General features: G+C 64.7%; 57 protein-coding genes (2 of these 57 running past the window's edge). 25 read left to right on the top strand and 32 right to left on the bottom strand.

The annotated features are described in order from the left end of the window. Window positions 1–1,125, bottom strand: partial view of a pilus assembly protein gene (locus NLM25_RS26570; RefSeq protein ID WP_254138951.1) — the 5' portion only. It extends 531 nt beyond the left edge of the window; the window shows 1,125 of its 1,656 coding nt (coding positions 1–1,125); its start codon is at window positions 1,123–1,125; its stop codon lies beyond the left edge, outside the window. Window positions 1,126–1,611: 486 nt separating this feature from the next. Between NLM25_RS26570 and clpS the strand changes: the two genes are divergently transcribed. Further along, the gene (gene clpS / locus NLM25_RS26565; protein ID WP_015685564.1) at window positions 1,612–1,944 is read left to right on the top strand and encodes an ATP-dependent Clp protease adapter ClpS; all 333 of its coding nucleotides are present in this window, start codon (window positions 1,612–1,614) and stop codon (window positions 1,942–1,944) included. A 271-nt stretch (window positions 1,945–2,215) separates the two neighbouring features. Beyond that, window positions 2,216–4,636 (top strand): ATP-dependent Clp protease ATP-binding subunit ClpA, encoded by a 2,421-nt coding sequence (gene clpA / locus NLM25_RS26560; RefSeq protein WP_254120307.1) that lies wholly within the window; start codon window positions 2,216–2,218, stop codon window positions 4,634–4,636. Between the two features lie 126 nt (window positions 4,637–4,762). Here the strand turns inward: clpA and NLM25_RS26555 are convergent, their stop codons facing one another. From NLM25_RS26555 to NLM25_RS26535, 5 genes are all read right to left on the bottom strand, one after another. Next, window positions 4,763–5,224 (bottom strand): hypothetical protein, encoded by a 462-nt coding sequence (locus NLM25_RS26555; protein ID WP_254138950.1) that lies wholly within the window; start codon window positions 5,222–5,224, stop codon window positions 4,763–4,765. 107 nt (window positions 5,225–5,331) lie between these two features. Further along, window positions 5,332–6,753, bottom strand: a complete 1,422-nt coding sequence (locus NLM25_RS26550; protein ID WP_254138949.1) for an MFS transporter — start codon at window positions 6,751–6,753, stop codon at window positions 5,332–5,334. A gap of 164 nt (window positions 6,754–6,917) precedes the next feature. Continuing rightward, complete coding sequence (locus NLM25_RS26545; protein ID WP_254138948.1) at window positions 6,918–7,943, bottom strand: aldo/keto reductase; 1,026 nt, start codon at window positions 7,941–7,943, stop codon at window positions 6,918–6,920. 116 nt (window positions 7,944–8,059) lie between these two features. Then, a complete protein-coding gene (locus NLM25_RS26540) occupies window positions 8,060–8,290 on the bottom strand; it encodes a hypothetical protein (protein WP_254138947.1) in 231 nt (76 codons plus the stop codon). A 95-nt stretch (window positions 8,291–8,385) separates the two neighbouring features. Beyond that, window positions 8,386–9,342: a helix-turn-helix domain-containing protein gene (locus tag NLM25_RS26535; protein ID WP_254138946.1), complete on the bottom strand. Its 957-nt coding sequence runs from the start codon at window positions 9,340–9,342 to the stop codon at window positions 8,386–8,388. Window positions 9,343–9,539: 197 nt separating this feature from the next. Between NLM25_RS26535 and NLM25_RS26530 the strand changes: the two genes are divergently transcribed. Both NLM25_RS26530 and NLM25_RS26525 read left to right on the top strand, forming a co-directional pair. Further along, window positions 9,540–10,553, top strand: a complete 1,014-nt coding sequence (locus NLM25_RS26530) for a carbon-nitrogen hydrolase family protein (RefSeq protein ID WP_254138945.1) — start codon at window positions 9,540–9,542, stop codon at window positions 10,551–10,553. A gap of 28 nt (window positions 10,554–10,581) precedes the next feature. Continuing rightward, the gene (locus NLM25_RS26525; RefSeq protein ID WP_254138944.1) at window positions 10,582–11,622 is read left to right on the top strand and encodes a phenylacetaldoxime dehydratase family protein; all 1,041 of its coding nucleotides are present in this window, start codon (window positions 10,582–10,584) and stop codon (window positions 11,620–11,622) included. Here NLM25_RS26525 and NLM25_RS26520 read toward each other — a convergent pair. Then, complete coding sequence (locus tag NLM25_RS26520; RefSeq protein WP_254138943.1) at window positions 11,619–12,254, bottom strand: HAD family hydrolase; 636 nt, start codon at window positions 12,252–12,254, stop codon at window positions 11,619–11,621. The genes NLM25_RS26525 and NLM25_RS26520 overlap by 4 nt on opposite strands. Before the next feature lie 89 nt (window positions 12,255–12,343). On the opposite strand from NLM25_RS26520, the gene NLM25_RS26515 reads away from it, so the two are divergent. The 4 genes from NLM25_RS26515 (at window position 12,344) to tsaA (ending at window position 15,064) form a co-directional block, all read left to right on the top strand. Next, complete coding sequence (locus tag NLM25_RS26515; RefSeq protein WP_254138942.1) at window positions 12,344–13,294, top strand: lytic transglycosylase domain-containing protein; 951 nt, start codon at window positions 12,344–12,346, stop codon at window positions 13,292–13,294. 159 nt (window positions 13,295–13,453) lie between these two features. After that, window positions 13,454–14,194 carry an AzlC family ABC transporter permease gene (locus NLM25_RS26510; RefSeq protein ID WP_254141271.1) on the top strand — a complete coding sequence of 247 codons (741 nt, stop codon included), beginning with the start codon at window positions 13,454–13,456 and terminating at the stop codon, window positions 14,192–14,194. Next, on the top strand, window positions 14,191–14,541 hold the full coding sequence (locus NLM25_RS26505) for an AzlD domain-containing protein (protein WP_254120297.1): 351 nt from the start codon (window positions 14,191–14,193) through the stop codon (window positions 14,539–14,541). The genes NLM25_RS26510 and NLM25_RS26505 overlap by 4 nt, the downstream gene beginning before the upstream one ends. Before the next feature lie 31 nt (window positions 14,542–14,572). Beyond that, window positions 14,573–15,064: a tRNA (N6-threonylcarbamoyladenosine(37)-N6)-methyltransferase TrmO gene (gene tsaA, locus NLM25_RS26500; RefSeq protein ID WP_254120296.1), complete on the top strand. Its 492-nt coding sequence runs from the start codon at window positions 14,573–14,575 to the stop codon at window positions 15,062–15,064. Between the two features lie 111 nt (window positions 15,065–15,175). On the opposite strand, the gene NLM25_RS26495 is transcribed toward tsaA, so the two are convergent. From NLM25_RS26495 to NLM25_RS26480, 4 genes are all read right to left on the bottom strand, one after another. Then, the gene (locus NLM25_RS26495; RefSeq protein WP_254138941.1) at window positions 15,176–15,604 is read right to left on the bottom strand and encodes an HIT domain-containing protein; all 429 of its coding nucleotides are present in this window, start codon (window positions 15,602–15,604) and stop codon (window positions 15,176–15,178) included. A gap of 50 nt (window positions 15,605–15,654) precedes the next feature. Continuing rightward, window positions 15,655–16,896 carry a GNAT family N-acetyltransferase gene (locus NLM25_RS26490; protein ID WP_254141270.1) on the bottom strand — a complete coding sequence of 414 codons (1,242 nt, stop codon included), beginning with the start codon at window positions 16,894–16,896 and terminating at the stop codon, window positions 15,655–15,657. A gap of 64 nt (window positions 16,897–16,960) precedes the next feature. Then, window positions 16,961–17,707, bottom strand: coding sequence for a glycerophosphodiester phosphodiesterase (locus NLM25_RS26485; RefSeq protein WP_254138940.1), 747 nt, complete (start codon window positions 17,705–17,707; stop codon window positions 16,961–16,963). Between the two features lie 5 nt (window positions 17,708–17,712). Next, entirely contained in the window at window positions 17,713–18,180 is a 468-nt protein-coding gene (locus tag NLM25_RS26480; RefSeq protein ID WP_129272253.1) for a RidA family protein, read from the bottom strand. A gap of 225 nt (window positions 18,181–18,405) precedes the next feature. Between NLM25_RS26480 and NLM25_RS26475 the strand changes: the two genes are divergently transcribed. After that, window positions 18,406–19,251 carry a cell envelope integrity EipB family protein gene (locus NLM25_RS26475; protein ID WP_254138939.1) on the top strand — a complete coding sequence of 282 codons (846 nt, stop codon included), beginning with the start codon at window positions 18,406–18,408 and terminating at the stop codon, window positions 19,249–19,251. Window positions 19,252–19,325: 74 nt separating this feature from the next. After that, complete coding sequence (locus NLM25_RS26470; RefSeq protein ID WP_247300752.1) at window positions 19,326–19,727, top strand: RidA family protein; 402 nt, start codon at window positions 19,326–19,328, stop codon at window positions 19,725–19,727. A 15-nt stretch (window positions 19,728–19,742) separates the two neighbouring features. On the opposite strand, the gene NLM25_RS26465 is transcribed toward NLM25_RS26470, so the two are convergent. Then, a complete protein-coding gene (locus tag NLM25_RS26465; RefSeq protein WP_254138938.1) occupies window positions 19,743–20,150 on the bottom strand; it encodes an ACT domain-containing protein in 408 nt (135 codons plus the stop codon). Window positions 20,151–20,349: 199 nt separating this feature from the next. On the opposite strand from NLM25_RS26465, the gene NLM25_RS26460 reads away from it, so the two are divergent. Continuing rightward, window positions 20,350–20,505 (top strand): hypothetical protein, encoded by a 156-nt coding sequence (locus NLM25_RS26460; RefSeq protein WP_254120291.1) that lies wholly within the window; start codon window positions 20,350–20,352, stop codon window positions 20,503–20,505. Window positions 20,506–20,521: 16 nt separating this feature from the next. Here the strand turns inward: NLM25_RS26460 and NLM25_RS26455 are convergent, their stop codons facing one another. Both NLM25_RS26455 and NLM25_RS26450 read right to left on the bottom strand, forming a co-directional pair. Beyond that, a complete protein-coding gene (locus NLM25_RS26455; protein ID WP_254138937.1) occupies window positions 20,522–21,814 on the bottom strand; it encodes a DNA polymerase IV in 1,293 nt (430 codons plus the stop codon). Beyond that, window positions 21,811–22,122: a DUF3572 domain-containing protein gene (locus NLM25_RS26450; protein WP_254120289.1), complete on the bottom strand. Its 312-nt coding sequence runs from the start codon at window positions 22,120–22,122 to the stop codon at window positions 21,811–21,813. The genes NLM25_RS26455 and NLM25_RS26450 overlap by 4 nt, the downstream gene beginning before the upstream one ends. A gap of 229 nt (window positions 22,123–22,351) precedes the next feature. Between NLM25_RS26450 and NLM25_RS26445 the strand changes: the two genes are divergently transcribed. Then, window positions 22,352–22,717, top strand: a complete 366-nt coding sequence (locus NLM25_RS26445) for a response regulator (protein WP_008566616.1) — start codon at window positions 22,352–22,354, stop codon at window positions 22,715–22,717. A 14-nt stretch (window positions 22,718–22,731) separates the two neighbouring features. Beyond that, window positions 22,732–24,105, top strand: coding sequence for a PleD family two-component system response regulator (locus NLM25_RS26440; RefSeq protein WP_254120288.1), 1,374 nt, complete (start codon window positions 22,732–22,734; stop codon window positions 24,103–24,105). Window positions 24,106–24,575: 470 nt separating this feature from the next. Here NLM25_RS26440 and NLM25_RS26435 read toward each other — a convergent pair whose 3' ends face one another. Continuing rightward, complete coding sequence (locus NLM25_RS26435) at window positions 24,576–25,184, bottom strand: TetR/AcrR family transcriptional regulator (RefSeq protein ID WP_254138936.1); 609 nt, start codon at window positions 25,182–25,184, stop codon at window positions 24,576–24,578. 130 nt (window positions 25,185–25,314) lie between these two features. Between NLM25_RS26435 and NLM25_RS26430 the strand changes: the two genes are divergently transcribed. Next, complete coding sequence (locus NLM25_RS26430) at window positions 25,315–26,553, top strand: MFS transporter (protein ID WP_254120286.1); 1,239 nt, start codon at window positions 25,315–25,317, stop codon at window positions 26,551–26,553. Between the two features lie 126 nt (window positions 26,554–26,679). Next, window positions 26,680–27,654 carry an ABC transporter substrate-binding protein gene (locus NLM25_RS26425; RefSeq protein ID WP_254138935.1) on the top strand — a complete coding sequence of 325 codons (975 nt, stop codon included), beginning with the start codon at window positions 26,680–26,682 and terminating at the stop codon, window positions 27,652–27,654. 242 nt (window positions 27,655–27,896) lie between these two features. Here the strand turns inward: NLM25_RS26425 and NLM25_RS26420 are convergent, their stop codons facing one another. Beyond that, on the bottom strand, window positions 27,897–28,223 hold the full coding sequence (locus NLM25_RS26420) for a BA14K family protein (protein ID WP_254138934.1): 327 nt from the start codon (window positions 28,221–28,223) through the stop codon (window positions 27,897–27,899). Between the two features lie 337 nt (window positions 28,224–28,560). Then, entirely contained in the window at window positions 28,561–28,803 is a 243-nt protein-coding gene (locus tag NLM25_RS26415) for a DUF1127 domain-containing protein (RefSeq protein WP_254120283.1), read from the bottom strand. 162 nt (window positions 28,804–28,965) lie between these two features. Between NLM25_RS26415 and NLM25_RS26410 the strand changes: the two genes are divergently transcribed. After that, complete coding sequence (locus tag NLM25_RS26410; RefSeq protein WP_254138933.1) at window positions 28,966–29,601, top strand: winged helix-turn-helix domain-containing protein; 636 nt, start codon at window positions 28,966–28,968, stop codon at window positions 29,599–29,601. Further along, a complete protein-coding gene (locus tag NLM25_RS44155; RefSeq protein ID WP_254138932.1) occupies window positions 29,559–30,521 on the top strand; it encodes a tetratricopeptide repeat protein in 963 nt (320 codons plus the stop codon). Before NLM25_RS26410 ends, NLM25_RS44155 begins: the two co-directional genes overlap by 43 nt. 2,389 nt (window positions 30,522–32,910) lie before the next feature. On the opposite strand, the gene NLM25_RS26400 is transcribed toward NLM25_RS44155, so the two are convergent. The 3 genes from NLM25_RS26400 to NLM25_RS26390 form a co-directional block, all read right to left on the bottom strand. Next, the gene (locus tag NLM25_RS26400) at window positions 32,911–33,372 is read right to left on the bottom strand and encodes a DoxX family protein (RefSeq protein WP_254138931.1); all 462 of its coding nucleotides are present in this window, start codon (window positions 33,370–33,372) and stop codon (window positions 32,911–32,913) included. Window positions 33,373–33,615: 243 nt separating this feature from the next. Next, entirely contained in the window at window positions 33,616–33,783 is a 168-nt protein-coding gene (gene rpmG / locus NLM25_RS26395; RefSeq protein ID WP_057756569.1) for a 50S ribosomal protein L33, read from the bottom strand. A 207-nt stretch (window positions 33,784–33,990) separates the two neighbouring features. Beyond that, a complete protein-coding gene (locus NLM25_RS26390) occupies window positions 33,991–35,316 on the bottom strand; it encodes an LLM class flavin-dependent oxidoreductase (RefSeq protein ID WP_254138930.1) in 1,326 nt (441 codons plus the stop codon). 226 nt (window positions 35,317–35,542) lie between these two features. On the opposite strand from NLM25_RS26390, the gene NLM25_RS26385 reads away from it, so the two are divergent. Next, on the top strand, window positions 35,543–36,088 hold the full coding sequence (locus NLM25_RS26385; protein WP_254138929.1) for a hypothetical protein: 546 nt from the start codon (window positions 35,543–35,545) through the stop codon (window positions 36,086–36,088). On the opposite strand, the gene NLM25_RS26380 is transcribed toward NLM25_RS26385, so the two are convergent. Genes NLM25_RS26380 through topA form a run of 4 tightly spaced genes read right to left on the bottom strand, consistent with a single transcriptional unit; the run spans window position 36,089 to window position 42,428 of the window. After that, window positions 36,089–36,838: an NUDIX domain-containing protein gene (locus tag NLM25_RS26380; protein WP_254138928.1), complete on the bottom strand. Its 750-nt coding sequence runs from the start codon at window positions 36,836–36,838 to the stop codon at window positions 36,089–36,091. Between the two features lie 31 nt (window positions 36,839–36,869). Beyond that, on the bottom strand, window positions 36,870–37,310 hold the full coding sequence (locus NLM25_RS26375) for a DUF983 domain-containing protein (protein ID WP_254120276.1): 441 nt from the start codon (window positions 37,308–37,310) through the stop codon (window positions 36,870–36,872). Next, window positions 37,304–39,661, bottom strand: a complete 2,358-nt coding sequence (gene rnr / locus NLM25_RS26370) for a ribonuclease R (RefSeq protein WP_254138927.1) — start codon at window positions 39,659–39,661, stop codon at window positions 37,304–37,306. The genes NLM25_RS26375 and rnr overlap by 7 nt, the downstream gene beginning before the upstream one ends. A gap of 19 nt (window positions 39,662–39,680) precedes the next feature. Beyond that, window positions 39,681–42,428 (bottom strand): type I DNA topoisomerase, encoded by a 2,748-nt coding sequence (gene topA / locus NLM25_RS26365; RefSeq protein WP_254138926.1) that lies wholly within the window; start codon window positions 42,426–42,428, stop codon window positions 39,681–39,683. Window positions 42,429–42,654: 226 nt separating this feature from the next. Here topA and NLM25_RS26360 point away from each other — a divergent pair, with 226 nt between their 5' ends. Continuing rightward, on the top strand, window positions 42,655–42,894 hold the full coding sequence (locus NLM25_RS26360) for a hypothetical protein (protein WP_254120273.1): 240 nt from the start codon (window positions 42,655–42,657) through the stop codon (window positions 42,892–42,894). Between the two features lie 154 nt (window positions 42,895–43,048). On the opposite strand, the gene NLM25_RS26355 is transcribed toward NLM25_RS26360, so the two are convergent. Continuing rightward, window positions 43,049–43,603, bottom strand: coding sequence for a flavodoxin family protein (locus NLM25_RS26355; protein ID WP_254138925.1), 555 nt, complete (start codon window positions 43,601–43,603; stop codon window positions 43,049–43,051). 178 nt (window positions 43,604–43,781) lie between these two features. Further along, window positions 43,782–44,249 carry a helix-turn-helix domain-containing protein gene (locus NLM25_RS26350; RefSeq protein ID WP_254138924.1) on the bottom strand — a complete coding sequence of 156 codons (468 nt, stop codon included), beginning with the start codon at window positions 44,247–44,249 and terminating at the stop codon, window positions 43,782–43,784. 119 nt (window positions 44,250–44,368) lie between these two features. On the opposite strand from NLM25_RS26350, the gene NLM25_RS26345 reads away from it, so the two are divergent. Then, window positions 44,369–45,142 (top strand): SDR family oxidoreductase, encoded by a 774-nt coding sequence (locus NLM25_RS26345; protein WP_254120270.1) that lies wholly within the window; start codon window positions 44,369–44,371, stop codon window positions 45,140–45,142. 176 nt (window positions 45,143–45,318) lie between these two features. After that, entirely contained in the window at window positions 45,319–45,501 is a 183-nt protein-coding gene (locus NLM25_RS26340; RefSeq protein ID WP_254120269.1) for a hypothetical protein, read from the top strand. 58 nt (window positions 45,502–45,559) lie between these two features. Here the strand turns inward: NLM25_RS26340 and NLM25_RS26335 are convergent, their stop codons facing one another. Then, a complete protein-coding gene (locus tag NLM25_RS26335) occupies window positions 45,560–46,168 on the bottom strand; it encodes an FMN-dependent NADH-azoreductase (protein WP_254138923.1) in 609 nt (202 codons plus the stop codon). Between the two features lie 83 nt (window positions 46,169–46,251). On the opposite strand from NLM25_RS26335, the gene NLM25_RS26330 reads away from it, so the two are divergent. Beyond that, a complete protein-coding gene (locus NLM25_RS26330) occupies window positions 46,252–46,662 on the top strand; it encodes a helix-turn-helix domain-containing protein (RefSeq protein ID WP_254138922.1) in 411 nt (136 codons plus the stop codon). On the opposite strand, the gene dprA is transcribed toward NLM25_RS26330, so the two are convergent. After that, a complete protein-coding gene (gene dprA, locus NLM25_RS26325) occupies window positions 46,659–47,801 on the bottom strand; it encodes a DNA-processing protein DprA (RefSeq protein ID WP_254138921.1) in 1,143 nt (380 codons plus the stop codon). The two genes, NLM25_RS26330 and dprA, sit on opposite strands and share 4 nt — an antisense overlap. Before the next feature lie 90 nt (window positions 47,802–47,891). Between dprA and NLM25_RS26320 the strand changes: the two genes are divergently transcribed. Next, entirely contained in the window at window positions 47,892–49,136 is a 1,245-nt protein-coding gene (locus NLM25_RS26320) for an amidase (RefSeq protein ID WP_254138920.1), read from the top strand. On the opposite strand, the gene NLM25_RS26315 is transcribed toward NLM25_RS26320, so the two are convergent. The 4 genes from NLM25_RS26315 to NLM25_RS26300 form a co-directional block, all read right to left on the bottom strand. Then, window positions 49,128–50,324, bottom strand: a complete 1,197-nt coding sequence (locus tag NLM25_RS26315) for a patatin-like phospholipase family protein (protein WP_254138919.1) — start codon at window positions 50,322–50,324, stop codon at window positions 49,128–49,130. The genes NLM25_RS26320 and NLM25_RS26315 overlap by 9 nt on opposite strands. A 212-nt stretch (window positions 50,325–50,536) precedes the next feature. Next, window positions 50,537–51,133, bottom strand: coding sequence for a glycerol-3-phosphate 1-O-acyltransferase PlsY (gene plsY, locus NLM25_RS26310; RefSeq protein WP_254120263.1), 597 nt, complete (start codon window positions 51,131–51,133; stop codon window positions 50,537–50,539). Window positions 51,134–51,180: 47 nt separating this feature from the next. Further along, entirely contained in the window at window positions 51,181–52,482 is a 1,302-nt protein-coding gene (locus NLM25_RS26305; RefSeq protein WP_254124416.1) for a dihydroorotase, read from the bottom strand. Between the two features lie 5 nt (window positions 52,483–52,487). Beyond that, window positions 52,488–53,435: an aspartate carbamoyltransferase catalytic subunit gene (locus NLM25_RS26300; RefSeq protein ID WP_254120262.1), complete on the bottom strand. Its 948-nt coding sequence runs from the start codon at window positions 53,433–53,435 to the stop codon at window positions 52,488–52,490. Between the two features lie 194 nt (window positions 53,436–53,629). Between NLM25_RS26300 and NLM25_RS26295 the strand changes: the two genes are divergently transcribed. Next, window positions 53,630–54,388 carry a M15 family metallopeptidase gene (locus tag NLM25_RS26295; protein ID WP_254138918.1) on the top strand — a complete coding sequence of 253 codons (759 nt, stop codon included), beginning with the start codon at window positions 53,630–53,632 and terminating at the stop codon, window positions 54,386–54,388. Window positions 54,389–54,442: 54 nt separating this feature from the next. Then, window positions 54,443–55,051, top strand: the 5' portion of a protein-coding gene (locus tag NLM25_RS26290) for a CPBP family intramembrane glutamic endopeptidase (protein WP_254138917.1). 159 nt of this gene lie beyond the right edge of the window; the window shows 609 of its 768 coding nt (coding positions 1–609); the start codon lies at window positions 54,443–54,445; its stop codon lies beyond the right edge, outside the window.

Genomic DNA, 55,051 nt, shown 5'->3' with positions numbered 1-55,051 from the left:
CGGGTCAGTGTTCTTGGTGTCGTAGTCCTGATCGCGATCGTTGACGCAGCCGGTCCAGGTGTTGTGCCCGGGGGCTGCTGCCGCCGTTGCCGCAGTGCCGTCGCCGCGCCAGAGGTGACAAATCTTGCTCGAGCCGCTGCCCGTGCAGGTGCAGCTCGTGTTCGATCCGCAGCTTGCGCTCGAGCCGGTGACGGTCGTGTAGCAGCCGTTGTAGTAGATACCGGACTTGCCCGCGAGCTTATGGCCGCTGTCCACGCTGGGACAGATATACCCGGCATAGGTGCCGGTCGACGGTATCGTGCTGACGCTGCTGGCGCCGCTCAACGTTGCGGGCCGGTCCATGCAGGTGAAGCCCTGGCTGCTGTTCGTGAAGGGGCAGTTCGATCCGCCGACGGCCGAATTGAAGCTGTTGGACTTGTTGTTGACGAGGATCGGAGGCTCGGCCTCCCACTCCGTCCAGTTGATCCACGACGCGCCAACATTGGTGGTGTCGACGTTGACGTCCTTCGAAAACGGGATGATCGAGATGTAGACGTCGCCGGTCTGCTTGTTGTAGCCCGACAGCGTGTCGATCATGTCCTTGGCCGCGGTCTGCATGGCGGCCATCTTGCCATTCTGGGCCATCGATCCCGTGTTATCCAGGATCATCGCCACCCGCATGCGGGTGTTTCCCCATGCCGATGTCGAGCTTGCGCTGAAATCTAGTGTCGGATAGCCGGCGACCCTCATGAAATCGGTCGGCATGGAGCCGGAGCCGGTGACGACGACGTTCGAGATTCCGTTGGCGTCTTTGGCCGTGTAGGTGGCGTGAATGTCGGCTGTCGACACCGTGCCGGTGTTACCGGTGTAAAGACCGCTGAAATAGGCTTTGGCCTTGGCCTCGATGTCGGCTTCCGTGATGATGCCGTTGGTCAGGTCTTTGGAAACCATCAAGGCTGCGGAGTCCAGCGCGACCTGCAGCGAGCTGCGCGCTTTGACGCCGCGGCCATAATCGATCGCGGCGCCGACGAAGCCCAGCACTGGGACCAGCGCAATGGCGAAGATCACGGCGATATTGCCTTGCTCGGCGCCGGCAAAGCGGGCGAGCTGTCGACCGATACGGCTGACAACGGGCGGGCGAAACATGGCGATCCCCGAGATCTGTGATTTTGCCCGGTTTGACGCCACGCGATTGAACGGCAGGTAACTGGGACCGTAGAAAACCGGAGGTATCGCGCGCGAAGCCGCCGCAGCCGCCTTGACGGCCGGGTTCCTGGTCAAGAGGTTCTAAACGGTGAAGGCGGAAATTTTTGTCAAATCGGTCTGGATTGATTAACCTTGGCCGGGATCGCCCGGACCGGGAATCGGGACTGCTCCGGCCATATCGGCCAGACCGTTGCACGCTTGCGGCGAGCCGGGGGCAGGCCCATATTCCCCACAATCGATCCGGACCTGACCGGAGCGGTTGGAAGCGGCGATCCAACAAGACGGCGCGCCCGTGCAAAGCTCCGAAGGGCGGGGCCGTGCGGCTGACCGTCACTCGCTTCCGTGGGGAATTTGAACGCCTGAGCCATGCCGCACCTGACTTCCAGACTAGACCTGTCCGCGCCAGCCGCTGCCCACGCTCCTCGCATGAGCAATGACGAGAACCGTTCGGGTGGACCGACGGGTCCGAATACCTCTGTCATCACCAAGGTCAAACCGAAGACCAAACGGCCGAACCTGTATCGTGTGCTGATCCTGAACGACGACTACACGCCGATGGAATTCGTTGTTCATGTGCTGGAGAAGTTCTTCCAGAAGGACGTCGAGGCAGCGACCAAGATCATGCTGCACGTCCATCATCACGGCATCGGCGAGTGCGGCGTGTTCACCTACGAGATCGCCGAGACCAAGGTGACGCAGGTGATGGATTTCGCCCGCAAGCACCAGCATCCGCTGCAATGCGTGATGGAGAAGAAATAATCCTCCGCGCGGCGCGTGACGCAGACGCTCGCTGCGCATGTCGCAGTGTGATCGCCGCGTGATGGCCGGCCGACCACCGTGCGAAATCCTGTCTCCGCGCCGATCCTGCCCAACTCGGAACGGGTTTTGCATCGAAAATACGGCAGGCATGTCGCCGCCGAGTCGCGGAACCGGTCTTTCGCCGCGATCTTGTATAACTATATGTGACAAAGGTTGTTGTTGCCTGACCGGGCGATGGCGATCATGATGGTGGGGGCCATAGAGGACGCGAATGCCGACTTTTTCCCAAAGCCTTGAACAATCCCTGCATCGTGCACTGGCGATCGCAAACGAGCGTCATCACCAATACGCGACGCTCGAGCATCTCTTGCTCTCCCTGATCGACGATTCCGATGCAGCCGCCGTCATGCGCGCCTGTAGCGTCGATCTCGACAAGCTCCGCACGAGCCTCGTCAATTATCTTGAGACCGAATTCGAAAATCTGGTGACGGATGGCGCCGACGACGCCAAGCCGACCGCCGGTTTCCAGCGCGTGATCCAGCGCGCGGTGATTCACGTGCAGTCGTCCGGTCGCGAAGAGGTGACCGGCGCCAACGTGCTGATCGCGATCTTCGCCGAGCGCGAGAGCCACGCCGCGTACTTCCTGCAAGAGCAGGACATGACGCGTTACGACGCCGTCAACTACATCAGCCATGGCATCGCCAAGCGGCCCGGCGTCTCCGAGGCGCGCCCTGTTCGCGGCGTCGACGAGGAGACCGAGGCCAAGGGCAACGAGGACGCCAAGAAGAAGGGCGAAGCGCTCGAGACCTATTGCGTCAACCTCAACAAGAAGGCGCGCGACGGCAAGATCGATCCGGTGATCGGACGCAATTCCGAGATCAACCGCGCGATCCAGGTGCTGTGCCGCCGGCAGAAGAACAACCCGCTGTTCGTGGGCGAGGCCGGCGTCGGCAAGACCGCGATCGCGGAGGGGCTTGCCAAGCGCATCGTTGACAGCGAGGTGCCGGAGGTTCTGGCGGCCGCGACCGTGTTCTCGCTGGACATGGGCACGCTGCTCGCGGGCACGCGCTATCGCGGCGACTTCGAGGAACGCCTGAAGCAGGTGCTGAAGGAGCTCGAAGCACATCCCAACGCCATCCTGTTCATCGACGAGATCCACACCGTGATCGGTGCGGGCGCGACGTCGGGCGGGGCGATGGATGCGTCGAACCTGCTCAAGCCGGCGCTTGCCTCGGGCACGATCCGCTGCATGGGTTCGACCACCTACAAGGAATACCGCCAGCACTTCGAGAAGGACCGCGCGCTGGTGCGGCGCTTCCAGAAGATCGACATCAACGAGCCGACGGTCGAGGACGCGATCGCGATCCTCAAGGGCCTCAAGCCCTACTTCGAGGACTACCATCGGCTGAAGTACACCAACGAGGCGATCGAGGCCGCTGTGCAGCTCTCCTCGCGCTACATCCACGACCGCAAGCTGCCCGACAAGGCGATCGACGTGATCGACGAGTCCGGCGCGGCGCAGATGCTGGTGGCCGAGAACAAGCGCAAGAAGACCATCGGCATCAAGGAGATCGAGACCACGATCGCGTCGATGGCGCGGATTCCGCCGAAGAGCGTGTCGAAGGACGACGCCGAGGTGCTCAAGCATCTCGAGCAGACCCTGAAGCGCACCGTGTTCGGCCAGGACAAGGCGATCGAGTCGCTCGCCGCCTCGATCAAGCTGGCGCGTGCCGGCCTGCGCGAGCCGGAGAAGCCGATTGGCTGCTACCTGTTCTCGGGTCCGACCGGCGTCGGCAAGACCGAGGTCGCCAAGCAGCTCGCGGCGACGCTCGGCGTCGAGCTGTTGCGCTTCGACATGTCCGAATACATGGAGCGGCATACCGTGTCGCGCCTGATCGGCGCGCCTCCCGGCTATGTCGGCTTCGACCAGGGCGGCCTGCTCACCGACGGCGTCGACCAGCATCCGCATTGCGTGGTGCTGCTCGACGAAATCGAGAAGGCGCATCCCGACCTCTACAACGTGCTGCTCCAGATCATGGATCACGGCCGGCTCACCGACCATAACGGCAAGCAGGTCAACTTCCGCAACGTGATCCTGATCATGACCACGAATGCGGGCGCGGCGGATCTCGCCAAGCAGGCATTCGGCTTCACGCGCTCGAAGCGGGAAGGCGACGACCACGAGGCGATCAACCGGCAGTTCGCGCCGGAATTCCGCAACCGTCTCGACGCTATCGTCTCGTTCGGCCATCTCAGCGTCGAGGTGATCGGCACGGTGGTCGAGAAGTTCGTGCTTCAGCTCGAGGCGCAGCTCGGCGATCGCGACGTGACCATCGAACTGTCCGAGCCCGCCAAGACCTGGCTGGTCCAGCATGGTTACGACGAGCAGATGGGCGCACGTCCCATGGCCCGCGTGATCCAGGAGCACATCAAGAAGCCGCTGGCCGACGAGGTGTTGTTCGGCAAGCTGAAGGGCGGCGGCCACGTCCGCGTCGTCCTCGTCAAGGACGAGGCCGACGAGAGCAAGGACAAGATCGGCTTCGAGTTCCTCGACGGCCCGGTCACGCCGAAGCAGGAGAAGCTGCCCGGCACCCGCAAGCGTCCGCCGGGCAAGTCCAAGCCGGGCGGTGGTTCTGGCGGCTCCGGCGGCTCGAAGGGACCGACCTCGAAGGGCCCGCTGGTCAAGGCTTGATCGGCCGCGCAATGAATCGAAAAGGCCGGCTGGAAAAGCCGGCCTTTTTGTTTGCGCATTCGCTATGCCGCGAGCATGCGACTGGGGCGGATGCAATTCGAGAAAGACGGAGAGGAGCTTCGTTTACTACTGTTCTGCTGGCGGGGGTGGCGCCGCCGAAGCAGTAGGAGTGGGCGGGGCTTTCGGCTTCGCCTTGGGCTTCTTTGCGGACTCGGTAACGACCTTTTGCGCGTCCCCGGTGTCTTCTCCACAGCGGCGTTGCTCCGCGAGCGCGGCCAAATACTGCTGACGAGCCTGAAGTGCCTGAATTTCGGTATCAGCCGTTCCCTGGAAGTCCATGCCGAACCAAAGGACGGGAATGACCAGCCCGGCGACGCCGGCGGCGACGTTTTGGGCAACCTTCAAGCCCTTGTCGGACGCGAGTTGCTGAACCTTTGCGTTGTTGGTTTGGACCTCGATGGCAATTGCCGCACAGTCCATGTAGCGGTCCTGAGGCTGCACCACCGAAACCGGCGCTGGAGCGCGACCCGCACATCCGCTCACCGCTGCAGCCACGACGCAAAGCGCCGCGACCTTGAAATGACTCATAAAATATCCCCCAGCCTTGGTTGCAATAAGCGCAACCAAAGCGCGAGCGCAATACTCCTTGCGTGGCATCGTATTACTACGGATCGGCCTCGGCCGGAGCGAGGTTGCTATTCGCCGCGCAGGCGCTGGTCGTCCTGCACCCGGACGTGCTCGGCGCCGCGTGCGCCCGCTGGAGACAGCCGCAGCATGCTCAGCACCGCGCCGCAGAGCGCAAATCCCACCCCGACGAGGAGCGCTATCCGTGTTCCCTCGACCGGATAGCGGCCGAGCAGCAGCGCCACCAGCGCCGCCCCAGTGGTCTGGCCGAGCAGGCGCGCCGTTCCCAGCATGCCGCTGGCGCCGCCGGCGCGCTCGCGCGGGGCGGCCGCGATCATGGTCCGGTTGTTGGGGGTCTGGAACAGGCCGAAGCCGGCACCGGCAAGCGCCATGCGCCAGATTACGTCGAGCGGGGTCGGGCTTGCGGGCAGGAAGGCGAGCGCGCCGAGGCCGCAGGCAAACAGCGTGAGCCCGATGCCGCCGAGCAGGCCGGCCGGATAATGCTCGACCAGGCGGCCGGCGAGCGGGGCCGCGAACGCGACCGCGATAGGCCAGGGCGTGATCAGGAGTCCCATATGCACCGCCGAATAGCCGAAGCGGCTCTGGAGGTAGAACGGGATCGCGACGAAGGCCAGCATCTGTCCGCAGAACGAGGCGATCGAGGTCGCAATCGAGAGCGCGAACACCGGGATGCGCAACAGGTCGACCGGCAAGAGCGGCGAGGTCATGTGGGTTTCGCGGTAGATCAGCAGCGCGCCCGCGACGATGGCGATGGCGAATTGAATGAGACAGGTGATGGCGGCCTCGCCATGACCGACGCTATCGACCGCGGCGATTCCGACGCCGAAGGTGATCGCGGACAGCCCCGCGCTCTGCCAGTCGAAGGAACGGGCCGCGGGGGTGGTGTGCGGCAGGCTGCGCAGGCCGAGCACCAGCGTCACTGCACCGAGCGGGACGTTGATGGCGAACAGCCAGGGCCAGGTTCCGACCGCGAGGATGCCCGCGGCGAGCGTCGGCCCGACCGCGGCCGAGAAAGCGACGACGAGTGCGTTGATCCCGATGCCGCGGCCGAGCTGGCTGCGCGGATAGGTGAAGCGCACCAGGGCCGCGTTGACGCTCATGATGCCGGCCGCGCCAAAGCCCTGGAGAATGCGCGCGATCGTCAGCAGCGGCAGCGTATGCGCCAGCGCGCAGAAGGCGGATGCGAGCGTGAACAGGACGAGCCCTGCCAGATAGACGCGCCGATAGCCGACGATCTCGCCGAGCGACGCCAGCGGCAACAGCGAGATCGTGATCGCGAGCTGGTAGCCATTGACGATCCAGATCGAGAAGGCCGGGCTCGCATCGAGGTCGGCCGCGATGGTCGGCAGCGCCACGTTGGCGATGGCGCTGTCAACGACCGCCATGATGATGCCGAGTGCAATCGTCAGCACCGCCTGGTTGCGCTGCGGCTGCGGCAGGCCGTCGGCATGCTCGATCGGGGCAGACGACATGATGGAGGCAAGCTTGATTCGAGCCGTAATTTACCTCCGGATTAGGAAATTGCAGGAGTGATCGCAACCCGGCGGGACACGGACAGTTCCTGTTCCGGAGTCCTGCCGGCGCGGCAAACATGGCTCAGCAAGCGCTTTCGCAAGCCGCGCCGAGCGGTCGGTCCCTAGACCGCCGGCGGATTGCGGTCGGTGAAGGTGGTGCGCTGGTGCCAATAGGGATAGGGCAGCGTCACCTTGCTCGCGGCATCGAGCTTTGCGATCTGGTCCCTGGTCAATGTCCAACCGACCGCGCCGAGATTTTCGCGCAGCTGCGTCTCGTTGCGCGCACCGATGATCAGCGTCGAGACCGTCGGACGCTGGAGCAGCCAGTTCAGCGCTATCTGCGAGACGCTCTTGCCCGTCTCCCTGGCGACCTCGTCGATTGCATCGACGACGCGATAGACGTGCTCGTCCGGCACGGGCGGGCCGAACTCGGCCGTCTTGGGCAGGCGGCTCACGTCAGGCTTCGGCTGGCCGCGGCGGATCTTGCCGGTGAGGCGGCCCCAGCCGAGCGGCGACCAGACCACCGCGCCGAGCCCCTGGTCGACGCCGAGCGGCATCAGCTCCCATTCGTAATCGCGCCCAATCAATGAATAGTAGGTCTGGTTGGCGACATAGCGCGGGAAGCCATGCTTGTCGGCGACGGAGAGCGACTTCATCAGGTGCCAGCCCGAAAAGTTCGAAACGCCGACATAGCGGATCTTGCCGGCGCGCACGAGCACGTCGAGGGTCGCAAGCACCTCTTCAGGCGGGGTGAAGGCGTCGAAGCCGTGAAGCTGGAACAGATCGATGTAATCGGTGCCGAGCCGGCTCAGCGAACCGTCGATGGCCGCGAGCAGATGCTGCCGCGACGAGCCGATGTCGTTGGGCCCGTCGCCGAAGCGGAAGGTTGCCTTGGTCGAGATCAAGACCTTGTCGCGGCGGCCCTTGATGGCCTCGCCGAGGACGCGCTCGGATTCCCCGAGCGAATAGACGTTGGCAGTGTCGAACATCGACACCCCGGCATCGAGGCAGATATCGAGAAGGCGCCGCGCTTCGGTCGCGTCCGTCGTACCCCATGCGGCAAGGCGGCCGACGCCGCCGAAGGTGCCGGTCCCAAGGCTCAAAGCGGGCACCATGAGGCCTGATCGGCCCAAGCGTCGGTATTCCATCGATATGCTCCTCGGCTGGCCGCTGGTTGATCGGGGCGGCCTTGGGCGGCGATGGTAATGCAAGCACGCGCGGCGTCCTATTCCGCGCTCACATACCGGCCTTGCTTGGGAATGGCCTAGTCGTGCAGACGCATGTCGTCGAATGCCGTATCGGCGACGCGCGGGCCGACCGTCTTCGCCGAAGATTGAGCTGCGCTCTTGATTGCGGGCACGCAGACCGGTTCGCCGTCACGCGCCTGCCGCGGCAGGAGCGTCAGGCCCCAGCCCACCAGCACCAGGACCGCGAGCCGGATCGCGATCACACCCAGCAGCAGCTCCGATCCGCTTATCGTGGCGTGAGTCCTCATGCACGCCAGCCTGATGCAGGCCGAGAGGCAAGACAATCTGGAATTGGCGAGCATTGCCTTCGCGCAGGGCGAAGGCTCGGCGTGATAGCTGACGATCAGTGCCGCAACTGGCTTTGCCTGAAATCGCGCGGCGACATCCCGAAATGCTCGCGGAAGACGCGGCCGAAATGCGAGAGATCGTTGAACCCCCAGGCGAAGGCGATCTCGCTGACGTGGCGATGGGCCAGCACGGGCGAGGCGAGATCACGCCGGCATTGGGCGAGACGCTCGGCAAGCACATGGCGCTGGAACGAGGTGTCCTCGTCGGCGAGGAGATCGTTCACATAGCGCGGCGAGATGCCAAGTGCCGCCGCGGTCTCTGACAGCGAGAGGTCGGGATCGGCAAGGTGCGTCCGGATGTGCGCTTTCAACCGGTAGAGCAGGGCGGAGCGATGGGTCGAGGACGGCAGCGACGTCTTGCCGAGCCGCTCGCTCAGCGCCATCGCGAGCAGATCGACGGCCTGTTCCGACAACGCGGCGGCATGGTCCGGAGCAAGCCGGTCCGCGCTCTGGCAAAGCCTGACGATGAAATCGTAAGCCAGCCGTTCGAGCGGCACGTCAGTGCCGAATGACATCGCCGTGAGCTTCTCGGTACCGCCGAGCCGGCGCTGCAACATCTCCCGCGGCACCTTGAAGATGGTCTGCGTGAAGGCGTCGTTGAACTTCAGCTCATAGGGACGCGTCGTGTCGTAAAGCGCGAACTCGCCGGGATGGATCACGGTCTCGCGGCCGTCCTGCACCACGCCGCCGTCGCCGCGATTGCCGAGCGCGACCAGGACGAAATCCTGATCCGAGCGTGCGATGCGGGACGGCGTCCGGAACACGTGCTGGCGGTCGGAGCAGACCTCGGAGCACACGGCCCTGCCGAGCGGCGCCTGCGTGACCGAGCCGCGAAAGGCGCTGCCGAGGTCGGACTTGCAGTCGAGCCCGACGAAGACGTCGCAGACGATGTCCTGCCACAGCGCCAGCCGCCGGTAGCCGGGGCTGCCGTCTGTCGTGAACTGGATTGGCATCAGGACAGCCTCCCTTTCACATCCAGAAAAACCGCATGTTGGCGCGGATCCTGCCCGACCGGAGGCAAATCCCGTACCGGGCGGCGATCCCTTCCAGTCGAGTTTTTGTTCCGCCGCGGTCGAGCGCGCGGCCGCCCAGCTTGGCCAAATAGACTGCATCGGACGTGGCTTCCGATCAACCGGCAATGGAGGCGGGAATGGGCATCGAACATCCGAAATACAAGGTCGCGGTGGTGCAGGCGGCGCCCGCCTGGCTCGATCTCGAGGCCTCGATCGACAAGTCGATCGCGCTGATCAGGGAGGCCGCCGAGAAGGGCGCCAGGCTGATCGCCTTTCCGGAAGCCTTCATTCCCGGCTACCCTTGGCACATCTGGATGGACTCGCCGGCCTGGGCGATCGGCCGCGGCTTCGTGCAGCGCTACTTCGACAATTCGCTGTCCTACGACAGCCCGCAGGCCGAGCGCCTGCGCGACGCCGTGCGCAAGGCAAAACTCACGGCCGTGCTCGGCCTCTCCGAACGCGATGGCGGCAGCCTCTATCTGGCGCAATGGCTGATCGGGCCTGATGGCGAGACGATTGCGAAACGCCGCAAGCTGCGGCCGACCCATGCCGAGCGCACGGTCTATGGCGAGGGCGACGGCAGCGATCTCGCCGTGCATGCAAGATCCGACATCGGTCGCATCGGCGCGCTGTGCTGCTGGGAGCATCTCCAGCCGCTGTCGAAATATGCGATGTACGCCCAGAACGAGCAGGTACACGTCGCTGCCTGGCCGAGCTTCTCGCTCTACGATCCCTTCGCGCCGGCGCTCGGCGCCGAGGTCAACAATGCCGCCTCGCGCGTCTATGCGGTGGAGGGCTCCTGCTTCGTGCTGGCACCTTGCGCGACGGTCTCGCAGGCCATGATCGACGAGCTCTGCGACCGGCCGGACAAGAATGCGCTCCTCCATGTCGGCGGTGGCTTTGCCGCGATCTACGGCCCCGACGGCAGCCAGATCGGCGACAAGCTGGCACCGGACCAGGAGGGCCTCCTGATCGCCGAGATCGATCTCGGCGCCATTGGGGTTGCCAAGAACGCGGCCGATCCCGCCGGGCATTATTCGCGGCCCGACGTCACCCGGCTCCTGCTCAAGAAGCGATACCAGCGGGTCGAGCAGTTCGCGTTGCCGGTCGATACTGTCGAGCCCACAGACATCAACGCCGCAGCAAGCTGATCGCCGGGATCGAGGGGAGGGCCTGATCATGGAATCCGCAATTCCTCTGCATCTCGAAACTCCGCGTACGCGCCACAAGCGCGTGCCTGATGACTACCAGCCGCCATATCCGTCCTTCGTGGCGCGCTACAAGCCGGCCGTGAGCCGCGTCGTGATGGCCTATTTCGGTGTGCAGTATCGCGGCGCGGCGCCAGCGGCTGCGACGGCGGCGCTCGCTGAGATCGCGGCGCGGTTTGCCGCCGAGGGCGGGCCCTCGCATTGGGACCGCGCCCGTTACGCCGACCAGGCCGGCTACGAGAACGTCGTCTCGGTGGCCTATTGGGACGACGTCGCGCGCTTCGACACCTGGTTCGCACAGGCGCGCGCTGCATGGACTGACAAACCGCGCGAGGGTATCGGCACCTTCATCGAGGTGCTGCGTCCTGCGGTCGCGCGGCACGAGACGCTGTTCTCTTCGCTCGACCGACCCGAGGGCGTCGCCGCAATTGCCGATGGAATGAGCGGTGAGGTGCAGGAGCACGCTTATTGGGGCGGCATGCGTGACCGCATTCCGCTGTCGCAGACCGATCCGATGACGCCGGGCGGCCAACCCGAGCTGATCCGCGACGGCGCGCGGCTGCGCGTGAAGGCGCACGACAATCTCTGCCTGATCCGCTCCGGGCAGGACTGGAGCGATACCGAGGCGTCGGAGCGAAAGCTCTATCTCGACGACGTCGAACCGGTGCTGCGCGAGGGCATGGACTTTCTGCGCGACGATGGCCTTGCCATTGGCTGCTACGCCAACCGTTACATGCAGGTGCTCTCCGCCGACGGCAGCGTGAACGAAAAATCTTACGGCCAGAGCTGGTGGAAGAGCCTTGCCGCGCTGGAGCGCTGGGCGGAGTCCCATCCGACCCACGTCAAAATCTTCGGCGCGGCGATGAGATATCTCTCGACGCTCGGCCCGTCAGCCAAGCTGCGGCTTTATCATGAGGTCACGGTGGCCGCTGCGGACGAGCAGTTCTTCGAATATCTGAACTGCCATCCGAAAACGGGCATGCTGACGGCGGTCGAGACCGTCAGCGCTTAGGCGCAATGTCCGAGCAGCTCGGGATGCGCGGCGCAGATGTGATGCGCGCCGGCGTCCCGCAGTTCGGCCTCGCTGCCATAGCCATAGAGCACGCCGATCGCGGTCATGCCGTTGGTGCGGGCGCCGATCACGTCGTGGCTGCGGTCGCCGATCATGATCGCGCTGCCGGGATCGACCTTCGCCTCGTCGAGCGCGTAACGCAACAGGTCGCGCTTGTCGACGCGCGTGCCGTCGAGCTCGGAGCCGAACACGCGCTCGAAATAGGGCCGCAGGCCGAAATGATCGATGATCCGGTTGGCATAGACCGCGGGCTTGCTGGTCGCGACGAACATGCGCTGATGCGTCGCTGCGATCGCGGTCAACGTATCCTTGATCCCGTGATAGGCTTCGTTCTCGAACAGGCCGACATCGCTGAAGCGCTCGCGATAGAGCAGCAGCGCGCGGTCGGCGAGTTCCGGGCTGCCGGTGAGCTTTTCGAGGCTCGCATGCAGCGGCGGGCCGATGCACCAGACGAGATCGTCCTCGCTCGGCACCGCGACGTTCAGCCGCTCCAGCGCGTACTGGATCGAGCGGGTGATCCCGGGCTTCGGGTTGGTCAGCGTGCCGTCGAGATTAAAATAGATTGTAACCATCAGGGCGGGACCGGCGTTGATATCGTCGCCCGTTGCTAGTTGGCTGGGCCCTCAAGTCAAGGTCCGATTTGACCGGTATTGTGGACGCCATGCGGATAGCCCGGGTCATTGCTGTGCTGTGCCTCGCCCTCGCGGTGTGGCCGGCGCGTGCCCAGGAGGCGCCGAACCGGTTCGTGCACCCGAGCGTCGAGGAGCTCGCGCATCCAGCGGAGAAGCCCGAAGCGCGCGAGAGCGACACGCGGGAGTCGATCTGCCTGATCATCGAGGCCGCCGCGCGTGACAATAACTTGCCGCTGGAGTTCTTCGCGCGCGTGATCTGGCAGGAGAGCCGTTTCCAGGCCGACGCGGTAGGCCCGATGACGCGCAGCGGCGAACATGCGCAGGGGATCGCGCAGTTCATGCCGGGCACCGCGAGCGAGCGCGGGCTGCTCAATCCCTTCAATCCGGTGCAGGCGCTGCCGAAGTCGGCGGAGTTTCTGAACGAACTGCGCAACCAGTTCGGCAATCTCGGACTTGCTGCCGCGGCCTATAATGCCGGGCCGCGGCGGGTACAGGAATGGCTGGCCGGCACCGGCGGCATGCCGGAGCAGACGCGCAACTATGTTTTCGCCATTACCGGCACCAGCGTCGATGCCTGGGCCAAGGCAGGCAGCACCGGCAAGGGGCCGCGGAGCTCGCCGCCGACCAGCTGCCGCGATCTGATGGCGCTTCTCAAGCGCGCGCCGAACGCCTTTGTCGCCGAGCTCGAACAGCATGTGGAGCTGGCGGCTGCAAAGATCTGGGGCGTGCAGCTTGCCGCCGGCTTCGATCGCAACAGGGCGCTGGCGATGTATTCCCGCGCTGTCACGCGGTTGAGCACGGTGATCGGCGAGCGCGATCCAAGCCTGCTGAGCTCGGTGATGCGCAGCCGCGGTACGCGCGCGTTCTACCAGGTGCGCATCGGCGCCGACACCCGCCCCGAGGCGGACGATCTCTGCAATCGCATCCGGAAGGCTGGCGGTGCGTGCTTCGTACTGAAGAACCGCGGTGTGAGCGGGTAGGACGCCTTCGCCATTCCGGGCCCGCGACGTCGTCGCGCCCCCGAACGACGGCGGTGGGTGTCGGCGCGACGCATGCCAGCCCCGCCGCGCGCTTCCTTGACGCCAGCCATCGCATTGCCCGTTATGCAGGCACGATTCCTCACCTCGGCCAAAGCTCCCGTGGCGCTTCCTCCGCTCGATTCACCTCAATGGCAAAGTCCCTGGCGCGCCTTTGCGTGGGGGCTGCGCTCGATCACGCAGACGATCCTCACTCTCGTGCTGTTCGCGACCTATCTCGGCATCGGCGCGCTGGCCCATGATACTCATTTCAGCCTGCTCTGGGCGCTCTGCTCGACACTGTTCGTCTGGGCGGGCCCGGCGCAGATCATCCTGATCACCACGCTCGGCTCGGGCGCCACCATCATCCAGTCGGCGATCGCGGTGACGGTCAGTGCCATCCGCCTGTTCCCGATGGTGGTGTCGGTGCTGCCGCTGATGCGCACGCCGACGACCAGGCGGCGCGAGCTGTTCTTCGCCGCACATCTCACCGCCGTGACGCTGTGGGTCGAGTGCCATCGCTTCCTGCCGCAAGTCCCGCGCGAACGGCGGATCGCCTTCGTCAACGGACTTGGCTTCGGTCTGGTCTCCGTGTGTCTCACCGCCAACACGGTCGGCTATTTTCTCGCAGCGAACCTGACGCAGACGCTTGGAGCGGCGATCCTGCTGCTGACCCCGCTGTCGTTCCTGTTCTCGACCGCGCGCAACAGCCGCGAGGTCGCCGACGTCGTCGCGCTGGCGCTCGGGGTTCTGCTCTATCCGCTGGCGGCGAAGATGAATTCCGGCCTGGACATCCTCGTCAGCGGCCTCGCGGCCGGCACGATCGCCTATGGCGTGCATTGGTGGCGCGAGGTGCGCGCATGAGCTTTGCGCAGCTGATCGGCGACTGGCATGCGCTCGTCGTGCTGTTCGTCGCCGGCGTTATTCCCAACCAGATTTGGCGCATGCTGGGCCTGTGGTTCGGCGGCGGCATCGACGAGGGCTCCGAGCTGCTGGTCTGGGTGAGGGCGGTCGCCACCGCCATCCTGGCCGGTGTCATCGCCCAGATCGTGGTCGAGCCGCCGGGAGCGCTGGCCAGCGTGCCTGACGCCTTGCGCTACGGCGCGGTCGGCGCCGGCCTCGTCGTCTTCCTGCTGACCCGCCGCTCGATCTTCGCAGGCGTGGTAGCAGGCGAAGTCTTCATGCTGGCCGGGACGTGGTGGTTGGGCTAAAACCGCCGGCGAACAGCAAGGAACTGGAAATATGGTTCGCGAAAACGAGCTCCGCGAGGGCGAGATCGCCATCGAGCTGCCGCCCGCGGAAGATGCCGGCCTCGTCTTCATCGGCCGCATCCGCACGCCCTGGACGTCGCGGATGGAGACGCCGCGACAGGGGCGTCAGGACGGCCCGATATGCCGGCTCGAGATCTTCGAGCCGTTCGTGCCGGCCATCAAGGGTGTCGATTTCTACAGCAATCTCGAAGTGCTCTACTGGCTCGACAAGTCGCGCCGCGACATCATCCTGCAAAGCCCGAAGAACAACGAGAAGACCCGCGGCACGTTTTCACTGCGCTCGCCGGTCCGGCCCAATCCGATCGGCACCTCGATTGTCAAGCTGGTCGGTATCGAGGGCAATGCCATTCTCGTGCGCGGGCTCGACTGCATCGACAACACGCCGCTGATCGACATCAAGCCGGACCGCTGCGAATTCACCCCGCTGGCCGCGCCGCAGCCAGGGGATTTCCAGACGGAGTGAGGTCTCTCCTCCGTCATTGCGCGGAGCTCTTGCGACGAAGCAACCCAGACTGTTCCCGCGGAAACAGTCCGGATTGCTTCGCTCCGCTCGCAATGACGGAGTATGTGGTGATTAGCTCGCCTTCAGCGCCGCGATCAGCTTGGTCGCGTTCTCTTCCAGCACCTTGACGTCTTCCTTGCGGCTCGCGGGCGGCAGCATCGCCACGCCGTCGTGGCGCGGCATCACGTGCATGTGGAGATGAAACACCACCTGTCCGCCGGCGGGCTCGTTGAACTGCTGCACGGTGATGCCATCGGCCTTGAACGCCTTCATCGCAGCCGCCGCGATCTTGTGTGCGCCGCGGGCGACGTGGGCATAGTCATCAGGCTTGACGTCGAGGATGTTGCGGGCAGGGGCCTTCGGAATCACCAGCGTGTGGCCGGGCACGCGCGGCATGATGTCGAGGAAGGCGAACACGTGCTCGTCCTCATAGACCTTGTGGCAGGGCAGCTCGCCGCGCAGGATTTTTGCGAAGATGTTGTTGGTGTCGTAGGCGGTCATGGCGGCTCCTCGAAAATTTTGCGCTTACTGTCACCAGCCACAGCGAACCGTCAAGGCGCCTCGTCGATGCCTTTGCGGAATGGGCCGAGCTCGGCGAGCTCGCGGCCGGCTTCCGCGACATAGGCGCGCTCGCGCTTGAGGTAATCGTCGATGGCGCGGCGCAGCCCGGGATCGGCGATGAAGTGGGCGGAATGGGTCGTCCGCGGCAGGTAACCGCGCGCGATCTTGTGCTCGCCCTGCGCGCCGGCCTCCACATTGTCGAGGCCGTGTTTGATCGCGAAATCGATCGCCTGATAGTAGCAGACCTCGAAATGCAGGAACGGATGATGCTCGACCGCGCCCCAGTTGCGGCCGAACAGCGTATCCGAGCCGATGAAGTTGATGGCGCCCGCGATCCAGCGGCCGTTGCGGCGGGCCATCACCAGCAGCACGTCCCGGCTCATGGTCTCGCCGATCAGCGAGAAGAATTCGCGCGTGAGGTAGGGACGGCCCCATTTGCGCGAGCCGGTCTCCATGTAGAAGTCGAAGAAGGCGTCCCAGGCATCCTCGGTGATGTCTTTACCCGTGAGCCAGTGGATGCTGACGCCGGCAGCGAGCGCATCGCGGCGCTCGCGCTTGATCGACTTGCGGTGGCGCGAATTCAGAGTCGCCAGGAAATCGTCGAAGGTGGCAAAACCCTCGTTGCGCCAGTGGAACTGTTGATCGGTGCGCTGGAGGAAGCCGTGCTGGGCGAGCAGTTTCCACTCCGTCTCGCGCGCGAAGGTGACGTGCACCGAGGAGGCCTTGCTGACGCCGCACAATGCCACCAGCCCGCTCGCCAGTGCCTCCGTGATGCGCTCGCGATCGACGCCGTCGCGGACCAGCAGCCGCGGGCCCGTCGCGGGGGTGAAGGGAACCGAGACCTGCAGTTTCGGATAGTATCGCCCGCCGGCACGCTCATAGGCGTCGGCCCAGCCGCGGTCGAAGACGTATTCGCCTTGGCTGTGCGATTTCAGATAGCAGGGCACGACACCGGCGACGCGGCCATCGATCTTGGCCACGAGATGGCGCGGGCCCCAGCCGGTGCGGATCGTTGCCGAACCCGATTTCTCAACGGCGGAGAGAAATGCGTGGGAGACGAACGGGTTATAAGCGGGCTTTGACAGGGCGAGGGAATTGCCTGGAAGGGCGGATGAGGTTCCAGCGCCATGCCCGTTGCAGGCCTTGTCGGGATTGGCGCAGGCGTCCCAATCCTCTGCGGGCACCTCGCCAATGGAGGGGACCGCCTCGAGCGTGATTTCAGATGATGCCATCATGCCCAAGATCGTGCATTGCAGCAGCGACTTCAAGAGGCGGGAACTATACCCCCTCGTGCCCCTACGGCACGAACCCCTCAAAGATCATTTGATCCGCATATTGCCCGACCCGCATGCGCTGCTCCGGGGTGCGCACGGTCCAGCCGAGCAGGGCGCAGCCGAACACATTGCGGGCGATCCAGGGGGCGGGGGCCGGCAGGTGGTCGACCTTGAAGGCGATGAAATGCGGCTGGGTCTGGAAGCCGTGGCGCAGGTACAGCATGCTGTCGCGTTGCGCCTGCGTCAGCTTCGCCCAGTACTCGTCCTCATAGGTCCGCTGCGCAACGATGCCGCGCGGACGGTTGGGCAGCAGCTCGCTCAGCGCCAGCACCTGATCGGGATCGAAGGACATGCCGACAGCCGGGCCCTGATAGGACGACAGCACCTCGGCCATCCGCTTCACCAGCTTGCGGTCGCCGCCAAAATGGCTCTTCACCTCGATCACCAGCGGCACGCGGCCGGCGACCATGGCGCAGAGATCGCCGAGCGACATCATCCGCTCGGCGGTGTCCTTGAACTTGACGGCTCTCAGCTCTGCGGCCGTCTTCGAGACCACCTCGCCGGTGGCCTCGGTGAGGCGGCCGAGCGCGTGGTCGTGATGAATCATCGCCTCGCCGTCGGCGGAGAGCTGGATGTCGACCTCGATCGCGAAATTGCCCGCGACCGCAGCCTGCACCGCGCCCGGCATGTTCTCGACGATGCCGCGGGAAATGTCGTGCAGGCCGCGATGGGCGACCGGCCGGGCTGTCAGCCAATCAGGGGCGCGCATTCGCGTCAGGCGACCTCGAACACACCTTCGACCTCGACCGCCGCATCCGCGGGCAGCGAGGCGACGCCGACGGTGGTGCGGGCATGGCGGCCCTTGTCACCGAAGGCGGCAACCATCAGGTCGGAGGCGCCGTTGAGGACCTTCGGCCCGTCCAGGAAGTCGGGCGCCGAGTTGATGAAGCCGCCGAGGCGCACCACGCGCACGACCTTGTCGAGATCGCCGAGCGCCGCCTTGACCTGGGCCAGCAAATTGACCGCGCAGCCGCGCGCCGCCGCGGCGCCGTCCTCGATGGAGACGCCGGCGCCCAGCTTGCCCTTGGCGATCAGCTTGCCGTCAGGGGCGAAGCAGACCTGGCCGGAGACGAACAGCAAATTACCGGTGCGCACGAACGGCACGTAGTTGGCCACCGGGGTGGGAGCCTCGTGCAGCTTGATGCCCTGTTCCGCCAGTTTCTGCTCGACCGTGCCCGCCATGTTCGACCTCATTGTCCAAAAAATCATCGGCCCGGGCATGGAAGGCCGGGCGCGCCCTGTTTCGCCCATCGTGCCGCCACATGCAAGCAACTGGCGGGGACTGCATTTTGTTGAGGCAGGGCAGCAGGTTCAGCGGGAGAGGCGCAACTTTACGTGAAACGGCCTCAGTTGCGACGCAATGGAACGGTCACTAAACTGTCGAATCTGCGCTTTCAGGGATGAGACATGGTGCACCTTTTCCGGACTTCGCTCGGTGTAATGGCGCTCGCAGCGGCTGCTTTCGGTCCCGGCGCAGGGGCGCAGGCCGCCAGCGGCCCGTTCCTCGCGCATCAGGCGCTCTATGATTTGAGCCTCGTCAAATCGCGCTCCAATTCGGTCAACAACGCGCGCGGCCGCATCCTCTACAATTTCACCGGAAGCTCGTGCGAGGGCTACACCTCCGAATTCCGCCAGGTCTCCGAGCTCGACAGTGGCGAGGGCAAGGTCACGCTGAGCGATCTCCGCTCCAACTCCTGGGAGGACGCCGCCGGCAAGAGCTACCGGTTCAAGATTGAGACGCGGATGAACGAGACCGACGCCGGCCGGGTCGACGGCTCGGCCGAGCGAGACGGCGACCACATCAACGTCAAGCTGAAGCTGCCGGCGCCGAAGAGCTTCACCCTCGACGGAAAGATCGTGTTCCCGACCGAGCAGATCCAGCGCATCATCGCCGCCGCCAGGGATGGCAAGTCGCTGCTCGAGCTCTCCGTCTATGACGGCTCCGACGACGGCCAGAAGGTCTACAACACGCTGACCGTGATCGGGCAGCCGATCCCCGCCGAGCGGGCCACCGCGTCCGACCCGTCGACCACGGACGAGCACATGAAGTCGCTCAAGCGCTGGCCGGTCACCGTCAGCTATTTCGATCGCGAGGCCCAGCAGAAGGAAGGCGAGCAGACGCCGGTCTATGCGATGTCGTTCGAGCTCTACGAGAACGGCGTCTCGCGCCAGCTCGTGCTCGATTACAACGATTTCGTGATCTCCGGCGCGATAGGCAAGTTCGACGCGAAGGACAGCAAGCCCTGCAATTGAGGGGCGAGGCTAGCCCTCAAGACCGTCTCCCGCTACGCTCCCTCCCAACCACAAACCTCCGGGAGGCAAGCACCATGCCCAAGCTCGACCATCTCCGCCCTAGCGGCCTGCATCACAATCCGGCCTATTCCCACGTCGTGACCGCTTCCGGCGCGCGTACCATCTACATCTCCGGCCAGGTGTCGGTGGACGAGGAGGGGCGGATCGTCGGCGAGGGCGATATTGCCGCGCAGACGACGCAGGTGATGCAGAATCTCGGGCACGCGCTGAAGGCGGCCGGCGCGAGCTACGCCAACATCGTGAAGATCACGACCTTCGTCGTGAACTACAAGCCGGAGCTGCGCCCGATCATCGGCAAGGCCCGCTCGGCCTTCTTCGAAGGCATGGAGCCGCCGGCCTCCACGCTCGTCGGCGTCTCCGCGCTCGCCGCGCCGGAATGGTTGATCGAGATCGAGGCGGTGGCGGTCGCGGATTGAGGTCTTGATCCCGGGCTACGCGTGCTTCGCGTTCGACATCTCTTGCAGAACGGCCATCGCCGCATCGGCCTTGTCAGCCGGCACGAAGAGATGATCGTGATGGAAGGCCGACACGGCGTTCACGCTGATGCCGGCTTCCGCCAGACGCGCCGTGATTGCCGCCAGAAAGCCCACCGCATCGAGCGCGGAGTGAACCGTCAAGGTGATCAGGCGCGCAGGAAAAGCGTAATGTAGTCCCGCCGCTTCGGCCTGCTCGCGCAAGATTACCAGCGTTGTTCCCTCGCGTTCGCGGAACGTCAGCACCGGGCTGAAGGTGGCGGGAATCGTCGCGCTCGGCGCAAGCGTGCAAAACACGAAGGTGCCGTCCAGCAGCTCCGGCTTCATGGTTCTCAGCAGCGCGTCGAGATCGTGTTCGCCTGTCACGGTGCCAAACCCTGGGCGGGCGGGATCGTTTGAGTCCTTGCGAAGCTATCGGCCCCAGAGGTCGTTGGGGGCACGGCCAACATACCATTGTATATCTCCTCTAATCCTTCTCATACGCCGATCTTACGCTGGTACAATTGAGCGACAGCGGGAGATTCTTACAATTTGAGTCGACTCGGGTCACTGCGAGGAAACTCAAATGAACGTCATGATTCGAAAGCTCAACGGCTTGTGGCACCTCATCGTCGGGTCTTGCCAGATCCGAACGCCGTTCCTGGAAACTCAGGATCGGCAGTTGGTCGTCCAGTATGCCCGGCGCGTCTATCCGGGGGCACGGATCTTCGAACGCGACTGAGTCGAGCGGGATTCGATCACTCCTGCTGTCCCGTTTCCGGTCCCTCATATGCGATGCCGCGAATGACGGCAGACTTGCCGAACTTCTTGCGCAGACTGTCCACCGCGCGCTCGGCGTGGGCGGCACGGCGGTCGAGCATGTCGGTGTCGTCGGCGGGCGAGCCGTCACGCAGCGCGCTGACGCCGGCGCCCATCAGGCGGAAGGCGGTGCCGTCGATCTCCCTGGCGAGCATCTCGCGGCAGATCGAGAAGATCTTTGCGGCGAGCTGCGTCGGGGCCGCGATCGACTGCGAGCGGGTACGCTGCCGGAAATCGGCGGTCTTCAGCTTCAGCGTGACGGTCGAGCCGGCCAGCTCGCTGCTCTTCAGCCGCGATGACGTCTTCTCGCACAGCCGCCACAAAATCTTCTCCAGCGTCGCGAAATCGCGGATATCGGTCTCGAACGTGGTTTCGCTGGAAATCGTCTTGGCGCCGCGGTCGGGCTCGACGCGGCGGTCGTCGATGCCGCGGGCGAGTCGCCACAGCCTGCGGCCGTCGCTCGGAAACTGCCGCATCATCTCGATCTCGTCGGCCTTTTGCAGGTCGGCGATGATCCGGAAGCCGCGTTGCACGAGGCGCTCCTGGGTGGCCGGGCCGACGCCGAAGATGAAGCCGACCGGCTTGTCCGCCAGCATCGAGCGCGCTTCCTCCTGGTCGAGCGCGGCGAAGCCGCGCGGCTTGTCGAGGTCGGAGGCGATCTTGGCCAGGAACTTGTTGCAGGACAGGCCGACCGAGACTGAGATGCCGATGTCACGCTCGATGTTGCGCGCGAACCGCGCGAGCACTTTGGCCGGGATCATGCCGTGAACCCGCTCGGTGCCGGAGAGATCGAGAAAGGCCTCGTCGATCGAGAGCGGCTCGACCAGCGGCGTCAGCGCCTGCATGGCCTGCCGCACCTCGCGGCCGACGCGGACGTACTTCGCCATGTCCGGCGGGATCACGGTTGCATGGGGGCACGCCTCCAGCGCCTTGAACATCGGCATGGCCGAGCGCACGCCATAGGTGCGCGCGATGTAGCAGGCGGCCGACACTACGCCGCGCTTGCCCCCGCCGATGATGACGGGCTTGTCGGCGATATCGGGATTGTCGCGCTTCTCGACCGTCGCATAGAAGGCGTCGCAGTCGATGTGGGCGATGGTCAGGCTCGCCAGCGTGCGGTGGCGGATGAGGCGAGGGGAGCCGCAGGCGGAGCAGCGCCGCACGCCCATATCCAGGTCGGCCGAACAATCCCGGCAGAAGCAGCGGGGCCCGGCCGCCTCCAGGGTGCTCACGGCACGTCGCGCTCCCAGGAGGGGTCACCGAGCGCGTCGCCCAGGACCTGCCGCGCCGCGGCAACGTTGGTCGGATGCAGTTCCACCGTGCTGGCAAAGGCCTTCACGGTGGCGTCATCGCGCATCACGAAGTCGAGCACGCTGAGGAGGAAATTCGGGTCGGAGGCGGCATTGCGCAGGGTCTCCGGACCGACCCCCGTCTCAGCCAGAAACAGGCCCAGCCGCTCGGGATCGCCGGCAACGAAGGACAGCGCCTGAATCGCAACGATTTCAGCGACTTCGCGAGGGTTGTGAACAGGCTTTTTCAAGGGTCCGATTTGCCTTTCCGTTAACTTTCGGTGTCTACTTTGAAGTCATCATGCCCGAGTCTCAAGACCGCCGACAAGCAACTGGAAACCACATCGCAGAAAGTCGACCCTCGGGTTTAACGAAACTCAAGCGAATCTGAGGCTAGTTTGAATCCAGTTTTCGAAGCGCCGGCGAGCGGCGCCTGAGGCGTCACATGCATCGGTCTTCAGGACCAAACAGGAGGGCGGGATGGCTAAGACCGTCCTGATCGTGGAAGACAACGAGCTCAACATGAAGCTCTTCCGCGACCTGTTGGAGGCGCACGGCTACCAGACCTCCGGCACCAGCAACGGATATGAGGCGCTCGACCTCGTTCGCAAGATGCGGCCCGACCTCGTGCTGATGGATATCCAATTGCCGCAGGTCTCGGGCCTCGAGGTCACGCGCTGGATCAAGGACGATCCGGAGCTGCGTGCCATTCCCGTCGTCGCGGTCACGGCGTTCGCGATGAAGGGCGACGAAGAGCGCATCCGCGAGGGCGGCTGCGAAGCCTATTTGTCCAAGCCGATCTCGGTCGGCAAATTCATTGAGACGGTCCGGCGTTTTATCGGATAGGAAGTGAGTTCACAGTGTCCGCGCGTATCCTGGTTGTCGATGACGTTCCTGCCAACGTCAAACTCCTCGAAGCCCGCCTGTCAGCCGAATATTTCGACGTGATGACCGCCTCGAACGGCACCGAGGCGCTGGCGATCTGCGCCCGCGCCGAATGCGACATCATCCTGCTCGACGTCATGATGCCCGACATGGACGGCTTCGAAGTTTGCCGCCGCCTCAAGACCGATCCGGCCACGCACCACATTCCCGTCGTGATGGTCACCGCGCTCGACAGCCCGTCCGACCGCAACCGCGGGCTGGAAGCCGGCGCCGACGATTTCCTGACAAAGCCCGTCTCCGACGTCGTGCTGATCGCGCGCGTGCGCTCGCTGACGCGGCTGAAGATGATGACCGATGAGCTGCGCATGCGCGCCATCACCTCGCTCGAGATCGGCATGCAGGCGCCCGAGCGCAGCGCCGTGGCCGACACCGGCAAGGGCGGCCGCATCCTGCTAGTCGACGACCGCCAGTCCTCCTATGAGCGGCTCGCGACGATCCTCGCCGCCGAGCACACCGTCGACGTCGAGCCGAACCCGACGGAGGCGCTGTTCCATGCCGCCGAGGGCAATTACGATTTGCTGATCGTCTCGCTCGACCTCAACAATTTCGACGGCCTGCGGCTCTGCAGCCAGGCGCGTTCGCTGGAGCGCACGCGCCACGTGCCGATCCTGGCGATCGCCGACCCCGAGAACTCGACGCGGCTGCTCCGCGGCCTCGAGATCGGCGTCAACGACTATCTGCTGCGCCCCATCGACAAGACCGAGCTGCTGGCGCGCGCCCGCACCCAGATCCGCCGCCGCCGCTACACCGACCATCTGCGCGACAACGTGCAGAACTCGATCGAGATGGCGATCACCGACGCGCTCACCGGGCTGCACAATCGCCGCTACATGGAGAGCCATCTGGCGACCCTCGCCGAGCAGGCCTCGACCCGCGGCAAGCCGTTGGCGCTGATGATTTTGGACATCGACTACTTCAAGTCGATCAACGACAATTACGGCCACGACGCCGGCGACGACGTGCTGCGCGAATTTGCCGTGCGCGTACGGAAATCGATCCGCGGCATCGACCTTGCCTGCCGCTACGGCGGCGAGGAGTTCGTCATCGTGATGCCGGAGACCGACCTTCACGTCGCCGGCATGGTCGCCGAGCGGCTGCGCCGCTCGATCGCGGGCGAGCCGTTCTCCGTGCACAAGGGGGCCAAGCGCATCGAGGTCACGATCTCGATCGGCCTCACCACGCTGGAGCAGAAGGGCGAGTCCGTCGCCGACGTCCTCAAGCGCGCCGACACGGCGCTCTATCGCGCCAAGCACGACGGCCGCAATCGCGTGGTGTCGCAGGCGGCGTGAGGCGAGGGGACGCTGATTGCGCTCCGCTGTCGTCCCTGCGAACGCAGGGACCCATACCGCGTGATCCATCGAGGACGAGCGGTCTTTGTACCGGAAGATAATTTCGAGTCTTCGCCAAACTCCTCCCTGTGGTTATGGGTCCCTGCGTTCGCAGGGACGACAGCGGAGAGAGTTTCGCCGACCAAAACAAAAGCTGCGAAAACAACCCCATGCACAGTAGCCGACGTTAGTCGGATCAATGGGTTACGCGGTTGGCAAAACGGCTTGCGCTGGCAGCAGGGCTGTTTGACTCGTCGGGCAAAACAAGAGTATTATTCTATAATTCCGAATTTTCCCAAGCTCCGCTGTCATTCCCCGCGAAGGCGAGGAATCCAGTACGCCGCGGTCTATCGGTTCAATTACAATCGCCTCTGGAATACTGGACCACCCGCCTTCGCCGGTGATGACGGCGCATGATGCGGCGGCAGTGACTACGACGGCGCGGGCTTGCGTCCCTTCATCGGCTTCACGGCATCACCACCCACATCCACCCCCGCATTCCGCAACAACACCTTCGCCGCTTCCTTTGCCGCACGCGCCATCGCGGGATCGTCGCGGACGAGGTCCTGCGCGATGGAGCCGTCGACCAGCAACACGAGCTGCGTTGCCAGCGCCTCCGCATCGGCAACGCCGAGCTCGTTCAGCCGGTCGCGAAACCAGAGGCGGCGGCTTTCCTTGAAGGCGATTGCGATCTTCTTCACGGCGCGGTCCGCAGGCCCAAGCTCGGCGACCGCATTCACGAACGGGCAGCCGCGAAAATCCTTGGCCGCAAAGCGGCGCTCCAGCGCATCGAAGGTGCCGAGAATCTGCTCGGCCGGCGGCTTGTCGGAGGGGCGCGCGTGCACGAAGCGGCGCTCCAGATAGGCCGCGATCAGCGCGTCCTTGGAGGGGAAGTGGTTGTAGAGCGTGCGCTTGGAGATGCCGACCTCGGCCGCGATGGTGTCGACGCCGATGGCGCGAATGCCTTGCAGGTAGAACAGCTTGTCGGCGGTCTCGAGGATCCGCTCCTTCATCGTCTGTTGGTTGGGCGGGGGAGCCATGCGGCGGGATGCGTCCTCTTCGCTTGACAGCAGGCGCCTTCCATAGCCTAAGTAAACAGGTCTGTGTAACCAAAATCAACCGCAAAAGCAGACGACGGCACGCGTGCCGCGCCGCCGAGGGAGAAGAAACATGCCCCTGTTGCAGGTCCTGCGTCCGACATTGCCCATCCTGATCGGCGCCTCGATCATGCTGACGCTGAGCATGGGGCTGCGGCAGAGCCTCGGCATCTTCATGCAGCCGCTGACGCATGACATCCACATTTCGATCTCGGACTTCACGCTGGCGCTGGCCGTGCAGAACCTCGCCTGGGGCTTTCTCCAGCCGCTCGCCGGCGCGATGACCGTGCGCTACGGGTTTCGGCCGATCATGATCGTGGGATCGCTGATGTACATCGTGGGCCTGATCCTGATGGCGAGTGCGAACGGGCTCGTCAGCATCATGATCGGCGGCGGCGTGCTGATCGGCACGTCGCTGGCCTGCACCGCGGCGGCGATCGCGATGTCGGTGGCCGCGCGCGCGGTCCCGGAAACGGTGCGCTCCACCGTGCTCGGCATCGTCTCCGGTGCCGGCTCGCTCGGCGCACTGCTGTCGGCGCCGATCGGGCAGATGCTCAATGAGGGCTTTGGCTGGCGCGTCGGGCTCGCCGGCTTCGTCGTCATGTCGGTGCTGATGATTCCCGCCGCCTGGTATGCGGGCCGCATCGACAAGGTGCCGCTGCCCAAGCCTGCTGCCGACGACATCGGTGATGCCACGGCGGCGTCAGTGGCGAAGGCGGCGTTCGGCAATGCGCCCTTCGTGGTGATGACCTGCGCCTATCTCGTCTGCGGCATGCAGCTCGTGTTCCTCACCACGCATCTGCCGTCGTATCTGGCAATCTGCGGCCTCGATCCGATGCTGAGCGCGCAGACGCTCGGCATGATCGGCGGCTTCAACGTGCTCGGCTCGCTGTTCTTCGGCTGGGCCGGCCAGCGCTGGAACAAGCTGGCGCTGCTGGGCGGCATCTACATCCTGCGCTCGCTCGCGCTCGCCTGGTACTTCATGCTGCCGGCGACGCCGTTCTCGACGTTGTTGTTCGGCGCCATCATGGGTTTCCTCTGGATGGGCGTCGGCCCGCTGGTCGCAGGCGCCGTCGCCGAGATGTTCGGCCTGCGCTGGCAGGCGATGATCCAGGGCCTCGCCTTCATGAGCCACCAGATCGGCAGCTTCCTCGGTGCGTATGGAGGAGGGGTGCTCTACGACGCGCTCGGCTCCTACACCATGGCCTGGCGCATCGGCGTCGCGCTCGGACTTGCCGGGGGTATCGTGCAGGTGGCGTTCGCGCTGATCCGGCCGTCGCAGCCGCCGGCGCCGGTGTTGCGGACGGCGTAGGCGGGACACGTCGTTAAGGTCCGGTTTTGGAATCATCTCCGGCTGACTAAGTCCACCGTCTCGACCCCTTCAAAATTCCGAGCTGCGCGCGCATATTGTAGCGGTGGCGCGCCGCGAGGTGGTTGAATGAAACGCCGCGTTCTGGTCACGCTTCTCGGCGCTGCGGCGATGGCCCTGAGCCTCGCAGCCCACGCTCAGCAACCGGCGGTGCCCCGGGTCGGCTACGTCTGGAGCGGCGTTCGCGGGACGGATGTGTACTACCAGACCGGCTTCCGACAGGGACTTGCGGACCTGGGATATGTCGTGGGACGCACCCTGCTGCTCGAAGAACGCTACGCCGAGGGAAAACCGGAGCGCGTTCCTGCGCTGATCGCTGAACTCCTCACGCTCAACGTCGATGTTCTCGTGACCCCAGGCACGCCCATTTCACAGGCTGCGCAACGTGCAACATCCACGGTGCCGATCGTCTGCATGAGCGGGGATCCCATCAGAGCCGGTCTTGTGGCAAGCCTTGCCCGGCCAGGTGGCAATATCACCGGGTTGTCGCAGCTCTCCGGCGATTACGGCGTCAAGTGGCTGGAACTGCTGAAGGAGGCGGCTCCGAAAGTTCATCGTGTCGCCGTGTTGTGGAATCCTGACAATCCGACGACTGCCAACCAACTCGAACTCATGCAAAAAGCGGCACCCGGGCTCGGTCTCGAGTTGACAGCCCTCTCGGTGCGGCTCGCGGACATCGATAACAGCTTCGCCGCACTGGGAGAGAGCGGCCTCGATGGCCTGGTCGTCACCGACGATCCATCGCTGATACCCCTCGTTCCCCGGCTGATCGTGCTCACCGCAGAGCGGCGAATGCCGGCGATCTATCCGTTCCGCGACTCGGCTCAGAGAGGAGGACTGATGTCGTACTCGGCCGACCTTTTCAAACTATGGCAACGCGCCGCAGGCTATGTTGATCGCATTCTGAAAGGGGCGCGTCCGGCAGAGCTTCCCGTCCAGCAGACTACGGAAGTGACCCTGAATATCAATCTCAAGTCCGCCAAGGCGCTCGGTCTCGACATTCCCATGTCGCTGCTTGCCCGCGCCGACGAAGTGATCGATTAGATAATCGCGGTGGTGCATGAGCCCGTGCCTGGCCCCAAGGCTGACATGGAGCCACTCATGTCTCCGCTCGTGCGTGTTGCTTTTGGGGTCCCGGTTCTGGGCAGCAACGCTCCAGCAGAGCGACGACGATCGGGAGAGTCACCAGTTAACGTGACGCGCAGCGTATCCTGGACAATTCGAGACGCCATCTCGACGGCGTCTCGATCCGATGTCCACTTGATCGGTTGATTTGCGGCGTTGTGTTACCTGCAAAGATGACGCCTGCCGTCCCGATCGATGTAGGTGCTCGTGGCTGGATCGTAGGATCGATAGCGCTCCGAGCAAGCACGTGAGACTGCGCCATCCGCGCGAGCCAGGGCGTTGTCCACTCCTTGTGCGGGAGCTGCGCCATCCGGCAACTCGAGGCCCAGCCGGCCGGCCGGCGTCAGCGTGCCGTTCAGGTTGCGATTGGGGTTCTCGGCCTCGTACGTATCCGGATGGCTGCTTGCAAAGCCAGATTGCGCGTAGGCAGTGCTTGCGGTCAGGCCCGACAACAAAGCCACGGCAGCAAGAACCTTAAGTCCAGTCATGGTCGATCTCCATCATAACGGCCGGTGCATCTCGCTGCCGGTGCGTCGGGATGTGGATCGACATCGCGCGCTGGACAAGTTCGCTTGACCCCATACGCGCGACCTGGCGCGTTCTCGTCGTTCAAATGCAGAAAGAGTCGTTTGTTTGCGGAACGCGACGAATGGTCCACCGCCGCCATTCGCAGGCTCGTTCATCTGCATCCGAGCCCCACACCGTGCGTCCCAGAACAATATCGTTACCTGCCGAAAGACCTTCGAGCGGAGGATGCATGACCGCGGACCTGGCGGTAGGCCATCTCCAATTGCAACCGTCCACGGTTGCCAGTCGTAGGGGAGGTCATTTTGCGAGGCTGCCACCACGCGGATCGATGTCCGGGTTCGAAGCGACGTAGTCGATCTCGCCGCGCGAGATACCGATATCGTGAAGCTCCCTGTCACTCAGGGCGAGCAACCTGCCCCGTATCTCTCGGCGTCCGTACCATTCGAGCAGGGCAGCGAAGCGGTCGCCAAAAAAGCTCAGGCCGAGCCGAAGCGGCGCGAACGTCTGTCGTGAGGTGGACGCGTTGTAGGTTGTAGCCATTTGACATCTCCCGCGCTGCCTGCCTCCCACTGAAATAGTGCCAGTCCATCGAGGGGGGCGCTTGATATCCGGCTTACTTTTTCCTTACCCGCGGCTTATTCTTTGAACTTTGGGGGTGCTTGAGCGCGTCAGGCGATCAATGAGGTAACCAAGGAGGGTAGCATGCGCTATTTCTTCGAGGACTACGCTCTCGACATCGACCGGCGTGAGCTGCATCGCGGCTCGAACGTCGTCCCCACTGCACCGCAGGTTTTCGATCTGCTCGATTACCTGATCCGGAACAGGGAGCGGGTCGTCAGCAAAGACGACCTCGTGAACGCCATCTGGAATGGACGCATCGTGTCCGATGTGGCGCTGACCACGCGTCTCAACGCTGCCCGAAGCGCGATCGGTGATTGCGGCGACGAACAACGCCTGATCAAGACGCTGCCGCGAAAAGGGCTTTCGTTTCGTCGGCGCGGTGCACCAATCCGCCGTCACGTCGGAATCAACCGGGGGCGTGGTTTCGTCGAAGCCCGCACCGGCGCTTCCCGACAAGCCCTCGATCGCGGTGTTGCCGTTCGAGAACATGAGCGGCGATCCAGAGCAGCAATATTTTGCCGACGGAATGGTCGAGGAGATCACGACAGCGCTTTCGCGGTTCAAATGGCTGTTCGTCATCGCGCGGGAATTCGAGCTTCACCTTCAAGGGCAGGGCGGTCGATATCAAGGAGGTCGGACGCCAGCTTGGCGTGCGCTATGTGCTTGAGGGGTCTGTGCGCAAGTCGGCGGGCAAAGTTCGCATCGCAGGGCAATTGATTGATGCGGTTACGGGCGCGCACATCTGGGCCGACAGGTTCGAGCGCGACCTGACGGACGTTTTTGCTCTCCAGGACGAGGTCGCAGTCGCTGTCGTTTCGGCCATTGAGCCGAAGTTGCTCCAAACGGAAATTGCGATGGCGACGCGGCGGCGGCCGGAAAACCTTACAGCCTATGATTTCTACCTCCGGGCTTTGCCGCAATATTACACCTCGACGCGCGAAGGGTTCGCTGAAGCGATAAGGCTCGCTCATAACGCCCTGGAGCTGGACCCCCGGTCCGGCTCCGTAGCGGCTTTGGCGAGCCTGTGCCACGCGCTCAACGTGACCATGGGGTTTTCTGCCGATCCCTATTTCGATCGCAGGGAAGCGATCCGACTTTTTCGTCTGGCACTGAGCATCGACGACAGCGATCCCGATGCGTTGGCGAACGCTGCTACCGTCTCGGCCTTCATGGTTGGCGATTGTGAAAGCGAGATCGAGATGGCGGATCGCGCAGTCGCACTCAACCCGAATTCATTCTGGGCGTGGCATGGCAGAGGCTGGGTGTACAGGATAGCGGGGCAGCCGGAAGAAGCGATCAGGAGCTTTGAGCGTGCCATGCGCATGAGCCCGGTCGATCCGCTCCTGCACCGCTCCTTCATCGGCATGGCCATGGCATTCATTGAACTCGGCCGCTTTGACGAGGCCATCGTGGCAGCAAGGAAGGCCGTTCGTCAGAACCCCTCTCATTCGGCATCCTACCGGTGTCTTGCATCCGCTTTTGCCCATTGCGGACGCGACACGGAGGCGCGCGAGGCCGCGGCGGGGGTACTCGAGCACGACCCTTCCTTTACAATATCCACCTACATCGCTCGCGGTGGGCAATCAAAGGCGAAGCTCTTGATCGAGGGGTTTCGGAAAGCCGGGTTGCCCGAGTAGCTCTCCAAGTCGAGCCGGCATGACCGGTCCTGGCCCACCGCTGACATCGAGCCATCCGACTTCAAGATCGGCTCTGCGCAGCAGCGCGCCCCGGGCCACGAGAAAAAATAGAAACGGGGCCGTGAGGCCCCGTCAAAAAGTTCAGTCTATCTCGCGATCTTTCTTGATCTCGGCTTCGCGGGATTGGACGTGCTTGCACCAACCGACGAATGATATTTTGGCTGCCTGCGGCAAGCATGGGCCGACATCAGGGACAAATTCAGATAGGGAGCCAGCGGGCCGTACGACTAGCGACGTCCTGACCGCTTGAGATCGGCGACCTTGAACCTGTTGCCTGCCTGCAGGCTGCTGCAAATCCAGTGGGCCTTGTTTCGATTCTCGGCCAGGAACACCTTCGTCTCGACGCAATTTTCGTAGGACGAATGGGTGATGGTGTCTCGGCACGTTGGCGAGAAAGGTCCATAGTCCAACTGGCCGCCCGACTCGCTACATCCAATCCAGGGCTCGTTGCCGTGTCGGAAGCTTGATGCACAGCCGCCGTTGCAGCTACTGGCGCGTGCCTCCAGGCTGGCAATCCTCGCCATTGGTGAGCCCGGCGCGTACGTAGGCGTGCGCGCGGATGACGTTCCAGCTGTTGACGCAGTCCGGCGCGGCGCCGTTGTGCTTGCTCCCCGCTCCGACACGTGTGGCTTTGCCGCCTGTTTCGGCGCGTCGACCGTGATGGGGGGAAGCGTGGCGGCGGAGCCGATTGGGATTTGCGATGCTGCCGGGGCGCACAGCAAGACAGTCGACAAGGCAGCGATGGTTGAAGGCACGACAAGGCTTGATGACAATCTCATGACCATGTCCTTCCTAATCCGGGACGGAAATGCCGTGCCGGTCAGTACACGGTAACATACATTTGGAGGTGAGCAATCGAGGGTTGAAGAGACGTCTGTCGATCAACGCGTCATCGACATCGCGGCGTGGAGCCTGCTGGCCACCCCCGGGACACGAGGCAAAATAGAAACGGGGCCGTGAGGCCCCGTCAAAAGTTCAGTCTATCCCACGATCTACTTGATCTCGGCTTCGCAAGCATGGGCCGACATCAGGGACCAAGTTCAACTGAGACTGAGAGCCAGCGGGCGGTCCGACTAGCGACGTCCTGCCCGCTTGAGGTCTGCGACCTTGAACCTGTTGCCGGCCTGCAGGCTGCTGCAAAGCCAGTGGGCTCTGTTTCGATTGTCGCCCAGGAACACCCTCGTCTCGACGCAATTCACGAAGGACGTATGGGTGATGGTGTCTCGGCACGTTGGCGACATCGGTCCATAGTTCAGGCCGCCGCCCGACTCGCTACATCCAACCCAGGGCTCGTTGCCTTGTCGGAAGCTTGATGCGCAGCCACCGTTACAGCTGCTGGCGCGCGCCTCCAGGCTAGCAAGCCTCCCCATGTTGGAATCCGGCGCATACGAAGGCTTGGGCTCGGTTGACGTTCGAGCGGTTGACGCAGTCCGACGCGGCGCCGTTGTGTTTGCTCCCCGCTCCGACACCTGCGGCCTCGCCACCTGCTTCGGTGCATCGACCGTAACGGGGGGGAGCGTGGCGGCGGAGCCCGCATTGATTTGCGACACTGCCGGGCCAGACAGCAAGGCAGTTGACAAGAGGGCGACGGCTGAGGGCACGACAAGGCTTGACGACAATCTCATGGCAAGTCCTCCCAAATCCAGGACGGAAATGCCGTCCGGATAAGTGCACGGTAACATACATTTGGAATTGGGCAACCGAGGGTTGAGGCAATGTCTGCCTAGTGACTCGCCACCGACATGGCGGCGAAGTGAACCTGAGCGCTTGCCCAAAGCCGTTGCGATGTTTGTTTCCTATCCTCTAGCGGACATCACGCGGCTGAGCCTTTGTGATCTGCAGCACACCCCACGCGAGAGCTGCCAGCCGCTCTTCCGAGTGTTTCTGCAACCCGCCACTTTTAGGAGGACTTGTCGTGCTGGCTCCGTTCGGCAACACTACTCGGATTTCAATGTAGTATTTCAGGAGGGCATGATGCCCGAGACATTGGAAAGCCTGTTGTGGTGTGCCGCGCTCGCGACGTGGCTGATGTTATTCTTCGGATTCATATCTGAACGCTTGAAGTCGCTCCCAAAATTCGTCAGCCGGCTGCTCGAGGGAGCTTTCAGGCTCAAGGCGAAGTGACGTAGTCACGACCCCGGGATACGCGGCTTGGCAGCTGCCAGGCTCGCAGATCTGCGCGCGCGTTGATGGTGTCGAGACGGACGGATAAGGCGCACATGTGCAGCTGAACTCTCTCGCAGATCTGCGAGAGGGCCGACGGTGCTTGCACCGTGCTCGAAGCTATCATCGCTCGAATATCAGGGTGCGGGAGGCCAAAACAAAGCTGCTATCCCGCCAGCTTCCGATCGAGCGAGAACCGGCCACCGCCGGTGACCAGGATCAGCATCGCGCCTCCCATGATCGAGATGTTCTTCAAGAAATGATTGTATTGCCCAATCTGCTGCGAACCGACGGGGTATTCCCAGTAGCGATGCGCGATCGCAGTCGCCATCAACACAAACAGGAAAACCAAGACTGCGCAGTAGCGCGTACCAAAGCCGAGTATCAGACCAGCCGACATGATTACTTCCAGTGCCACGGTGGTCGCCGTGAACAGTTCAGGCGCTGGAACGTTCAGCGACCTGAAATAGCTCACCGAGCCACTGAAATTGGTGATGGCTCCGTACGCGCTTCCGACGAAGACCCAGGCCAGCAGAATGCGGCCGACCAGAATGAGCAGGTTGGCGCTGCCAGCGGCGAACGCGTCGACCCCGGATGTGAGCGAGCGAGAGCGGAGTAGCATCGCCATTGCCCCATAGTGGTTGTCTACGGGCGGCACTTGGATGCCGATGATGGTACCACTATCGACGAACCGGATGAAGAGTGCTCGCCGGGCCGTGCAATGCGCCGCAAACGCCCGGCGTAGCTTTCGTGCCCCGGGGCGCAGCCCAGCAGCGCAAGGGCGCCGCAGCGCGTCCGGGACACGAGAGGCGGCACAAATAAGAACGGGGCCCGAAAGGGCCCCGCAAAACTCTTCAACGCTGCGTCGATCTTACTTGATCTTGGCTTCCTTGAATTCGACGTGCTTGCGCGCGACCGGGTCGTACTTCTTCTTGACCAGCTTGTCGGTCATGGTGCGCGAATTCTTCTTGGCGACGTAGTAGAAGCCGGTGTCAGCCGAGGACACGAGCTTGACCTTGATGGTGACCGCTTTGGCCATGTTCAGAACCTCAGGAATGAAGGGAATCTGGAGCCGGCCAAACGGCCCGCGTTGGCCGGCAACCTAGCCAGAAACCGCCTGATGTCAAGGTTTGGGAGCGTTTTCGCGCGAACTGGGCATCGGTTCGCGTGAAGAAAATGCGTCAAAAACAACAGGCTAGAGCCCCGAATGGGGCTCCGGTCCCGGAAACCACTCAAATCGGGCCTATCAGGCCTCGAAGAAGCGGTTTTTCGGCCGGGGCAGACCCAGATTCTCCCTCAAAGTGGCCCCTTCATACTCTTTCCGGAAAATCCCGCGCTTCTGGAGCTCCGGGACGACCTTGTCGACGAAATCGTCGAGGCCGGCGGGCAGGAACGGGAACATGATGTTGAAGCCGTCGGAGCCGCGCCCGACCAGCCATTCCTCCATCTGGTCGGCGATGGTCTTGGCGGTGCCGACGAAGGACAGCCCGCCATAGCCGCCGACGCGCTGGGCGAGCTGGCGCACGGTGAGCTTGTCGCGCCTGGCGAGGTCGACCATGCGCTGCCGGCCGCTCTTGCTGGCGTTGGTCTCCGGTATCTCCGGCAGCTGCCCGTCGGGATCGAAGCCAGAGGCATCGGTGCCGAGGATGACCGAGAGCGAAGCGATGGCGCTGTCATAGTGCACCCGGCCGTCGAGCAGGGCGCGCTTCTCCCTTGCTTCATCGACGCTGTCGCCGACCACGACGAAGGCGCCGGGGAGGATCTTGAGGTGCTCAGGATCGCGGCCGATCGCCTCCATGCGGCCCTTGATGTCGGCGTAGAGTTTCTGTCCGTCCGCGAGGCTGCCGCCGCCGGTGAACACGGCTTCCGCGGTCTCGGCCGCGAGCTGCCTGCCGTCCTCGGAGGCGCCGGCCTGCACGATCACCGGCCAGCCCTGCACGGGGCGGGCGATGTTGAGGGGCCCGCGCACTTTCAGATATTTGCCGTTGTGGTCGAGCGTGTGCATCTTCGCGGGATCTACGAACAGGCCGCTCTCGACATCGCGCACGAAGGCATCGTCGGCAAAGGAGTCCCAGAGGCCGGTGACCACATCGTAGAACTCGCGGGCGCGCTTGTAGCGCTCGGCATGCTCCATGTGGTCGTCGAGGCCGAAATTCAGGGCCGCATCCGGGTTCGAGGTGGTGACGATGTTCCACCCCGCACGGCCGCCGCTGAGATGGTCGAGCGAGGCGAAGCGGCGCGCGACGTGATAGGGCTCGTCGAACGTGGTCGAGCCCGTCGCGATCAGGCCGATGCGCTCGGTGACCGCGGAGAGCGCCGACAGCAGCGTGAACGGCTCGAACGAGGTCACGGTGTGGCTGCGCTTGAGCGCGTTGATCGGCATGTTCAGCACGGCGAGGTGATCGGCCATGAAGAAGGCGTCGAACTTGCCGGCCTCGAGCTTCCGGATCAGCGTCTTGATGTGCCCGAAGTTGAAATTGGCGTCGGGCCAGGCCCCGGGATAGCGCCAGGCGCCGGTGTGGATGCTGATCGGGCGCATGAACGCGCCAAGCTTGAGTTGCCGTTGTGCCATCGCGCCCGCTTCCATGTTGGGTGTCGTTCGGAAAGACATAGGCACGCCGGGGAACTCCGCCATTGGGGCAGGCGGGAAGAATTTTTTGTTTTTCGCGACGCCTCCAGCACAATCGCGTCATTCCCTGCCGCTGCGCAGCAGAGAGCCCGGAATGACGGAGGAGGGAGCCATCGAACCGATCCGCCGATCGCGTCGACAAAGCCATGACCCCTAAGGAGAGCTTCCGATGGCAGGCGCAATGACCGTGGATGGCAGCACCGTCCGCATCGACCGTTCCATGCCCTGGGTCGGTCGGCTGCTGTCGCTGCCGTTGCTGGCGGCGAGCTTCTATCTGCTGTGGAATGTCGCGCTCGGCCTGCGCCAGGATTTTTCCGGCTTCGGAAGGCTCGCCGATGACCTCGTGCCGGTGCTGGTGTTCACCGGGCTGGGACTTCTCGTCGGCATCCCTGGCATCATCCTGCTCAGCTACCGCTATTTCGTCGTGCTCAACGAGACGCTGCGCCAGATCGTGATCACCAGGCAGTTCGGGCCGCTGAACATCCGCAGTCAGCGTGATCTCGCCGACTATCACTTCATCAGCATCACGGATGATTACGATACGGATCTGACGACCTACGACGTCAACCTCTGCGGCAACAGGGGCACCGAGCCGATCACGCTTCAGAGCTTCACCAGGCGCGAGGATGCGGGCAAGCTCGCCAGCGAGATCGGCCGCGTCTTGAAACTGCCGGCGCGCGATTATGTCGGCACCGAGCCGGACGCGGACGATTAGTTAGCCCAAAATATCCTTCTGCATCTTGCCGCCGTAGAAATGGAAGAACGGCACCGGCGCGTCGTGGCGGAGCGGGCCGGTGGCAAGGCGGGTGTCGAGCTCGTTGAGCACGTTGCGCGTCATCGGATGCAGATCGGCGAGCGGCTTCGAGCCGAGCTCGACCCAGACCAGCTCGACCAGCTCGGCATCGGCATGGATCACGCCCTCGACGCGGTGGGTGATCGCGGAGGCGTCCGCCGTGAAGAAGCGCGTGTCGAACCTTTTGACGCGGCCGGGCGGGGTGATCGCGCGCGCGATCAGGAACAGGCTGGAGGGATCGGGCAGCAGGCCCGCATCCGCGAACGGCTTCCAGGCGCCCTCGAGCTTCGCCTTGCCCTCGCTCTTGCGGCCGAGGCAGAGGCCGGTCTCCTCGCAGGCTTCGCGGATCGCGGCAATCGCGAGCGACTTGGCGCGCGAGGCCGGGGTCTTCGGACTGCCCTTGGCGAGATTGGCTTCGAGCTCGGCCGTGATCGGTGCCGCGCACGGCACGCGATAATCGTCCTTGTCGACACGGCCGCCGGGGAAGACGAACTTTCCGGGCATGAACACCACCTTGTCGTGGCGCTTGCCGACCAGGACCTTTGGAATGCTGCCGCTGCGATCGACCAGGATCAGCGTCGCCGCATCCCTCGGGCGGAAATAGGGATGGTGGTCGGCTTCCTTGCCCTCGTGGATCTTGGCCTTTTCGGCTGCCTGCGTAGTATCCGTCATGTCCTCACCCAAACGCTTTTTGATTATTTGCTTAGACCGGCGGAATACCATCCGGAGGGTTGTCGTCAAAGCCGTGCATGCGCAGAGCCCATTGCAAGCCGACCACGGCTCCCTTCACCGGCTGCAGCAGCCCGAGCGAGGCGACGAAGGTGAAAGGCAGATAGGCCGCGAAGCTGAGCCAGACCGGCGTGGTGTAATTGGTCTCGATCCACAAGATGGTCGGCACCACGATGTGGCCGACGATGACGATCACGAGATAGGCCGGCAGATCGTCGGCGCGATGTGGCGTGAAGTCGAGGCCGCATCTGGAACAATTGTCCGCCGTCTTCAGGAAAGCGCGGAATAGCTTGCCCTCGCCGCAGCGCGGGCAGCGGCTGCGAAAGCCGCGCTTCATCGCAGCCCAGACGTCGCGCTTCTCGACCAGACCAGTCTCGCGCGTCCAGATCTTCGGGGCCGTGCTCGTCGTCACCATGCCTTGCCCTTCTGTCCCCCGCCTTTCCCCTTGTTCTTTCCCTTGCTCTTCTTCGCCTTGCCGGATTTTGGCTTCGGCGGCTTGCGTTTTCTGTCCGGACTGCGGCCGGGATGCGCCTTGAACGAGGGGCGGCGTTGCGGACCGGATTGCCGGCGGTCGCGCGGCGCGGTCTCACTGTCCGACGACAGCAACTCGAAGCGTAGCGCACCCGCGATGGGGGCCGCTTCGATCAGGCGGACGTCAACGACGTCGCCGAGCTGATACATGGTGCGGCTGCGCGTGCCGACGAGGGCATGGCGACCCTCGTCATAGTTGAAATATTCCGTGCCGAGGGATCGGATCGGGATCAGGCCGTCGGCGCCGGTCTCGCTCAGCTTGACGAACAGGCCGGCGCGCGTGACGCCGGAGACGCGGCCCTGAAAGCTCGCGCCGATGCGATCGGCGAGGTGATGGGCGATCAGGCGGTCGACGGTCTCGCGCTCCGCCTTCATCGCGCGCCGCTCGGTCACCGAGATGTGGGCCGCGACCTCGCCCAGGCTCTCCGGCGTCTCGCTGTCGGGCAGGGCGCCTTCGCCGAGCCCGAGCGCGCGGACCAGCGCGCGGTGCACGACGAGGTCGGCATAGCGGCGGATCGGCGAGGTGAAATGCGCGTAGCGGCGCAGGTTCAGGCCGAAATGACCGTAATTCTCGGAGGAATATTCGGCCTGTGCCTGCGCCCGCAGCACCACCTCGCTCACCAGCGGGAAGTGGTCGTGGCCTTCGAGCTGCGCCAGCACGCGGTTGAACAGAGCAGGGCGCAGCGCGCCGCCTTTCGCGAACGGGACGTCCAGCGTCTCCAGAAACTCCGCGAGTGCGTGGACCTTCTCCAGCGTCGGCTCGTCGTGCACGCGGTAGATCAGCGGCAGCGACTTCTTCTCGAGCATCTCCGCTGCCGCGACGTTGGCGAGGATCATGAACTCCTCGATCAGCTTATGCGCATCGAGGCGCTCGGGCACCACGACGCGGTCGACCGTGCCGTCGCTCTTCAGGAGGATCTTGCGCTCGGGCAGGTCGAGATTGAGCGGATCGCGCTCGTCGCGCGCACGCTTGGCGCAGGCATAGGCGGCATAGAGCGGCTTCAGGATCGGATCGAGCAGCGGGCCGGTGGTGTCGTCGGGCCGGCCGTCGATCGCAGCCTGCGCCTGCGCGTAGCTCAGCTTGGCGGCCGAGCGCATCAGGATGCGGTGGAACGTATGCGAGCGCTTGCGGCCGTCGGGGCCGAGCACCATGCGCACCGCGAGCGCGCCGCGCGGCTCGCCGGGGACCAGCGAGCAGAGATTGTTCGAGATCCGCTCGGGCAGCATCGGCACGACGCGGTCGGGGAAATAGACCGAGTTGCCGCGGTCGAGCGCGCTACGGTCGAGCGCGGTGCCCGGCCGGACGTAGAAGCTCACATCCGCAATGGCGACGTTGACGATGAAGCCGCCCTTGTTGTTCGGGTCGTCGTCTGCTTGCGCATGTACCGCATCGTCGTGATCCTTGGCATCCGGCGGATCGATGGTGACAAGCGGGACGTCGCGCCAGTCCTCGCGGCCCTTCAGGTTCGCGGGCTCTGCGGCTTCCGCCTCGCGCTCGGCGGCGGGCGGGAATTGCAGCGGGATGTCGTGGGCGTAGATCGCGATCAGGCTGATCGCCTTCTCCGACTTGACCGAGCCGAGCTTCTCCTTCACGCGGCCGGAGGCGAGGCCAAAGCTGCGCGTGCGGACGATGTCGACGCTGACGAGGTCTCCGTCCTGCGCGCCCGACGTATCGGCTGCTGCGATGTTCAGCTCGCGGTCGGCGGCCTTCTTGTCGACGGGAACGAGCCGTCCGCCGCCCTCGGGCAGGCTGCGGAACACGCCGAGGATGCGGCTCCTGGTCTTGTCGAAGACCTTGATGACGTGTCCGCGATAGGCCGGGCCTTCGGTCTCGTTGGTCGGCTCGACGCGCAGCAGCACGCGGTCGCGGACGCCGGCGACGGTGCCCGGCTTTGGCCGGCGCGGCATCTGAATGCGGATCTTGGGGGGCTCGCCGCCTTCGACCTCGTCCCATTCGGTGGGGGAGGCGATCAATTCGCCGTCCTGGTCGCGGCCGGTGATGTCGGCGACCAGCGTCGACGGCAGGGCGTCCGGCTCTGAAACCTTGTGGCGCTTTTTCTTGATGGTCCCGTCGTCGGCGAGCTCGCGCAACATGCGCTTGAGCTCGATGCGATCGGCGTTCTTCAGGCCGAACTCGCGCGCAATTTCGCGAGTTCCCACCTTTCCTGGATTTGCCTTGATGAAGGCGACGATGGCTGCCCGGTCGGGAAAGCCACGGTCATTCTTGCGTTTCACTTAACCTCTAATTCTTTCTCTAAGTCTTGCCGGCACTCTTCTTGGCCGGAGCCTTGCTGGCGGCTGCCTTGGTCGGCGACGTCTTTGCCGACGACGACACGGCGGCGCGCGCCTTGCTGGTTGATTCAGTTTTCGATTTGGCCGCGGCTTTCTTCGCGGCCGGTTTCTTCTTGGGCGCGGCGTCCTCGCCGTCCGCGGCCTTCTCCGTAGCCTTCTTGGCCTTGGCTGGCTTGGCCGCCTTCTTCGCCTTGGTCTTTCCGCCGCCCTTGGCCGCGCGCTCGTCGATCAGCGCGATCGCCTGCGGCAGCGTGACGGTGTCCTTTTCGAACTCGGCGGGGATGGTCGCGTTGACGCCGCCTGCGGTGACATAGGCGCCGTAGCGGCCGCTCTTCACGGTGACGGTGCCGAGCGTCGGGTGTTCGCCGATCGCCTTGCCGGGATCGGCGCCGAAGCGGCGGCTTGGACCCTTGGCGACCTTTTCCGCGATCAGCGTCACTGCGCGGTTGAGGCCGATGTCGAACACCTCGTCGCCGGCCTCCAGGCTGGCGTAGGTCTTCTCGTGCTTCACGAACGGCCCGAAGCGGCCGAGACCCGCTGTGATCGGCTGGCCGGTCTCCGGATGCTTTCCAATTTCGCGCGGCAGCGACAACAGCTTCAGCGCAAGCTCGAGCTCGACATCTCCAGGAGATGTGCCCTTCGGAATGCCCGCGCGCTTCGGCTTCTCGCCTTCCTCATAATCCTTCTGCTCGCCGAGCTGGATATAGGGCCCGAACCGGCCCGCCTTGACCCAGACATCGCGCCCCGTATCGGGGTCCTGGCCGAGCGAACGGTCGGCGGTGGTCTCGCTGTCGGCGGCGAGCTGACGGGTGTAACGACACTCCGGATAGTTCGAGCAGCCGACGAAGGCGCCGAACTTGCCGGCCTTGAGATTCAGCCGGCCGTTGCCGCAGCTCGGGCACTGCCTGATATCGCCGCCATCCGCACGGGGCGGGTAGATGTGCTGCCCCAGCATGTCGTCGAGCACGTCGAGCACCTGCGCGACGCGCAGATCCTTGATCTCGTCGACGGCGCCGATGAAGCCGGTCCAGAAATCCTTCAGCACCTGCTGCCAGGAGATCTCGTTGTTCGAGATGCGGTCGAGCTGCTCTTCGAGCCCGGCGGTGAAGTCGTATTCGACGTAGCGGGCAAAGAAGCTTTCGAGGAAGGCGACCACCACGCGGCCCTTGTCCTCGCCGTGCAGGCGCTTCTTCTCCAGCTTGACGTAGCCGCGATCTTTCAGGACCTGGAGGATCGAGGCATAGGTCGAGGGCCGGCCGATGCCGAGCTCTTCCATGCGCTTGACGAGCGATGCCTCCGAGAAGCGCGGCGGCGGCTCGGTGAAGTGCTGGGTGACGGCGAGCGACTGCCGCTTCAGCGCGTCGTTCGGGCTCATCGCGGGCAGGCGGCGGGAGTCCTCGTCCTCCTCGTCGTCGCGGCCTTCCTGGTAGAGCGCGAGGAAGCCGTCGAACTTGACGACCTGGCCCGTCGCGCGCAGCTCCAGCGTGCGGGAGCCTGCCTTCGCGGTGATGTCGACGGTGGTGCGCTCGAGTTCGGCCGATTCCATCTGGCTCGCAATGGTGCGCTTCCAGATCAGCTCATAGAGCCGCGCCTGGTCGGCATCGAGCTTCCGGCTCATGCTGTCGGGGCGGCGCGACATGTCGGTTGGGCGGATCGCTTCGTGCGCTTCCTGGGCGTTCTTAGCCTTGGCCTGGTACTGGCGCGGTGCGTCCGGCACGTAGGCGTTGCCGTAATCCTCGCCGATCACCTTGCGCGCCTGGGTGATCGCCTCGGGGGCGATCTGCACGCCGTCGGTACGCATATAAGTAATGAGTCCGGTGGTCTCGCCGCCGATGTCGATGCCTTCATAAAGGCGCTGGGCGATGCGCATGGTGTGCGCCGGCGCAAAGCCGTATTTGCGGCTGGCTTCCTGCTGCAGCGTCGAGGTGGTGAAGGGCGCCTGCGGATTGCGCCGGGCCGGCTTTGCATCGACCGAGGTCACGGCGTAGGCGGCTGCTTCCAGCGCCTTCTTGAAGTCCTCGGCTTCCGCGCCGCTGCCGACGTCGAGGCGCTGGATCTTCTTGCCGTCGGCACCGACGAGGCGCGCCTCGAAGGCGTCGCCGCGCGGCGTCAGCAGGGTCGCGATCAGCGACCAGTATTCGCGCGGCACGAACTTTTCGATCTCGAGCTCGCGGTCGCAGACGAGGCGCAGCGCCACCGACTGCACGCGGCCGGCCGAGCGGGCGCCCGGCAGCTTGCGCCACAGCACGGGGGAGAGGGTGAAGCCGACGAGGTAATCGAGGGCACGGCGCGCCATATAGGCGTCGACCAGAGCGCCGTCGATCTCGCGCGGATGCTTCATCGCATCCGTGACCGCCTGCTTGGTGATGGCGTTGAACACCACGCGCTCGATCTTCTGGTCCTTCAGCGCGCGCTTCTCTTTCATCACCTCCAGCACGTGCCAGGAGATGGCCTCGCCCTCGCGATCAGGGTCGGTCGCCAGAATCAGTCGGTCGGCGCCCTTCAGGGACTTTGCGATATCGTTGAGCCGGCCGGCCGCCTTGGGGTCGACCTCCCAGATCATCTTGAAATTAGCGTCGGGATCGACGGAACCATTCTTCGCCGGGAGGTCGCGGACATGGCCGAACGAGGCCAGAACCTCGTAGGACGAGCCCAGATACTTGTTGATCGTCTTGGCTTTCGCCGGCGACTCCACAATGACGATATTCATGTAGTTCCAGTAACTTACGGGGAAATCTTGGGCCGAATTCGACAAGATTCGGGTCGGCCGTTTCGACCCGAACATGGGTGGTGAGGCCCTCGCTGTCAAATCGAAGGGTGTTGAAAGCGCCCTGAATGGGAAAAGTTTCATATCGAGAAAGTTGCAAAATACCACCTTGGAGTTGCGATCAATGTCGGCGTAGAGTCGCCCGGGGCAAGGATTCGGGTGGGGTCTGGTGACTAAGCCAGGAAGGAAACGGGCGCGCGCCGCATCAGGCGCGCCGGGAGGCTCGCGCCACGAGGAACCGGGAGAGGGCGGCGTCGATGAGGCGGTCGCCTTCATCGCCGAGCAGGTCGGGGCTTTGCGCAAGCTCGCCGAGCGCCACAAGCTCGACGTGCTGCATTATCTCTTAGGGATGACCAAGCTGGAAGCCGACGAGCATCTGCGGCTGCGGAGCAAGCGCAAGCTGTCGTGAGGCTTGCGCCTCTATCAGCGGCCGTAGCCCGGATGGAGCGAAGCGTAATCCGGGTTACTCGCGCCGCGGAGAGAGAATCCCGGATTGCGCTGCGCTCCATCCGGGCTACGCGACACACGCTGCATCATTTTCGTCATTGCAATGACGACTGTGGTTAGCCGTTTCGCGCTGCCATTTTGGCCAATCGCTGGCCGAGATATTCGGCCGTGCTCAAATCGCTCTGGGGCAAGGCGCCGTCGGCCTGGTGTGACGCCAGTCCAAGCTGGCTGCCCAATCGATTGCGACCGGCCGGATCCTCTCCGCCCGGAATATCCAGTCCGCACCAGAGCATGCCGTGTTGGGCGGCCAGAATAGAAAGGTAGCTCAACGTGTGGAGCTGATCGCCACTCGCGCAGGCGCCTGTCGTGAAGCCGCCCGCGATCTTGTTGGCCCATCGCTGCTGGCTCCATCGGTCACTTGAAGCATCGGCAAAGGCTTTGAATTGCGCCGCGGGTCCGCCCATGTAGGTCGGGCTGCCGAACGCAACGGCGTCGGCGCGGTCGATGGTCTGCAACAAGACCTCATTCTGGAATCGGCCTGCTGCGATGTCGTCGCCGGCGATCCGACAAAGAGCGATTTCCGTCATCCCAGCCGCTCCGCGCGCTACCGCATGCGCCAGCTGCTCGGTGGTGCCCGAGATGGAAAAATAGGCGATGGCGAGCAGGGGCATGGTGGCGCCACTTTGGACTGTCTAACCATCTTTGACGCCGTCTCTATTTTGTACAAGTCCCTCCGCACCGTCATTGCGAGCGCAGCGAAGCAATCCAGAGTGTCTCCGTGGAGGGATTCTGGATTGCTTCGTCGCAAGGGCTCCTCGCAATGACGGTTGTGGGGGCAGTGTGCCTTTATCAAGCCGAGCGTCGGCGCGGCGCTGGCCGCTGCTTCATCATGGTGTCCGCAGGGCTGAGCAAGCGCCCATCCTCGGCGCGCATTTCGAGCTTCTTCACCGGGCGGCCTTTCTCGCGATCGACCAGGATGGTCGCGATCTCCTCGGGGTGATCGTCGAACTCCTCGCTCCATTGCCGCAGCGCCACCAGGATCGGGAAGGTGCCGCGGCCTTTCGGCGTCAGCACATATTCAGAATAGGCGCTGCCGTCGGAGGCGGGGGCTGTCGTCAGGATGCCGTGGTCGACGAGCGATCGCAGCCGCACAGATAAAATGTTCTTGGCCATGCCGAGCTTGCTCTGGAATTCGCCGAAGCGGCGCACGCCGAACAGCGCTTCGCGGATGATCAGCAGCGACCACCAGTCGCCGATCGCTTCCAGAGACCTCGCGACCGGGCAGGCATCGCCCTCAAAGCTTGTTCGTTTCACCATCGTGGTGGTCTCGTCTTGCCGTGCGTTTTGACATCAATCACGCGCTTGTGTGGTTGCATCATAAAACCATCTGGCCTAGATGGCAACTCAGTTTCATTATGAAACCACTGGAGGCGAGCATGAGACTTCAAGGCAAGACGGCACTGATTACGGGCGGCAACAGCGGCATCGGCTTTGCGACGGCAAAGCTGTTCGTGGCCGAAGGCGCGAAGGTGGTGATCACCGGGCGCAACAAGGAGACGCTGGCGGCTGCCGGCAAGGAGCTCGGCCCGAACGCGCTCGCGCTTGCCGCGGATGCGACCGACATCGCCGCGACGGACGCTGCGATCAAGCAGGGCGCCGAAAAATTCGGCAAGTACGACATCGTGTTCGCCAATGCCGGCATTCCCGGCGGCACGCCGCTCGGTTCGGCGACGCTGGAAGTTTTCGAGAAGGTCATCAGCACCAACCTCACCGGCGTGTTTTTCACCGTTCAATCCGCGCTGCCCTATCTCAACGACAATTCCTCGATCATCCTCAACGGCTCGGTGATCTCCGTGCTCGGCATTCCCGGTTACTCCGCCTATGGCGCGGCGAAAGCGGGCGTGCGGGCGATGGCGCGGATCATGGCCTCGGAGCTGTCGCCGCGCGGCATCCGCGTCAACGTCGTTGCGCCCGGTGCGATCCGCACGCCGATCTGGGGCGCGGCGGTCGCAACGCCGGAAGCGGAGAAGGCGTTCGAGAAGCGCATCGGGCTGTCGACGCCGCTTGGACGTATTGGTGAACCGGATCACATCTCGAAGACGGTGCTGTTCCTCGCCTCCGATGATTCCGCACATGTGCAGGGCCAGGAGATCTTCGTCGACGGCGGCGCGGTGGCTTCGCCGGCCGGCGCGCCGATCTATCGCGGCTGATCAACTCTTTCGAAAATTGAATCGGTCGGCGCGATCGCTGCGGTTGCGCCGGCCGGATCCTGCACCTCGCGAGCCTTGTTTCGCTGAACCTTCCGTGAGGTGTTGAACCTTCGCATCTGCTGCGCAGACATTTTTACGGGCAGGGGGTCAAAAGACTCATTTTAAAGGAGCCCGAAATGCCGAAAGCAGTTCGCATTTTTTCGTCGATTTCAGCACCGCGTATTTACACCGAACGTTCCGCCATCCCAGCCAAGCGCTCCGACACGTCTGAGCTGATCGGGGTGGCTCTTTTCTCCGGCATCGGCCTGTTCATTTCACTCGTTGCCGTCATCCTTGGCGTTCAGGGCGCCTGGTTTTAGCTCCGTCGATCTGTCAGCCGCCGCCGGAGTCCGGCAGCGGCTGTTGTCGGCGTAAGCGTTACGCCGCGCGCAGACTGGTGGCGGCCTGAAGCGCGCCGGCCAGCGCCTTCTCGCGATGCTCAGGGCCAACCTGGATGCCATCTGCGACGATGAACTCAGGGCTCGTGACGCCCATGAAGGCGAACACGCCGCGCAAATAGGTTTCGAGATGCTCGAGCGAGGCGGCCGGCGTGCCCGGACCGTAATAGCCGCCGCGCGAGATCGCGATGATCACGCGCTTGTTGCCGGCAAGACCCTGCGGGCCGTTAGCGTCGTATTTGAACGTCTTCCCCGCCACGAGGACGCGGTCGATCCAGGCCTTGAGCTGGCTCGGAATCGTGAAATTGTACATGGGCGCGCCGATCACGACGATGTCGGCATCGAGGAACTCGTTCAGCACCGCCGCGCTCGCGGCAAGGTCGGGTCCGAGTTCCGCCGGTGCAGGCGCGCCTTGCGCGGCCGCGAGATGCGAGCCGGAGAGGTGGGCGAGCGGCGTCTGGGTCAGGTCACGATAGACCAGGTCGAGGGAGGGCGTCGCCTGCCTGAGCCGGTCGACGATGGCGGCAGAAACCTGCCTAGAGACGGAGTGGGGGCCGAGGACGCTGGAGTCGATATGGAGGAGTTTCATTGGGGTCACCCATGGTATAGATTTGTAACCCGCACTACATGAGTGACTGTCAAATTCCCCGCAAGAACGCACTTTTTTGAGCCATGGGCACATCATTGAAACCTGCACACACCGATTTGCCTGCTCCGCGGCTGCCGGATCCGGACCATGCCGACTGCCGCGGCGTGGCCTCGGTCCTGTCGCGCGTCGGCGACAAGTGGAGCGTGTTCGTCATCATGAACCTGAGCGACGGGCCGAAGCGCTTCAATGAGCTGAAGCGCATGATCAGCGGCATCTCGCAGCGGATGCTGACCTTGACGCTGCGCGGACTGGAGCGCGACGGCCTTGTCACGCGCACGATCTTTCCGACCATTCCGCCGCGCGTCGATTACGAGCTGACTGATCTCGGCCGCGGACTGCAACAGCCGGTGAAGGCGCTCGGGCAGTGGGCCATGGACCATCTGATGCAGATTGAGGCCGCGCGTACGCATTTCGATGGGCGCAAAGACACCTAAAGAAGCGACACCAGCCCGCCGCCGTGACGTTCGAGACGGCCGGCAAGCTCGAGCTCCAGCAGCACCGTGCGCACGATCGCAGGCGAGGCGCCGGACATCCGCACGAGATCGTCGATCGTCACAGGGGCGGGGCCGAGCAGGCCGGTGATCTGGTCGCGGTCGTGCCCTTGCGGGTCGCTCTCGAACGGCTCGCTGTCCGGCTCTTCAGCCGGATGCATCAGCGGCCGCTCCATGATCGGCTGAACTGCGTTGACGATGTCGGCGGCTTCGGTGACGAGCGTTGCGCCCTGCTTGATCAGGTCGTTGGTGCCGGCGGCGCGCGGATCGAGCGGCGAGCCGGGCACCGCGAACACCTCGCGGCCCTGTTCGGCCGCCATGCGGGCGGTGATCAGCGAGCCCGAGCGGTGCGCCGCCTCCACCACGACGACGCCGAGCGCGGCGCCCGAGATCAGCCGGTTGCGGCGGGGGAAGTCGCGGGCGCGCGGCTCGTGGCCGAGCGGCATCTCGGAGATCGCCGCGCCCGCGTGATCGAGCAGTGAGGCGAGCAGATCGCCGTGCTCGGGCGGATAGATGCAATCATGTCCGCCGGCGAGCACCGCGATGGTGCCGCTCTCGACGCTCGTACGGTGAGCAGCCTGATCGACGCCGCGCGCGAGCCCCGAGATGACGACAAAACCGGCTTCACCGAGCTCACGGGCGAGCTGGCCGGCGAATTTGAGGCCAGCACCAGAGGCGTTGCGCGAGCCGACGATGGCGATCATCGGCCGCATCAGGGCTGCGCTGTCACCGCGCACCGCGAGCAGGGGCGGCGCATCGTCGATCATCGCCAGCCGTGCCGGGTAGCCGTCCTCGCCGGGAGCAAGCCAGGCGATGCCGAATTTGCGGCTCGCGGCGAGCTCGGCCTTCGCTTCATCCGCGCTGCAGATGCGCCCCGATCGCTGCGCGCCGCCGCGGCGCGCCAGATCGGGCAGGCGCTCCAGCGCCGCGCGCGGGCTGCCGAAATGATCGACCAGCGAACGGAAGGTGCGCGGCCCGACATTGTCGGACCGGATCAGCCGCAGGCGGTCGATCCTGTCAGCCTCGGTCAGCTCCACGCTGGGATTGATGGCGTCCACGGCGTCTCCTTGCAGGCGCAGCATGGAACAACCTGAGGGCGTGGGCAACAGCGGCGTGCGCTTGCGCGGCCTCGCCCCGATGCTAAAAGCGATCCCAATAAGAAGGGTTTTGCCATGATCTCACTCGCCGACCTCCAGCGCCGCATTGAAGCGGGGGAGCTTTCGCCCGATGACGCCATCGCCCAGTCGCACGCGGCGATCGAGGCCAGGGAGAAGGACGTCCACGCCTTCGTCCGCCACGACAAATCCGCGAAGGCGCAGGCCTCCGGCCCGCTGCGCGGCATCGCCGTCGGCATCAAGGACATCATCGACACCGCCAATATGCCGACCGAGATGGGCTCGGAGATCTATCGCGGCTGGCAGCCGCGCAGCGACGCGCCGGTCGTGATGATGCTGAAGCGGGCAGGCGCCACCGTCATCGGCAAGACCACGACCACGGCGTTCGCCTCGCGCGATCCGACCCCGACGCTCAATCCGCACAATCTCGGCCATACGCCGGGCGGCTCGTCCTCCGGTTCGGCGGCGGCCGTCGGCGCCGGCATGATCCCGCTGGCGCTGGGCACCCAGACCGGCGGCTCGGTGATCCGGCCCGCCGCCTATTGCGGTGCCGCCGCGATCAAGCCGTCGTTCCGGATGCTGCCGACGGTCGGCGTGAAGTGCTATTCGTGGGCGCTCGACACGGTCGGCCTGTTCGGGTCGCGTGCGGAAGATCTCGCGCGCGGCCTTTTGGGAATGACCGGCCGCACCGAATTCTCCGGCATCGCCCCGGCGAAGGCGCCGCGCATCGGCGTGGTCCGCCAGGAGTTTGCCGGCGCCGTCGAGCCGGCCGCCGAAGAGGGGCTGCAAGCTGCGATCAAGGCGGCGGAGCGTGCCGGCGCCAGCGTGCAGACGATCGCTGCGCCGGAGTCGGTGGCGGAAGCCTGGCGCATCCACCCGATCATCCAGGACTTCGAGGCGCATCGTGCACTCGCCTGGGAGTTTGACGAGCATCACGACGAGATCGCACCGATGCTGCGTGCCAGCCTCGATGCGACCGTCGGACTGACGCCGAAGGACTATGACGAGGCGCGCCGCATCGCCCGTCGCGGCCGCCGCGAACTCGGTGAAATGTTCGAGAATTTCGACGTGCTGCTGACCTATTCGGCGCCGGGCACGCCGCCGGCCAAGGAACTCGCCTCGACCGGTGACCCTCGCTACAACCGGGTGTGGACGCTGATGGGCAATCCTTGCGTCAACGTGCCGGTGCTGAAGGTCGGCGGCCTGCCGATCGGCGTGCAGGTGATCGCGCGCTTCGGCAATGATCCCGGCGCGCTTGCGGCCGCATGGTTCCTGGAGAACGCGCTGGCGAAATCAGGCTAGCGCGGGCTCGGCCACGGGCGGGGCGCGTTGGGCTTCGGTGCCAACAGCGCCTTGCCCGAGCCAGCGCTCAGCGGCCTCGCGGCCGCTCCGGTGCAGCGTGCGAATGAAGCCGCGGCCGAGATCCGTGGCCGAGCGCTGTGCCAGACCGTCAACTGAGTCTTCGGCCGCGATCCTGGAGAGCCGCAGCGAAGGCGCGGCATGTGATTGTGCCCATTCGATCGCCGCGATCTCGGCGTTGAGGGCGGCGTTGGCTGCGATCTGGTCGAGCCTGCGGTCGATCGCGGCGAGCGTGATCGGCACATAGCTGTCGCGCGTGGGCGTGACCTGGATGAGCAGCAGGTCGGAGGTCGCCGATTCCTGCGCCAGCCGCACCAGTGGCGGATTGCCGCCGAAGCCGCCGTCCCAATAGGCCTCGCCGTCGATCTCGACAGCGCAGTGAACCAGCGGCGGGCAGGTCGAAGCCAGTGCGACGTCGGCGGTGATGGCATCGTTGCGGAAGATCTGCTGTTGGCCGTCGCGAATGCGGGTTGCCGCGACCAGCAGTTTTGGGCAGGCCGCATCGCGCAAGGCGGCGAAATCGATGTCGCGCGACAGCGCCTGGCGCAGCGGATCGAGATCGAACGGATCGAACTGGCCGGAGCGCAGCGTCGGGCCGAATGCGACCGAGCTTCCCGCCGGCGAGAATCCGCCGACCAGCATCAGCGAGCGGAACGAGGCCTCGTGCATCAGGCGGGCCCAGAACCGGTTCAACCGCGAACGCGCGCCTTCGCGTCCGCCTTCGGCGAGGCCGGAGGCGAGCAGCAGCGCATTGATGGCGCCGGCGCTGGCGCCGCTGATGGTGTCGAACTCGATGGTCGGGTGTTCCAGCAGCCGCTCCAGCACGCCCCAGGTGAAGGCCGCGAAAGTGCCGCCGCCCTGAAGGGCCAGCGAGAGTTTTCGCGGCGGCCATTGGTCGGAGCTTGGCTGCGCGACAGGCGTGGGCGTTGGTACGACCTCGACCGCGACAGGAGCGCGAGCGATTGGCTCGGGCTGCGGCGCCGGCGGAGAAACGGGGACAGGCTTGGGCGCCGGAGGCGGCGAGGGCGCATCGGACCAGATATTGGTCATCGACAGCAGCCGGCTCGCCGCGGTGCCGGAAGCACCGTGCGAACCACCCCCGTCATGCGCGCCGACTATCTCTTCGCTCATTCTGAGCAACCGCGTAACGCCATTTCCCCTGTCAGGATGACAGTGATGGAACCTGTTCGCCACTCAAGCCGTGGTTCGGCTGTGAGTTGCGAACAGGATTTGGCATATAATGCGGAGGCCTTGCGGCGGTATCCGTACTTTTTCCGGCTTCAGATTTTGTTTTGACGCGTTTTCTTGACGCGAACCGGTACCCACTTCGCTCGAAAACGCTTCTAAGCCTTTTCGCCGATCCGGCTTTCCTTGCCCGCTTGCAATCGCTTGATGTTCTCGCGATGCGCGTAGAACAGCAGCAGCGTCAGCACGGCCGCTAGCGCGGACAATGCGAGGTGGCCGAACCACCACAGGAACATCGGCGTGATGAACGCCGCCACCAGCGCGGACAGTGAGGAGTAGCGGCTGGTGAAGGCGGTAGCTAACCAGAGCAGGCAGAACACGACGGCGCCGGGCCAGAACAGGCCGAGCAGGATGCCGATATAGACGGCGACGCCCTTGCCGCCCTTGAACTTGAGCCAGACCGGGAAGAGATGGCCGAGGAACGCGCCGAGCCCGGCCACCATGGCGGCATTGGGCCCTGCGATGTAACCGGCGATCACCACCGCGACGGTGCCCTTGAGGGCGTCGAACAGCAGGGTGCCTGCGGCAAGGCTCTTGCGTCCCGTGCGCAGCACATTGGTGGCGCCGATGCTGCCGGAGCCGATCGAGCGGATATCCTGCGTGCCGGCGAGCCTGGTCAGAATCAGCCCGAACGGGATCGAGCCGAGGAGGTAGCCGATGACGAAGGCCACCGGCAGAAAGGCTTCAAGCCCCATGGCTACAGATTCCTTGGCTGAATCTCCATGTCGAACGATCCCGCGCGTCAGACATGCTCGTACACCGTCCGTCCGCCGACAATGGTGCGCACCACGCGGCCTGTAAAGCGGGCCTCGTCGAACGGGGTGTTCTTGCAGGGCGATTTGAGGTCGGCGGGATCGACCACCCAGGGCACGTCAGGGTCGATCACGATGACGTCGGCCGGGCTGCCGGCGCGCAGGGTTCCCCCCGCCAGCCCGAGCAGCTCGGCCGGCCGCGTCGACATCGCCCTGATCAGCGTCTTCAGTTCCATCTCGCCGTTGTGCACGAGCCGCAGGCCCGCCGGCAGCATGGTCTCGAGCCCGACGGCGCCGGGAGCGGCCTCCGCGAACGGCAGACGCTTGACCTCGACGTCCTGCGGATTGTGGTCGGACATGATGACGTCGACGAGCCCGGAGGCCATCGCAGCGACCAGCGCGCGGCGGTTGTCCTCGGTCCGCAGCGGCGGCGACAGTTTCAGGAACGAGCGATAGGGACCGATGTCGTTCTCGTTCAGCGCAAGGTGGTTGATCGAGACCGAGGCGCTGACGGCGAGTCCGGCGTCGCGGGCGCGCTCGAGGATGTCGAGGGAGTCGATGCAGGACAGCGACGCCGCATGATAGCGGCCGCCGGTCAGCGCGACGAGGCGCATGTCGCGTTCGAGCATCACGGCCTCGGCGGCATTCGGGATGCCCATCAGGCCGAGCCGCGAGGCGAACTCGCCTTCGTTCATCACGCCTTCGCCGACCAGGTCCGGGTCCTCGGTGTGGTGCACGATCAGCGCGTCGAAATCGCGGGCGTAGGTCAGCGCGCGGCGCATCACCTGCGCGTTGGTCACGCTTCTGTCGCCGTCGCTGAAGGCAACCGCGCCGGCGGCCTTCAGCAGGCCGAACTCGGTCATCTCCTCGCCGCGCATGCCCTTGGTCAGCGCTGCCATAGGCTGGATGTTGACGATGGCGGTGTCGCGGGCGCGGCGCATCACGAAGTCGACGGTCGCCGAGTTGTCGATCACGGGCGAGGTGTCGGGCTGGCAGATGATGGTGGTGATGCCGCCGGTCGCGGCCGCCTGGCTCGCCGAGGCAAAGGTCTCGCGATGGCTGAAGCCGGGCTCGCCGACAAAGGCGCGCATGTCGACGAGGCCAGGCGCCACGATCTTGCCGGAGCAGTTGACGATATCGGTGCCCTCGGGGACCCCGGCCGCACCGATGCCGCGGCGGGTCTCGCGGATGGTGCCGTCGGCGATGAGGACGTCGCCGACACCGTCGAAATCCCTGGAGGGATCGACGACGCGGGCGTTGGCGAGCAGGATCGGGCGGCGGTCGGTCAGCATCGGCATCACGCGTTCGGAAGGTTACGGGCGAGCGCTTCCAGCACGGCCATACGCACGGCCACGCCCATCTCCACCTGTTCGCGGATCAGGGACTGCGCGCCGTCGGCGACTGCGGTGTCGATCTCGACGCCGCGGTTCATGGGGCCGGGATGCATCACGAGTGCGTCCGGCTTGGCGTAACCGAGCTTCTTCTGGTCGAGCCCGAAATAGTGGAAATATTCGGAGGACGACGGCACGAACGAGCCGTTCATGCGCTCGCGCTGGAGCCGCAGCATCATCACGATATCGGCACCTTCGAGGCCCGCGCGCATGTCGCGCGCGACCTCGACGCCCATCCGCTCGATGCCGGGCGGCAGCAGCGTGGAGGGGGCGACGACGCGGACGCGGGCGCCCATGGTGTTGAGCAGGATGATGTTGGAGCGGGCGACGCGCGAATGCAGCACGTCGCCGCAGATCGCGATGACGAGCCCCTCGATCCGGCCCTTGTTGCGGCGGATGGTCAGCGCGTCGAGCAGCGCCTGCGTCGGATGCTCGTGCGCGCCGTCGCCGGCATTGATCACGGAACCGTCGACCTTGCGCGCCAGCAGTTCCACCGCGCCGGAGGCATGATGGCGCACCACCAGGATGTCCGGGTGCATGGCGTTCAGCGTCATCGCGGTGTCGACCAGCGTCTCGCCCTTCTTGATGGACGAGGAGGACACCGACATGTTCATGACGTCCGCGCCCAGCCGTTTGCCGGCGAGCTCGAACGAGGACTGGGTCCGGGTCGAGGCCTCGAAGAACAGGTTCACCTGCGTCCGTCCACGCAGGACGGTGCGCTTCTTGTCAACCTGGCGGTTGAGCTCGACATATTCTTCGGACAGGTCGAGGAGGCCGGTGATGTCGGCCGCGGAAAGGCCCTCGATGCCCAGCAAATGCCGGTGGCCGAGGACGAAGGTCGATTTCGATGTCATTAAAGCGAGAGCTATAGGCGCGGATGGCGGAGGGGGCAAGGGCCAATGCCGGGGCGGGGAGTTATCCCCTGATCTGTCTTGCTGTCATTCCGGGGCGATGCGAAGCATCGAGCTGGGGGGCGCCCTCGCGCCCCCGAGAATCTCGAGATTTTGGGTTCGCGCTCGGCGCGCCCCGGAATGACAGGGAAGTTTGGATGCGCTCAGCCAAATCAATTTTGATCGCACTTTTAGCGATCGCCTCAATCTCGTCCGCCCACGCCCAATCGCTCCCCGGCGACTTCGTCCATCTGCGCGATATCGACCCGACCATCATCCAGGACATCCGCTACGCCACCTCGAACAATTTCGTCGGCCGCCCGCTCGCCGGCTATGGTGCCGGCGAATGCGTGGTGAAGCGCGAGGTCGGGCTGCGGCTGAAGGCGGTTCAGCAGGAGCTGGCGGCGCAAAATCTCTCGCTGAAAATGTTCGATTGCTACCGTCCGGCGCGGGCCTCGCTCGACATGGTGAAGTGGTCGCAGAACGGCCGCGAGACGGCCGCGGAGCGGCGCTACAATCCGAAGATCCCGAAGACCGAGCTGTTCCGCCTCGGCTACATCGCGAGCCGCTCGCAGCATTCCACGGGCGCGGCGCTCGATCTCACCTTGGTCGATCTCAAAGCCGACAATTCGGGCAGGTACGAGCCGTCGAAAGCCTATGCCGATTGCACGGCGCCGGTCGAGGCGAGGGCGCCGGAGGGCAGCGTCGACATGGGCACGGGCTACGACTGCACGGACGCGAAGGGGCACACCGCGGCAGCGTCGATCAATCCGGAGCAGCGCGCCTGGCGCAGGCGGCTGGTGGCTGCGATGGCGAAGCAAGGCTTTGTGAACTATGCGAAGGAGTGGTGGCATTTTTCCCTGCCGGGGGCGGGCGGGGCGGCCTATGATTTCCCGATTCCGCCACGGACGAAGTAGATCGTCGTGCGACCGGCCCCGGAATGAGGGTGCCGTCCCAACGAAAGCGCTTGAATGGATTCCCTCAATCCCGAGCTCCCGCCGCTCACCGTGACGCCCGCGGTCGATGCGCGCGTCTGGAAATTCTGGGGCACGTCGCTCTGGGGCATCGTCATCTTCGCTGCAATGTTCGTCGGGCAGGTCGGTGCCATCGTCTATCTGGCCTGGGTCCGTGGCGATCCCATCGACCTTGCATCGATGCAGCGCGTCGGTAGCGACCCGGCGGCGCTCGCGCTCTCGGTGACGATGGGCCTGCCGGCGACGCTGGCCGCCGTGTGGCTGGCCGTTCGCATCAAGAAGGCCGCCTTCGTCGACTATCTCGCGCTCTATTGGCCGTCCTGGAAGCAACTGCTGTTCGGCGCTGTCGGCCTCATCCTGATCGTCGTCGCCTGGGAGACGATGTCACGCGCGCTCGGCCGCGAGGCGACGCCGGGCTTCATGACCGAGCTGTTGAAATCCGGCCGCGACAAGGGCGCGGCGTTGTTCCTGCTGTTCGCTTTCAGCGTGGCCGCGCCGATGTCGGAAGAGGTTTTGGCGCGCGGCTTCCTCTATCGTGGCTGGTCGGCGAGCTTCCTGCGCGTGCCCGGCGCGATCCTCCTGTCGTCGCTGGTGTGGACGGTCGTG

It is taken from the genome of Bradyrhizobium sp. CCGB01 (genome assembly GCF_024199795.1).
In the GTDB taxonomy this organism is placed as follows: Bacteria; Pseudomonadota; Alphaproteobacteria; order Rhizobiales; family Xanthobacteraceae; genus Bradyrhizobium.
The sequence above is the reverse complement of the archived record's forward strand: the minus strand, read 5'-3'. Positions and strand labels throughout refer to the sequence as shown.

Excerpts from the sequence above, each read along its gene's own strand:
- clpS (WP_015685564.1), top strand. The coding sequence starts at position 1,612 with ATGAGCAATGACGAGAACCGTTCGGGTGGACCGACGGGTCCGAATACC.
- clpA (WP_254120307.1), top strand. The coding sequence starts at position 2,216 with ATGCCGACTTTTTCCCAAAGCCTTGAACAATCCCTGCATCGTGCACTG.
- NLM25_RS26555 (WP_254138950.1), bottom strand. The coding sequence starts at position 5,224 with ATGAGTCATTTCAAGGTCGCGGCGCTTTGCGTCGTGGCTGCAGCGGTG.
- NLM25_RS26550 (WP_254138949.1), bottom strand. The coding sequence starts at position 6,753 with ATGTCGTCTGCCCCGATCGAGCATGCCGACGGCCTGCCGCAGCCGCAG.
- NLM25_RS26545 (WP_254138948.1), bottom strand. The coding sequence starts at position 7,943 with ATGGAATACCGACGCTTGGGCCGATCAGGCCTCATGGTGCCCGCTTTG.
- NLM25_RS26540 (WP_254138947.1), bottom strand. The coding sequence starts at position 8,290 with ATGAGGACTCACGCCACGATAAGCGGATCGGAGCTGCTGCTGGGTGTG.
- NLM25_RS26535 (WP_254138946.1), bottom strand. The coding sequence starts at position 9,342 with ATGCCAATCCAGTTCACGACAGACGGCAGCCCCGGCTACCGGCGGCTG.
- NLM25_RS26530 (WP_254138945.1), top strand. The coding sequence starts at position 9,540 with ATGGGCATCGAACATCCGAAATACAAGGTCGCGGTGGTGCAGGCGGCG.
- NLM25_RS26525 (WP_254138944.1), top strand. The coding sequence starts at position 10,582 with ATGGAATCCGCAATTCCTCTGCATCTCGAAACTCCGCGTACGCGCCAC.
- NLM25_RS26520 (WP_254138943.1), bottom strand. The coding sequence starts at position 12,254 with ATGGTTACAATCTATTTTAATCTCGACGGCACGCTGACCAACCCGAAG.
- NLM25_RS26515 (WP_254138942.1), top strand. The coding sequence starts at position 12,344 with ATGCGGATAGCCCGGGTCATTGCTGTGCTGTGCCTCGCCCTCGCGGTG.
- NLM25_RS26505 (WP_254120297.1), top strand. The coding sequence starts at position 14,191 with ATGAGCTTTGCGCAGCTGATCGGCGACTGGCATGCGCTCGTCGTGCTG.
- tsaA (WP_254120296.1), top strand. The coding sequence starts at position 14,573 with ATGGTTCGCGAAAACGAGCTCCGCGAGGGCGAGATCGCCATCGAGCTG.
- NLM25_RS26495 (WP_254138941.1), bottom strand. The coding sequence starts at position 15,604 with ATGACCGCCTACGACACCAACAACATCTTCGCAAAAATCCTGCGCGGC.
- NLM25_RS26490 (WP_254141270.1), bottom strand. The coding sequence starts at position 16,896 with ATGGCATCATCTGAAATCACGCTCGAGGCGGTCCCCTCCATTGGCGAG.
- NLM25_RS26485 (WP_254138940.1), bottom strand. The coding sequence starts at position 17,707 with ATGCGCGCCCCTGATTGGCTGACAGCCCGGCCGGTCGCCCATCGCGGC.
- NLM25_RS26480 (WP_129272253.1), bottom strand. The coding sequence starts at position 18,180 with ATGGCGGGCACGGTCGAGCAGAAACTGGCGGAACAGGGCATCAAGCTG.
- NLM25_RS26475 (WP_254138939.1), top strand. The coding sequence starts at position 18,406 with ATGGTGCACCTTTTCCGGACTTCGCTCGGTGTAATGGCGCTCGCAGCG.
- NLM25_RS26470 (WP_247300752.1), top strand. The coding sequence starts at position 19,326 with ATGCCCAAGCTCGACCATCTCCGCCCTAGCGGCCTGCATCACAATCCG.
- NLM25_RS26460 (WP_254120291.1), top strand. The coding sequence starts at position 20,350 with ATGAACGTCATGATTCGAAAGCTCAACGGCTTGTGGCACCTCATCGTC.
- NLM25_RS26445 (WP_008566616.1), top strand. The coding sequence starts at position 22,352 with ATGGCTAAGACCGTCCTGATCGTGGAAGACAACGAGCTCAACATGAAG.
- NLM25_RS26435 (WP_254138936.1), bottom strand. The coding sequence starts at position 25,184 with ATGGCTCCCCCGCCCAACCAACAGACGATGAAGGAGCGGATCCTCGAG.
- NLM25_RS26430 (WP_254120286.1), top strand. The coding sequence starts at position 25,315 with ATGCCCCTGTTGCAGGTCCTGCGTCCGACATTGCCCATCCTGATCGGC.
- NLM25_RS26425 (WP_254138935.1), top strand. The coding sequence starts at position 26,680 with ATGAAACGCCGCGTTCTGGTCACGCTTCTCGGCGCTGCGGCGATGGCC.
- NLM25_RS26420 (WP_254138934.1), bottom strand. The coding sequence starts at position 28,223 with ATGACTGGACTTAAGGTTCTTGCTGCCGTGGCTTTGTTGTCGGGCCTG.
- NLM25_RS26415 (WP_254120283.1), bottom strand. The coding sequence starts at position 28,803 with ATGGCTACAACCTACAACGCGTCCACCTCACGACAGACGTTCGCGCCG.
- NLM25_RS26410 (WP_254138933.1), top strand. The coding sequence starts at position 28,966 with ATGCGCTATTTCTTCGAGGACTACGCTCTCGACATCGACCGGCGTGAG.
- NLM25_RS26400 (WP_254138931.1), bottom strand. The coding sequence starts at position 33,372 with ATGGCGATGCTACTCCGCTCTCGCTCGCTCACATCCGGGGTCGACGCG.
- rpmG (WP_057756569.1), bottom strand. The coding sequence starts at position 33,783 with ATGGCCAAAGCGGTCACCATCAAGGTCAAGCTCGTGTCCTCGGCTGAC.
- NLM25_RS26390 (WP_254138930.1), bottom strand. The coding sequence starts at position 35,316 with ATGGCACAACGGCAACTCAAGCTTGGCGCGTTCATGCGCCCGATCAGC.
- NLM25_RS26385 (WP_254138929.1), top strand. The coding sequence starts at position 35,543 with ATGGCAGGCGCAATGACCGTGGATGGCAGCACCGTCCGCATCGACCGT.
- NLM25_RS26380 (WP_254138928.1), bottom strand. The coding sequence starts at position 36,838 with ATGACGGATACTACGCAGGCAGCCGAAAAGGCCAAGATCCACGAGGGC.
- NLM25_RS26375 (WP_254120276.1), bottom strand. The coding sequence starts at position 37,310 with ATGGTGACGACGAGCACGGCCCCGAAGATCTGGACGCGCGAGACTGGT.
- topA (WP_254138926.1), bottom strand. The coding sequence starts at position 42,428 with ATGAATATCGTCATTGTGGAGTCGCCGGCGAAAGCCAAGACGATCAAC.
- NLM25_RS26355 (WP_254138925.1), bottom strand. The coding sequence starts at position 43,603 with ATGCCCCTGCTCGCCATCGCCTATTTTTCCATCTCGGGCACCACCGAG.
- NLM25_RS26350 (WP_254138924.1), bottom strand. The coding sequence starts at position 44,249 with ATGGTGAAACGAACAAGCTTTGAGGGCGATGCCTGCCCGGTCGCGAGG.
- NLM25_RS26345 (WP_254120270.1), top strand. The coding sequence starts at position 44,369 with ATGAGACTTCAAGGCAAGACGGCACTGATTACGGGCGGCAACAGCGGC.
- NLM25_RS26340 (WP_254120269.1), top strand. The coding sequence starts at position 45,319 with ATGCCGAAAGCAGTTCGCATTTTTTCGTCGATTTCAGCACCGCGTATT.
- NLM25_RS26335 (WP_254138923.1), bottom strand. The coding sequence starts at position 46,168 with ATGAAACTCCTCCATATCGACTCCAGCGTCCTCGGCCCCCACTCCGTC.
- NLM25_RS26330 (WP_254138922.1), top strand. The coding sequence starts at position 46,252 with ATGGGCACATCATTGAAACCTGCACACACCGATTTGCCTGCTCCGCGG.
- dprA (WP_254138921.1), bottom strand. The coding sequence starts at position 47,801 with ATGCTGCGCCTGCAAGGAGACGCCGTGGACGCCATCAATCCCAGCGTG.
- NLM25_RS26320 (WP_254138920.1), top strand. The coding sequence starts at position 47,892 with ATGATCTCACTCGCCGACCTCCAGCGCCGCATTGAAGCGGGGGAGCTT.
- NLM25_RS26315 (WP_254138919.1), bottom strand. The coding sequence starts at position 50,324 with ATGAGCGAAGAGATAGTCGGCGCGCATGACGGGGGTGGTTCGCACGGT.
- plsY (WP_254120263.1), bottom strand. The coding sequence starts at position 51,133 with ATGGGGCTTGAAGCCTTTCTGCCGGTGGCCTTCGTCATCGGCTACCTC.
- NLM25_RS26305 (WP_254124416.1), bottom strand. The coding sequence starts at position 52,482 with ATGCTGACCGACCGCCGCCCGATCCTGCTCGCCAACGCCCGCGTCGTC.
- NLM25_RS26300 (WP_254120262.1), bottom strand. The coding sequence starts at position 53,435 with ATGACATCGAAATCGACCTTCGTCCTCGGCCACCGGCATTTGCTGGGC.
- NLM25_RS26295 (WP_254138918.1), top strand. The coding sequence starts at position 53,630 with ATGCGCTCAGCCAAATCAATTTTGATCGCACTTTTAGCGATCGCCTCA.